The organism is Bacteroides sp. MSK.20.82, from assembly GCF_019052485.1.
Classification (GTDB): Bacteria; Bacteroidota; Bacteroidia; order Bacteroidales; family Bacteroidaceae; genus Bacteroides; species Bacteroides thetaiotaomicron.
This window is the reverse complement of record NZ_JAHQUN010000007.1, coordinates 1-57671: the sequence shown is the minus strand read 5'-3', so window position 1 is coordinate 57671 and position 57671 is coordinate 1. Positions and strand designations below refer to the sequence as shown.

Genomic DNA, 57671 nt, shown 5'->3' with positions numbered 1-57671 from the left:
GACTAATGTCTGGTCGGTTTTCACCCCTAATGATTGGCTGCGCATAAAATTCAGCTGTGCAAACACGATCAATGTTCCACAAAGCAGTATCATAGAGGCCGTATATTGAATGATAACCAACACCTGACGAGTCCGTTCTCCGGACTTGCTATGCAAAAACTTTCCTTTCAACAGGGTAATCGGTTTACGGTTCAGCAAAGCCAATGCCGGATAATATCCGGAAAGGAATATCCCTGCGATAAAAACAAGAACCAGCAGCACCCACCAATAATCCATCAGCCAAACGGAGAAAGTGACCGTACGTCCCACCAGTTGATTAAAGTACGGAAGAATCAGCTCTATCAGCCCTACCGCCAATATAAAAGCAATCAGATTCATAACCAGCGCTTCGAACAGGAACTGATGAATCAACTGCTTGCGGAAAGCACCCACTACCCGACGCACTCCGACTTCCCTGGCACGCTCCATCGAACGGGCTACTGTCAGATTGATATAGTTTATCCAGGCAATAGCCAGAATGGCAATGGCTGCAAAGACAAGTGCAATCATAGCAGAACGATTTCCTTTTGTCTCCATTTCATAACCCAATTGCGGAGTGAGATGTATATCTGCCAGAGGAACCAAATCGACTCCCCATGTTTTGTTTTTCAACGCTTCCTCCGTCTTGTACTTTTCCGCCATGACGGGAAACTCTCTTTCTATTTCCGCTTCCCTCTCCGGCGAATCGAGCAGAACATACGTATATGCTTCGTGCTTATACCAGTATTCATGTATAAACTTGGGCAAAGATGTATACGAAATCAGGAAGTTATAATGTATGTGGGAATTGGAAGGCATTTCCTCCATGACTCCGGTCACTTCACACGATATCTTATAATAGGGACCGGTAAAGATAAGAATCTTTCCGATAGGGTCTTCCTCTTTGAAATATTTGCGGGCAATGCGCTCGGTGATTACGACTTGTCCCGGCATCGAAAGGCTGGTCTTTTTATCACCTTTCAGAAGCTCGAAATCGAAAAGACGGAAAAAGCCCGGATCGGCATAAGCTATCTGGTTTTCCCGCAGCGTCAACTCACCATACTTCACAATCTGTTCAGGTTGGAGCAGAGAGCCGATTCGGGTATAATCTTCAATTCCCGCAAGATTCTCTTTCATTGCCGAACCGTATCCGAAGGAGCTGCTTGCCCAGTTATCGGTCAGCACCTCCCCTTCGCGGAATGTACTTTGCACACGGTAAATATGGGGATATTTCGTGTGCATCTTGTCAAAACTGAACTCAAAAGTTACATACGTCAGAATCAGTAACGCCGATGCCATGCCGATCGCCAGTCCAAACACATTAATGAAGCTGAACTTCTTCCGCTTCATCAGATTCCGATAGGCACTATTCCAATAATTTCCTATCATACAGCTTCGTTTTTAGAGGACGTACTTTTTTCTAACGGACGGTTGATGTTTTCGGATACAATCTGTCCGTCCAACAACCGGATAATCCGATGCGCATACGTCGCATCCCTTTGAGAGTGGGTGACAATGATAATCGTAGTCCCCTGGCGGTTCAGTTCGCTCAACAGCTCCATCACTTCCACGCCATTCACCGAATCCAGATTTCCGGTCGGTTCGTCAGCCAGCAACAACTTACAGTCCGTCACTACCGCACGGGCGATGGCCACACGTTGCTGTTGTCCGCCCGACAACTGTTGAGGATAATGGTTGGCACGATGTAGCAGATTTACTTTCTCCAGCACTTTGTTCACTTTCTCTTTGCGTTGGGCAGTCTTAATCCCCATATAGACAAGCGGGAGTTCCACATTTTCGTATACCGTCAGTTCGTCAATCAGGTTGAAACTCTGGAAGATAAAGCCCAAATTATTCTTCCGAAGGGCAGTCAGCTGGTTCTCGTTCATTTTATCCACCTGTTTCCCTTCAAAGAAATAAGAGCCGGAAGTGGGAGAATCCAACGTGCCCAAAATATTCAGCAACGTTGACTTGCCGCATCCGGAAGGTCCCATTATAGCGACAAATTCTCCTTGTTCTACGTGTAAGGTGACTTCGTTCAATGCTTTCGTCTGCACCTCTTCCGTAGTGAAAAGCATAGACAGTTTTTCTGTTTTAATCATGGTGATTCTTTTTATTTATTTTAGTATTAGTTTCTCATTGTCTCCGAACAACTCATAACCGGATATGATTACTTTCTCACCCGAAGACAAACCTTCCGTCACCTCATAATACTGTGGATTCTGGCGCCCGATCTTCACAGGACGCCGCGTGGCAAATTTACCACTTTCATCGACAATATACATCCACCGCCCTCCGGTAATTTGAAAGAATCCGCCACGGGGAACAAGGATCGCTTGTGCCGGGTCTCCTAACTGAAGGTTGATATGATAAGTTTGTCCGGCACGTATATTCTCCGGCCGCTCCGAAATGAAAGCCAGGTCAGTACGGAACTGCCCTTCTTTCACTTCCGGATAAGGTTTGGTTACTTCCAGTTTATAGGTTCCTCCGTCACGGGTAAAGTCGGCAGGAAGTCCGGGAAGTACACGCTCCACATAATGCTCGTCTATCTGTGCCTGTACTTTGAGGTCCGGAGTAATAATCTGCCCGATATGTTCTCCTGCGGAAATGGACTGTCCGACCTGCGCGTTCAAGTTTCCTACCTGTCCGTCAATCGGAGCTTTAATCTTCAGGTTTTCCAAGCGCTCACGGACCAACGTAAGACTGCGTTTCATGTTACGTATGTTCTCGTCCAGACTGCTGATCTGGCTTTCACGGAAAATATTGTCCTGACGGATACGTTCGTCAATGACCGCCAGTTGTTCTTTGGCAGCTTCATACTCCTCCTCTGCCTGACGGAAATCCTCGCGGGCAATCAGTTGCTCCTCCACCAAACGTCTGTATTGTTCATAACGGCGTTTTTTCAATGTCAGTTCTTTATTCAAGCCTATGCGTTCCTGTTTCAGTTGCAGACGCTCCTGCTCCATACTGATGCGGGTATTGCGCAATTCATTTTCCTGATAGGCAAGGTCTGCCTCACTCTGCATGATTCCGATATTCAGCAACGGGTTGCTGAGACGCAGAATCACATCGCCCGCTTTCACCATAGCTCCTTCTTCTTTCAGACGTTCTTCCACACGACCGCCTTCTATGGCATCCATATAGATAATCCGGTTGGGCATCACTTGCCCGATCACACGGATATAATCATTGAACTCCGCTTGCTTGACGGTAGCAATCGTGAGACGGTCTTTCTCAACTGTCATGGAGGAAGCCGTATCTCTAAAAATAAAATATAAAATGACAGCGATTCCCAGCGCCACACCACCGATCGTATAAAGGTGTTTGCGATTTATGCCGGGTTTGCGTTCAACAGGTGTATCCATAAAGGTATATTCAAAATAGGGTTGTTATTAAATGATTGATCCGATGGCACAGACTCCGTTTTACAGGAAAGTCCCCTCCCGATAGTATTTCTCCAGTTTCCTCATCATTTCCACTTGCAGGCGTACACGAACCAGTTCTGCCTTGGCGGAGATAAAACGGTTACGGGCTTCCATCAGCTGAAAGACGGAAATGAGCCCTTCCTCCCATTTACGTTCGGACTCTTTCAGTACGAGAGCTTCTGCTTCAAGCTGTTGCAATGCCTGTTGATGTTCACTAAATCCGGCATGTAGGGAAAGAAGTGTTTGCTCTATATCGGTATATAGCTGCTGCTTTTCCAGTTCTTCTTCATTCTTCAAGCGATACAGGTTTAGTTTCTGCTTCCGTTGATGAGTCAGACGTTCCAATCCGCTCAGCAAAGGAAACGAAATACCGATGCCGACATATTTTCCTATATTGTCCCGCAACTGTCTAGCAGAAAAAACTGTATTGTAAAAATTGGAACCAACCGTAAAGCGGGCATAGACAGAAGGAGAAAAAGTTCCGCCAGCCATCGCATACTCTTTACGGGCAGCCTTTCGTTTCAAATCAATCATACGCATGACAGGAAGTATTTCCAGTGATTGGGTATAAAGTGTTTCCGTAGACGGAACAGAAAGCAAGGGCAACTGATTCGCTTCCACAATAGTATCCTGAATAACGAGTGTATCACCGGGTTGGAAATTCATTAGCTGTTCCAGATGCAATAAGGCCAACCGGCAAGTATTCTCACGAGATTTATAACGATAGATATCCCCTTCTCTGCGGGCCTTGACTTCCTGCAAATCGGAAGCTGATTTCAATCCCAACTCAACAAAGGCTTCGGTTTGTTTCAAATACCGCTCACTCAACCGGCTTTGTTCTAAAGCAAGATTCAGCAGTTTTCTCTCCAGAATCAGTTTATAATAAGCATCCGTCACTTGATATGCCAGTTCATTCTGCTTATTTTTCAATGCCCATTCGCTACGCTCCTTATTCATCTTCCGGAAGCGTACCTGATGAATGCGTGAAAAGCCCTCAAAAAGAGAAAGAGTCATATCAAGCCCCACAGTCCCTTCTTCAAAAGTTTCGTTGGTATATCCGTTCGTATCCGGATCGATAGAACGCCCAAAGCGTTTCCCTGTTTCTGCATTAACCGCTGCACGGGGAAGAAAAGCACCGACAGCAGCCATATAATCTGCCCGTGCCTCCTTTATATCTATCACACTGTTCCGCACAGAAGGATTCTGCTTCCATGCCAGACGAATGCACTCATCCAAAGTCATGCCGGACTGGGCCTGCACAAAATGCGGTAATAAGAATAAGGACAAAAAGAAAAGGTTTTTCATTCTTTATAATATATGCGATTGTGTGTTACGATGATTAGAAGGCAAATAGGATGCCACAATTTTTAAGTAATTGATTATTAGCCAAATGACCAATACGATTGCATTGCATCCGTCCAATTATTACACACCGCAACGTCCAACTTTTGGACGTTATCCATTATTTCATATTCTTCGGGAGCAATTTTCGGGCATTTAAGTAAGCCTTGCAGTAAATATGCCCGAAAACGTCTAATTATTGGACACTCGCTTGCAGAGGAAAGCAAAAACGAATATCTTTACCCCCAAACTTAAAGCATGGTTCAACCTGATAGATACCCCCAATCTTAGATATGGAAAACGGAACTATTTTAATAGTAGATGATAATAAAAGCGTGTTAGCTTCACTGGAGTTACTGCTCGAAAATGAGTTCGGTACAGTTCGCACCGCCGCCAATCCCAATCAAATCACCACGTTACTGACTACCACCTCTATCGACGTCGTTATCCTTGACATGAATTTCTCTGCCGGCATAAACAATGGCAATGAAGGACTGTACTGGTTAAAACAAATCCACGAAATCCGCCCATCTTTACCGGTGGTTATGCTGACTGCTTACGGAGACGTTGAATTGGCGGTAAAAGCACTAAAAAACGGGGCTACTGATTTTTTACTCAAACCTTGGGATAATCAGATTCTGATTCGGAAGATAAAGGAGGCTTATAAAAGTAACAACAGCAAAGCCAAAAGCGCTTCAAAGACAACCGGCAAACAGGGGGATACCGAGAAACCGAGCAAACCGGAAATGTTGATCGGCCACTCTCCCGCAATGCTCCAGTTGATTAAAGTGGTCACGAAAGTAGCCAAAACCGACGCCAACATCCTGATCACCGGAGAGAACGGAACAGGAAAAGAGATGTTAGCCAAAGAGATACATCGTTTATCTCCCCGAAATTCCCGTCAAATGCTTGGCATTGATATGGGCGCTATCAGTGAATCACTCTTCGAAAGTGAACTGTTCGGACACGAACGCGGAGCGTTTACCGACGCATACGAAAGTCGTCCGGGAAAATTCGAAGCGGCCAACGGCAGTTCCCTCTTTATGGACGAAATCGGAAACCTTTCCATTGCACTGCAAGCCAAACTATTGACTGTACTACAGAACCGGAATGTCACCCGAATCGGAAGTAACAAAGTGATTCCCGTTGATATCCGGCTGATCTCTGCTACCAATAAAGATATTCCGGAAATGGTAAAGCAAGGACTGTTTCGGGAAGATTTGTTCTACCGTATCAACACCATTCATCTGGAAATCCCTCCTTTAAGGGAACGGGGAGACGATATCCTATTATTCATAGATACTTTCCTCCGTCGTTTTACTTCCAAATATCAACGGCCGGACATACGGATGCACGAGCAAACGATTGAGAAACTACGCTCCTATCACTGGCCGGGCAATATCCGCGAACTGCAACACGCCATCGAAAAAGCGGTGATCTTATGCGAAGGCAACGTGATACGCCCCAAAGATATTCTGGTAAAGCAAAGCTGGAAACCTCAGACGGCAAGCGTCGTCCCCAATCTGGAGGAAGTAGAACGGCAAGCCATCGAAACAGCAATCCTCCAAAACAATGGAAATCTGACAGCCGCCGCCGAACAATTAGGCATCAGCCGACAAACTCTCTATAATAAACTGAAACGATTCAAACCCTGAACAAGATGATATTCAGTCGACATATCTATTGGACCATATTGCTTCGTATCCTGCTCATCCTCGCAACTTCGGGAACAGGGCTGTGGCTCATCATCTCCCAACGTGGCATCATCATCGGTATGTTACTAATCATCTGCTCCTTGTTTCAAATCGGCGGAATAGTCACTTATCTCAATAACATCAACCGGAAACTCCGGCTTTTCTTTGATGCCATCGAGGACAGAGATAATACATTCAGCTACCCCGAGCAAGGAATAAACGAAGAGCAACAACAGCTGAACCGTTCACTGAACCGGATCAACGCCCTATTGGCACAAACCAAAATGGACTACCAGAAACAGGAACATTTCTACCGGTCTCTGCTGGAGAAAGTACCCAACGGAATCATAGCCTGGAACAACTCCAAGAAAATAATCTTCGTCAACAACACAGCGTTGACCTTACTAAACATCGAATCACTGACTCTATATTCCCAACTGGAAAATATCCTGCAGAATGAGAAGAACAGAAAAAGACTCAGCCTCTCCCAAAGTCAGATGAAACTACAAGACGAAACAATCACCTTGCTTTCCATACAAGACATTGACGACCGGCTCAACGAAAACGAAAGTGAATCATGGAGCAAACTCAGTCATGTCCTGACTCATGAGATCATGAACACGATCGCTCCCATTATCTCACTGTCTCAGACACTGGCTTCCTATCCGGAAATCAGCGAGAAAGGAATCCGCGGGCTTCACATTATTCAGGCGCAAAGCGAACGGCTGATGGAATTTACCGAATCTTTCCGGCATCTGTCCTATCTTCCGCAGCCCGAAAAGCGTCTCTTTTCCCTATCCGACTTATTACACAATCTGGAGGAACTGCTTCAAACCAATTTTCAAGAAAACAATATCTCCTTTACACTCCGGTGCTCCCCCGAACCGATGATGACCGAAGGAGACGAAAAGCAACTGTCACAAGTGTTTCTCAATCTGTTGAAAAACGCCATGCAGGCATTGGAGGGGCATCCGCATGGAGAGCTTTCCCTGCAAGCAGAACAAGACGAATATATAGTCATAGACATCACCGACAATGGTCCCGGTATTCCTCCCGAAATTATGGACAAAGTATTCATCCCCTTTTTTACGACTAAATCAGAAGGTACAGGCATCGGACTGAGCCTGTGCAAAGAAATTATCCGCCGCCACGAAGGGCATTTGGCTATCAAAGAAAGCAGAGCCGGAAAAACGGTTTTTCATATTGAGCTCCCTTAAAAACAACATACGTAAACCTCATACCGGACATTCAAACTTTTTCCACTGTTCTTTTGTTTATAAAGCAGAATATCTAAATACATAATATGAGCATCAAAGAACAATACTGGAAATATTCCCTCATCGTCATCATACTATTTATGGGAATCATCATCTTCCGTCAGATCACTCCTTTTTTGGGAGGATTGCTGGGAGCACTCACTATTTATATTTTGGTACGCACACAAATGACGCACCTGACAGAAAAGTGGAAACTGAAACGCAGTGTTGCCGCATTGCTGATTACGGCAGAGACGGTTATGGTATTTTTGGTTCCGCTTGGACTGACAATCTGGCTACTGGTAAACCAACTTCAGGACATCAATCTGGACCCGCAAACATTCATTGCCCCGATGCAGCAGGTGGCAGAGTTTATCAAAGAAAAAACGGGTTATGATGTGCTGGGAAAAGATACCTTGTCATTCATTGTCTCCATCCTACCCCGCATCGGACAAATAATAATGGAAAGCATCAGCAGCCTTGCCATCAATCTGTTTGTCATGGTATTCGTACTATACTTTATGCTGATAGGAGGAAAAAAGATGGAAGCTTATGTGAATGACATTCTCCCGTTCAATGAAGCGAATACACAGGAAGTAATTCACGAAATCAATATGATTGTACGTTCCAATGCCATCGGCATACCTCTGTTAGCCATTATTCAAGGAGGGGTCGCCATGATAGGGTATCTTATCTTCGGAGCACCCAATGTCCTGGTATTGGGATTCCTGACCTGCTTCGCCACCATCATTCCAATGGTAGGAACTGCCTTGATATGGTTTCCCGTAGCTGCCTATCTTGCCGTAACCGGAGACTGGTTCAACGCTATCGGACTCGCCGCATACGGTGGAATAGTCATATCTCAGTCGGATAACCTGATCCGATTCATCCTGCAGAAGAAAATGGCGGATACCCATCCGCTGATTACGATATTCGGAGTCGTTATCGGTTTGCCGTTGTTCGGATTTATGGGAGTCATCTTCGGTCCGTTGCTGCTTTCATTATTCTTTCTATTCGTCGACATGTTCAAGAAAGAATATCTGGATTTACGAAATAACCTTCCTGCGAGATGACGGAGCTACCAAAAAAATACGTACTTTTGCAGTCGTAAAAACGACACTTATATCCAATGGAAGCATTTACATTCAATACTGTCGAACTGATTCTTTTATCGGCGGCAGGTATTCTTTTTATCATTCAGCTCATTTATTATTTCGGCTTGTACAATCGGATACATGCCCACAATAAGGCTGTACGCAAAGAAGCAGTGCACTTCACACAAGAGATGCCTCCGCTTTCCGTGATTCTTTGTGCACGCAACGAAGCTGATAACCTACGTAAAATCTTACCTGCCATTCTCGAACAAGACTATCCGCAGTTCGAAGTGATTGTTATCAACGATGCTTCTACGGATGAGACAGAGGATGTACTGGGATTTATGGAAGAGAAATATCCTCACCTCTACCACAGCTTCACTCCCGACAGCGCACGCTACATCAGTCATAAGAAACTTGCCCTGACATTGGGCATCAAGGCCAGCAAACACGACTGGCTGGTATTTACAGAAACAAACTGTATGCCTGCAAGCAAGGATTGGCTCAGACTAATGGCACGTAACTTCACTTCACAGACTCAGATAGTACTGGGATACAGCGGTTACGACCGGACCAAAGGATGGCTGCACAAACGGGTAGCCTTTGACACGTTATTCCAGTCTCTGCGTTATTTATGCTTTGCACTGGCAGGAAAGCCATACATGGGCATCGGCCGCAATATGGCTTACCGGAAAGAATTATTCTTCCAGAGAAAAGGCTATTCCACTTATCTGAACCTGCAACGCGGGGAAGATGATTTATTCATCAACCAGATAGCCACCCCATCCAACACACGTGTAGAAACGGATATCAATGCAACTATGCGGATACAACCGGTATACAGCTACAAAGAATGGAAAGAAGAAAAGATAAGCTATATGGCAACCGCACGCTTTTATCACGGTGTACAGCGCTATTTGTTAGGATTCGAGACTTTCTCCCGTCTGCTGTTTTACGCTGCCTGCATCGCGGGTCTTGTATTCGGCATCCTCAACAACCATTGGCTGGCTGCCGGAATTGCATTACTGATCTGGCTGTTCCGCTATACCGTACAGGCAATCATCATTAATCGGACAGCCAAAGAAATGGGCGGAGACAGGAAATATTATTTCTCCCTGCCGGTTTTCGATATCCTCCAGCCCATCCAGTCGCTCAAATTCAAACTTTACCGCTCCTTACGCAGGAAAGGGGACTTTATGAGAAGATAGGCAACTGCTGATTACATGTGCCGCTGCATATAAATCGCATCCGAACCATCATGATAATAGTTTGGCTTTACTCCCACGGGAATAAAGCCATTTTTCATATATAGCTTGATGGCAGGCGTATTCGACTCTTTTACTTCGAGCGTAATCTTTACCGCCCTACAGTCAAGAGCTGTCTCAATCGTCCGCTCCATGAGCAACTGTCCCAGCTTCCTTCCTCTGCAGTCCGGATGGACGGCTATCGAATATATTCGCAGATAACGAGTTCCCGCATGAAACAATAATGAGACATAGGCGATTATCCGCTCCTGTTCCACCACCACATAAAAGGTGCCCTTTGAACGGCAGATCAGATAAACAAACTGTTCTCTCGAAAAACTATCTTCCTGAAAACATTCCTGCTCTATCTCCAGAATGGCAGGAATGTCTCCCGCTTTTGCCTGACGGAGGTGTATCGTTGGTTCCATCATTAATAATGTTTCATTTCCAGCGCCTGCTCAAAGTGATTCAACAGACGGTAATACATTTCGTCACCGATAATCGCATCTTCCAGTTCATGGTCGATACTCGGATTATCGTTGATTTCAATCACGTAAGCCTTATCATCGACCATCTTCAAATCCACTCCATACAAGCCTTTTCCGATGAGATTGGCAGCCTTTATCGCCGTATCCAGTACCACACGCGGCACCTGATAGATAGGAATCGTATCCACCAGTCCGCAGCGGCTCCTGCCCGAATCATAATGGCAGTAAATCTGCCAATGACCTTTTGCCATATAATACTTGCAGGCATACAAAGGTACTCCGTTCAGCAGACCGACACGCCAGTCAAACTCCGTAGGCGTAAATGCCTGCGCCAACAAGATAGCCGACTTCTCGAAAAGAAGTTCAAGACTTGTTTTCAGTTCTTCTTCATTGGACACCTTTTTCATGCCAATGGAATAGGAACCGTCCGGTATCTTCAGGATGAAAGGAGCACCAACCTGCTCACTGATCTGCTCGAACGAGTTCTCATTGGACTGAAAAATCAACGTAGACTTCGGTGCCGGAATCCTTTCTTTCTCAAAAAGTTCTTTCAGATAAACCTTATTGGTACACCGAATGATAGACAACGGATCATCAATGACGACCATCCCATTCTGGGCGGCCAACTGTGACAAATGGAATGTATAATGATTCAGCGATGTCGTTGTCCGGATAAACAGCGCATCAAATTCCAACAGACGCATCGCATCATCCTCTGTAATCATTTCAACGTGGATATTCATCTTCTTGGCCACCTCGGAGAGTTTATGCAAAGCCCCTTTGTTACTGGGCGGGAATTTCTCTTTCGGATCGATCAGTACCGCCAAACTATATCTGGGAGCTTTTGCCGACTTAGGCGCACGCCATATTTTCTTATTAAAGTTATCCAGCGTATTGGCAAAGAAGTCCTGTTCCTCATCATCCAACCGGTTCAAAGGCAAGAACTGAATACTTTCAATCTGATTCTTGGGATGAGTGTTCAGAGCGACTCTCAACAAAGGGCAGGGATAGTTCTCGAAAATGAAGCGGGCCACTCTTTCCAGCCCTTTCTCACGGCATTTCCCGAAATAGATATTCAGATACCAGATATCACTTTTGATCCCGTTCTTCTGAATCCATTGATAACACAACGCCTGCAGACTTCGGTCCATGCGGATTCCTGTCCCCGTCTCCAGTTTGTTGATGATGTCAACATCGGGAATCACCCGTTGTCCTCTCGTCTGGGCAAGCAACGAACAGTAATACCCTTCGGAGTTATAGCTGTAATCATTGCTAAGATTAATAACTAACTTCCGGTCTTTTTCAACCGGCTTGTTCTTCAGATAGTCGGAAACAGTCAGGATACTTTTCGTCTCACAATACGGCTTCCAGTCATCCGGATTATCCAACAGAATTAACACATTATTCATAATGGTTAAAAATTAAACCTACAAGAGGATATTAAGTAAATCGGGCGCAAATATAGACATATTATTCACTCTACATCACGCTACGGTCTAAATTATTTTTGCAGCAAAAAAAGAAAAGAAAAAGAGAAGATTACTCGTACCGCATGGAGCTTGCAGGATTGATCTTCGTTATCAAGTAAGAAGGTCCGATCAGCATCAGAACCGATGCCAGCAACGTACCTGCATTGATCAAAAGGAAGAACCAGACATTGAAAGAAACCGATACCGTATCAACATAATAATTCTCCGGATCGAGCTTAAATATTCCGAATTGGGACTGGATAAAACAGAATGCCAGTCCAATCGCATTGCCCCAAAGCATCCCCTTGCCGATGAGAAAGACGGCAAACCAAAGGAAAGTCTTGCGAATCGTAAAATTATCGGCTCCCAGCGCTTTCAGTATTCCGATCATATTGGTGCGTTCTATGATAATAATCAGCAAACCGGAAATCATGGTAAAGCCGGCAACTCCTATCATCAGGAAAAGGATTACCCATACATTCAGATCAAGCAGATTGAGCCATTCAAATATCTGGGGATTCAGTTGCTCTATATTGCGTACATAATACACGCCTCCAAACTTATCACGCTGGCTATCCGTATCAACGGCTATCTCGTAAGTGATATCTTCCAGTTTATCATAGTCGCGCACCTGCAGCTCCACTCCGCTCACCTGCTCCGGTTCCCAGCCATTCAGACGGTTCACCAAATAAAGGTCAGTCAGCAGAAACAGATTATCATACTCCGAGAAATTGGTCTGATAGATGCCTGCAATCGTCAAGCGCCGGGCACGGATATTATCCTGAATATAATAGGTATATATCTTATCTCCCAGCTTCAGCTTCATTTTAGTAGCCAGCGCCTTGGAGATAAGTACCTGATTACTGGAAGCCGAATCGCTGAACGCAGGAATCTCCCCTTCCACCAGATACTCCTGCATAAAACTCGGATCAAACTCCGGTCCGACACCTTTCAGTACCATTCCCTGAAAAGCATCATCCGTTTTTATCATCCCCGGCTTGGTAGAATAACGTTGCACATGGCTTACTTGGGGATAACCGGAAAGAGCAGTCATCATACTGTCCCCCACCGCAATCGGATGAGTCTCATAAGAATTGACCACATCCAGATTCGCTATCTGAATGTGCGACCCGAATCCGATGACTTTATTCCTTACCTCACTTTTAAACCCTATGACTACCGCCACCGCAATAATCATAACAGCCAACCCTATGGCAATACCAGCCATAGCAATGAGGACCGCAGGACGTGAAACCTGTTTTCCACCATCGCTCTCGCGATAAATACGACGGGCTATAAAAAGAGATAATGACAATTCTTTTAAGTATTAAGTAATAGGTATTAAGTATTAGCCGTAGCTTATTTAGAGATTAAGTATTAAGTGTTATATTAAGTATTAAGTCATTACCTTATGATATATTATCAATCTTATAATATCTCATACGCCAACCAGCGTCTACGGTTAATACTTAATACCTATTACTTAATACTTATTTCCTATTCCGTTCTTCCCGGATACACCTCCAACGCCTTTTGCAGGATGAAAAGCGCACGGGTCAAATCTTCTTTCTTCAATACGTAGGCGATACGCACTTCATTGATGCCGGAGCCCGGAGTAGTATAGAAACCGGAAGCCGGTGCCATAAATACGGTCTGGCCTTCGTATTCAAAGTCAGAAAGACACCATGCACAGAACTTGTCCGAGTCGTCTACGGGGAGTTTGGCTACGGTATAGAAAGCCCCCATCGGAATCGGAGAATAAACGCCCGGAATACGGTTCAATCCATCAATCAAGCATTTACGCCGTTCTACGTATTCATCATACGTCTCACGCGAATATTCTTCCGGAGCATCCAAAGAAGCCTCAGCGGCAATCTGTCCGATCAAAGGAGGACTCAAACGAGCCTGGCAGAATTTCATAACAGCGTCACGTATCTCTTTGTTCTTGGTAATCAATGCACCGATACGGATTCCGCACTCCGAATAACGCTTGGAAACTGAATCGATCAGCACTACATTATTCTCGATACCTTCCAGATGACAGGCAGAGATATAAGGAGAGCCAGTATAAATAAATTCACGATATACTTCGTCAGAGAAGAGGAAGAGGTCGTACTTCTTCACCAGGTCACGGATCTGATTCATTTCCCGACGTGTATACAGATAACCGGTCGGGTTGTTCGGATTACAAATCAGGATAGCCTTGGTACGTTCATTGATCAGTTCTTCGAATTTCTCTACTTTCGGCAGGGAGAAACCTTCTTCAATGGTCGTTGCAATCGTACGGATCTTTGCTCCGGCAGAGATGGCAAATGCCATGTAGTTGGCGTATGCAGGTTCCGGAACAATGATTTCATCTCCCGGATTCAGGCAGGAAAGGAAGGAAAAAAGTACCGCTTCCGAACCTCCCGATGTAATGATTATATCGTCAGCCGTCAGGTTGATGTTGAACTTTGCATAATATCCCACAAGTTTCTCGCGATAGCTTCTGTTTCCGGCACTGGGGCTATATTCCAGCACTTTACGGTCGATGTTGCGTATCGCGTCAATCGCGGCCTGAGGAGTGGGCAGGTCAGGCTGTCCGATATTCAGGTGAAACACATGGACTCCCCGTTGCTTGGCAGCGTCTGCCAAAGGAGCCAGTTTTCTGATAGGAGATGCAGGCATCTCGTTTCCGCGAATGGATATGGTTGGCATAATTTTAACTACAAATTACTAATTACTATTTACTTTTTTAATTTGGAACTGCAAATGTACGCAATAATTTGAATACAGAGACATAAAAACTTTAAAATCCTTATCAAGGGTAAAAACGTAGTGGAAAAATGAAAAGAAAGCTATACATTTGTAATACGGAAAACTTAAAACAATATCATAATGACCATACACCTTATCTCATTTGCTTCAATACTTCACAAACAAGCCTCGCTGCGCAATTCGCACGAAGCAATTCTGAGTGAACTTGAAAAATATTACACTGTCAAACTCATCGATTATCAAGATATGGATAAGTTGGGCAGTGATGATTTCAAAATCATTTTTATCGCTACCGGAGGTGTGGAAAGACTGGTCATCCAGCACTTCGAACGTCTTCCCCGCCCCGCCATTTTATTGGCCGATGGCATGCAGAACTCACTTGCTGCGGCATTGGAAATATCTACATGGCTCCGTGGAAGGGGAATGAAGAGTGAAATTCTTCATGGAGAATTACCGTCTATTATTCAACGTGTACATATACTATATAATAATTTCCGCGCGCAGCGTTCTTTGTTCGGCAAGCGTATCGGAGTCATCGGTACTCCTTCTTCGTGGCTGGTTGCCAGCAATGTGGATTATCTTCTGGCAAAGCGCCGCTGGGGAATCGAATATATAGATATTCCGCTGGAAAGGGTTTATGAACATTTTAAACAAATCACTGATGATCAGGTAGGCGCGTCCTGCGCCGCCGTTGCTTCGCAGGCGCTTGCCTGCCGCGAGGGAACTCCTGAGGATTTAATCAAAGCGATGCGATTATACAGGGCCATCAAGAGAATTTGCAAAGAAGAGAAGCTGGAAGCACTGACATTAAGCTGCTTCAAACTGATCGATCAAATTGATACGACCGGCTGTCTGGCATTGTCATTGCTGAATGATGACGGTATCATGGCAGGCTGTGAGGGAGATCTCCAGTCTATCTTCACTCTTCTGGCAGTTAAGGCGCTGACAGGAAAAGAAGGATTCATGGCAAATCCATCCACCATCAATACGCGAACCAATGAATTAATACTGGCACATTGCACTATAGGACTCAAACAGACGGAAAGATATATTATCCGCAATCATTTTGAGACAGAGAAAGGTATCGCCATTCAAGGACTGCTCCCGACAGGTGACGTGACTATCGTAAAATGCGGAGGCGAATGTCTGGATGAGTATTACCTGTCTACCGGAACTCTAACCGAGAATACGAATTATATCAATATGTGCCGCACGCAGGTGCGTATCCGCATGAATACTCCAGCGGATTATTTCCTGAAAAACCCGCTAGGCAATCATCATATTATGATTCATGGGAATTATGAAGAAGCTTTGAATGAGTTCCTGTTATCGAATGCCTGCAAAAGGACGGAATAGGGGATCGAAACAGAGGCTCTGTTATAGATAAATGCAGGCTCTGTCAGCAGTTGACGGAGCCTGCATTTATTATAAACAGAAGCTCTGTTTTATTGTAACAGAGGCATATCTTTCCACTGTCCGCCGTGCCACTCCACTACTGTGTCAAAGCCGACTTTCTTCAAGGCTGCCAATGCTTCGGCACGACTGTTATTAATCCGTTCCGGATAATGGGCATCACTATTCACCTGTACCCGAATACCCAATTCTTTCAATAAAGGGAAATAGCGTTCGTTCGGATAGAAAGTTCCCAAATCATGATAAGACTTGGTATTAATTTCAACGATATATCCATGACGGGCTATTTCTGCAAAATAATCGCGAACCAACGCATCATACCACGGTTCGTCCAATAATCCCGGACGATAGCAAGAGGCATTATAGTGCATCTTATCTGCATGACCAAGGATATCAAAACCTCCCAGCTCGACCATACGGAGCAGATTCTTATAATAAAGGTGGACAACGTAATCGAGATCACCTTCAAAATGCGCATCTATCAATTGACGGAATATATCGGCAGGGGTATCGATATCCACGACTTTGCCCTGCGGAGAATAGAGCATGTGCACAGAACCAATCCGATAATCGAGCGGCAATTCCTGAAAACGAGGGATAGCGGGATGGCTCTCTTCATTCAGATAGTCTATTTCGAGTCCGATGGCAAGCTCTATTTTATCGGCATATTTCTCCTTCAGACGAGAAAATTCGGAAAGGTAATCATCCATCCGGTCCCACTCCATCGTCCATGCTGTAGAAAATGGCAGAGGAGCGTGAGAAGAAATGCCATAAGAAGAAAAGCCTTCACTAATGGCAAAACGGATAAAATCTTCCATATTAGCTCGTCCGTCACAATATAAGCAGTGACTATGGTAATTGGTCAGGTTTGTCATATCGGTCTATGTTATTTCGGTTATTATCAGGTTGTTTCAGTTATTACAGTTTCTTTCCGTTCAGATTCATGTCAGCCTTCTATCTCGCTCAGTTCCAGCCAGCGCATGGTCTTTTCGTCAATCAGATCATTCACTTCGGGCAGACGTTTCGACTTTTCAGTCAGTTCGTCTACAGAAAGCGTTCCGCTGCAAAGCAGTTCTTCAATCTGTGCCTTCTCCGCTTCCAGTTCCGCTATTTCTTTTTCCAGTTGTTCGAACTCACGCTTTTCCTTGAAGCTCATTTTCCGCTTATCGTTCAGACGGACACGGGCGGTCTTCTCTTCCTGCGGCTTTTCCGCTTCCTTTTCTTTCTGTGCCTTGGCTTCTTTCCAGTCACGGTAATCGCTATAGTTTCCGGGGAAGTCACGAATATCTCCCTGTCCGTTGAATACCATCAGATGGTCTACTACCTTATCCATAAAGTAGCGGTCGTGGGAAACGACTATGACACAGCCCTTGAAGTTCTGCAGATACTCTTCGAGCACATTCAGAGTGATGATGTCCAGGTCGTTGGTAGGCTCATCGAGCACGAGGAAGTTGGGATTGCGCATCAGCACCGTGCACAGGTAAAGGCGGCGGCGCTCTCCCCCACTCAGTTTATAGACATAGCTATGCTGCGTTTCGGGAGTAAACAGGAAATGCTGCAGGAATTGCGAAGCCGTCAGTCTCTTTCCATTCCCCAGTTCGATCACTTCGGCTATATCCTGCACGACATCAATCACCTTCATTTGTTCGTCGAACTGGAGACCGTCCTGCGAGTAATAGCCGAAACGGACAGTTTCGCCCACATCCACCGTTCCGCTGTCGGGTTTGACCTGTCCCATCAATATTTTGATAAAAGTAGATTTACCCGTTCCGTTGTTTCCTACAATTCCCATCTTCTCGTAACGGGCAAAGATATAGGAAAAATCATCCAGAATCTTCAGGTCTCCGTAGCTCTTGAACAGATGATCGGCTTCGAATATCTTGCTTCCGATATAAGAGGCCTTTACTTCCAGTTTTACGTTGTCATTGTTGAAACGTTGCTTGGCAACCTTCTCCAGTTCATAGAAGGCATCTTCACGGTATCGGGCTTTGTGTCCGCGTGCCTGCGGCATCCGGCGCATCCAGTCGAGTTCCGTACGATAGAGATTGTTGGCACGTTCTATTTCCACGCTTTTAGCCTCGATGCGTTCCTGACGTTTCTCCAGATAATAGCTGTAGTTACCTTTATATTGATAAATCTGCTGATTGTCAATTTCGATAATCTCCGAGCAGACACGATCGAGGAAATAACGGTCGTGCGTCACCATCAGCAGGCTCAGGTTGGTGCGACGCAGGTAGTCTTCCAACCATTCGGTCATGTCCAGGTCCAGATGGTTGGTAGGCTCATCGAGAATCAGCAAATCCGGTTCGGTGATCAGGGCGTTGGCTAAGGCTACACGTTTCAGCTGTCCGCCGGAAAGTTGCTTCACCTGCTGGTCAAAGTTACGGATTTTCAGTTGGGACAGAATTTGCTTGGCTTTCTGCTCATATTCCCATGCTTTCTCCTGGTCCATGCGTGCCAAGAGGTCTTCCAGTCCCGGATGCCCTTCGGTTTCCATACATCGTTCGTACTCTTTAATCAGTTCGACGGTGCTGTTGCCGTGATGGAAACAGGCTTCGAGAACGGTCAGTTCTTCGGGATACTGCGGGTCTTGTTCCAGATAATCCACACGAAGGTCACGGCGGAAGACGATGTTTCCGCTGTCATACCCTTCTTTTCCGGCGATGATATTCAGTAAGGTTGTTTTTCCGCTGCCGTTCTTGGCGATTAATCCGACGCGTTGCCCCTCGGCAATGCCAAAAGATATATTTTCAAAAAGAACCAAGTCGCCGAAGGACTTGGTCAGGTTGTCTACTTGTAAATAAGGTACTGCCACGTAATTTAGTGATTAGCTGGTTCGTGATTTAGTGATGATCGATTGCCGATTGATATGCTTCGGCAATGTTGCAGGGTTGGCCGGCCTTAACTTTGCTCCATGCGATTTTCATCGGGTCGATGGTCCGGCCTTGGTATTCGAGTACGGGGACTTCCCGATTGCCGTCAATCAAGGTTTTCCACTCCATGCCTTCCACTTCGTTAGTCAGAATCGCGCATACCGTTATACCGATGGCGAGCCATTCATCTTTCTTCTTGGGGCTGATCTTACCGCTGTCTATCACTTGCTGAATCTTCTCCAAGTCCTCTTCCACTCCCTGAAAGTCTTTTTTGAGTTCCTGTTTGACGGTAGATACTACCCACTCGTAGCCTTCATTGATCTGATAGATTTCCGATAGGCGGACAGAAATCAGTTCTGCGGGATATTTCTCGCCTTCCTTGCGGGCTTCCAGTGTAGCGATGACCTCTTCCGCTTCCTTGGTGCTTCCGCCTTTGGGCACGGTGAAAGAACATTCAAAAGCGATATTGCCGGTTCCTGTTATCCACAGGTGAGAAGTATAATAAGTGCCCTCTTCCTGAAACATTTCTTTACTGTAGGCACAGTCCCATGTACCGATTTTCACCAATGAAGCCGAATCGTTTTCTTTCAGTTCCTGACGGATGGCGTCTTTACCGTATGAGGCGTTGCCTTTAAAAGCTGATATACGAAAGTTGCCCGTCCATACATCGGGGTTATAGAAAAGAAAAGAGCCTTCGCCATCTTCAAACTCGTTCCAGTCCGACGGATAGTTCATCGAAAACCACGCTCCGGGGGAGATAAATTTCTTGCCTTGCATCCTTTTTCATTAAATGATTAACCTTGCAAAAATACGAATTAAAAATGAATTTCACTTTCCTATCGGCTGTATTTTCCTCCGTACTTCTTTGGAAATCTCCAGAAACATATAGTTCAGCTTTCCGGAATGGATGCCTGCTTCATTGTCTTTGTACTTTTTGTTGGCGTACTGTTTGGATTTCTCGAAAGTGAGCAGTGACATTTCGTTCTGCGATTTGCCGACCATGGTAGAGTCCAGTTGTTCATCCGGGAAGAAGTCGTCGAGGTCTACATCACCAATCATCGTCGTTTCGAGGAAGTTCATGTCCTTATGGGAGTTGTCGGTGTAATATCCTACGAACATATGCCCCGGTGTACGTACCAGTATCGGTTCGATATTGATAGCCCGAAGGAGCGAAGCGAACAGTACGCTGCCGTCCACACAGTTGATCTGCGACGATTCCAGCGCATCGTCAAAGGTGCGGACACGTTGCGAGAAAACGACATTGCTCGAAAGGCTCGTATTGGATACGGAACTGTAGCGGAACTTACGTTTCTGTAAGATGTTCCAAAGTGCGTACACCTGCTTGTCTACCGCACCTTTGGCCGTGCTCTGGTAGCCCAGGAAACGATTCACGATGCGGGTATTCAGCGCTTCACGAAGCAGCTGGTCGATCATCGGATTCTCTTCGTTGACGTATGCGGCAAAAAAGATACTGGTATCGTAAAACTTCGTCCCGTTCGCCACATAACCCAACAGGCATTCATTGACGCTACGCACCGAAAACGTACGTACCCGTTGTCCCAAGTCTTTCCCGTTCATCTCCACTTTTACGGCTACGCTCACCGGTTCCGCCTGTGCGTTATTCTTCAGTGCCTCGTAATTCCAGATGATATCGGGATAAATAGTATATTCCGTCCTCGGCTTGTTCAGCACAAATTCCGACACGGAACGGGAAAAGAAAGGGGTCTCGGCAACCTCTATCCGCACCCGGCTATAAGCAGTCCTTGACTTCACCCGAACGGCGATGCACGATTTCGGATTTCCGAGACAGGTAGAATCCGAAGGAGTAATCACCTGCGCGTCCGTAGTGGCTACCGACAGGATGGCCGACGGAAAGATATTTCCTCCCAGATCGTCTACGATCTCAAAGCCGGAATTAAAAGAAGTATATTTAAAGACGGAGATTCCCCCGATAAGAAGAAGCAGTACAATCACCCCTCCTACCACTTCGCGTCTATATCGTTTCAAGTCTATTTTTATCATGATCTGCAAACTGTGTATTTATTATCCTATCGCTACACAAAGATAACAAATAACAGACGGTTTTTCCTCGCATATCCCATAAAAACTTTCAAATATCATCCCGATGCCCGCATTCAGCGGAATGTAATACGATTGTAATATTTGTTTCATCCGCCCGTAACAAAGTCTTCTCATCTTTGTCCCGAAATAAAAAAAAGCTTAACTTTGTCATATCACATTAATACATATATCATATGAACGATTACCGTATTTTAGTTGTCGACGATGAAGAAGACCTCTGTGAGATTCTGAAATTCAATCTTGAAAACGAAGGTTATGAAGTGGATACCGCCAACTCCGCCGAAGAGGCTCTGAAGATGGATATCAGCAGTTACCACCTGATTCTTCTGGACGTGATGATGGGGGAAATCTCCGGTTTCAAGATGGCAAACATGCTGAAGAAAGACAAGAAAACAGCCAGAGTGCCCATCATCTTCATCACAGCCAAAGATACCGAAAACGATACTGTAACAGGCTTCAATCTGGGAGCGGACGATTATATCTCCAAGCCTTTCTCCCTGCGCGAAGTGATCGCCCGTGTGAAAGCCGTACTGAGGCGTACCGCCACGATGGAGACGGAAAAGGCGCCCGAACGCCTGACTTACCAGTCACTCGTGATCGACATCACCAAGAAGAAGGTAAGCATAGATGACGAAGAAGTGCAGTTGACGAAGAAAGAATTTGAAATACTGCTTCTGCTGGTGCAGAACAAAGGACGCGTCTTCTCCCGTGAAGACATTCTGGCACGCATCTGGAGCGACGAAGTATACGTACTCGATCGTACCATTGATGTGAATATCACCCGTTTACGGAAGAAAATTGGCGAATATGGCAAGTGCATCGTTACCCGCCTGGGATACGGATACTGCTTTGAAGCCGAATAATCAAGAAGTATGAATCTACCTGTCAAGCAAAAACATTTCCTCTCTTTCAGCCGGAAGTTATTCCTTTCGGTGATCTCGCTGTTTCTGGTATTTGCCTTTTGTTTCATCGCCTACCAGTATCAACGCGAAAGAGAATATAAAGTCGAGTTACTCAACACACAGCTCCAGAACTATAACAGCCGCTTGTACGAACGGCTGAACAGTAATCCCGCCATCGAAGAAACGACTGAAAAGTATATCCGCGACCACGCATTGGAGGACTTGCGCGTCACACTGATCGACTTGCAGGGAAATGTGATCTATGACAGTTATCAGACTACCGACCAGCAACTGGAGAACCATCTCAACCGCCCCGAAGTTCAGAAAGCCTTGAAAGACGGAACCGGTTTTGACGTACGCCGCACCTCGGAGACCACCGGGCTACCGTATTTCTATTCGGCAACCCGCTACGGAGATTATATCATCCGCTCGGCACTGCCATATAATGTAAGCCTCATCAATAATCTGCAGGCAGACCCGCATTACTTATGGTTTACGGTCATTGTGTCGCTGTTGCTCATGGTGATCTTCTACAAATTCACCAACAAACTGGGAACCTCTATCAGCCAGCTCCGCGAGTTTGCCATGCGTGCAGACCGTAACGAACCGATAGAGATGGCGATGCAGTCCGCTTTTCCGCATAATGAGCTGGGAGAGATTTCGCAGCACATCATCCAGATATACAAGCGTCTGCACGAAACGAAAGAGGCACTCTACATCGAACGCGAGAAACTGATTACCCATCTTCAGATTTCGCATGAAGGGCTGGGCATATTCACCAAAGACAAAAAAGAGATTCTGGTCAACAACCTCTTTACTCAATACAGTAACCTGATTTCGGACTCTAACCTGGAAACGACAGAGGAAGTATTCGCCATCAGCGAACTGAAAGACATCATTCATTTCATCAACAAGAACCAGCAGCAACGCTCGCGGGGAAAAGACGAAAAGCGTATGTCCGTCACAATCAACAAAAACGGACGCACCTTTATCGTGGAATGTATCATCTTTCAGGACGCCAGCTTCGAGATTTCGATCAATGACGTCACGCAGGAAGAAGAGCAGGTACGTCTGAAGCGCCAATTAACCCAGAACATTGCCCATGAACTGAAAACTCCCGTAAGCAGTATCCAAGGTTATCTGGAAACGATTGTCAATAACGAGAATATCTCACGTGACAAGATAAATACGTTCCTCGAACGGTGCTACGCACAAAGCAATCGCCTCAGCCGGCTGCTACGCGACATATCCGTACTGACCCGCATGGACGAAGCCGCCAACATGATAGACATGGAACGGGTAGACATCAGCGTACTGGTAGGGAACATCATCAATGAAGTTTCTCTGGAACTGGAAGAAAAGCACATTAGCATCGTGGATTCACTAAAGAAGGGTATCCAGATCAAAGGCAATTACTCTCTGCTCTACTCCATTTTCCGTAACCTGATGGACAATGCCATCGCATACGCCGGAACCAATATTCAGATAAACATCAACTGTTTCCGTGAAGATGAGAATTACTATTATTTCAGCTTCGCAGATACGGGCATCGGTGTCTCTCCGGAACATCTGAACCGCCTTTTCGAACGTTTCTATCGGGTGGACAAAGGGCGTTCACGCAAACTCGGCGGAACCGGTTTAGGGCTTGCCATCGTAAAGAATGCCGTCATCATCCACGGAGGAAACATTTCTGCCAAGAATAATCAAGGCGGCGGACTGGAATTTGTCTTCACGCTGGCGAAAGAGAAATAAACAGCTTGGTTTTTCTTTATTCACAGTGCAGTCAAACAATCAGCCACTCTCCCAGATTCCGTTTCGCGGCATCAAAGGACACACCGACTTTCACCAGTCGCCTGCCATCCACAGTGTAGGGCAAAAGGTAACCTTTTTCATCAATCTGCTTCAGAGCGTCTTCGGCGGTGCCGGTGAGTTTAAATTCGAACACATAGATGTAGTCCGCAGTCTTTACTACTGCGTCGGCACGACCGATAGCGGTACGGACTTCCGCTTGCGTGAATTGCCCCATGAGTTTGAAGACGAGATAGAATACAACTTGATAATGACGTTCCGTTTTCTCATTCAGTTCGTAAGGAAAATCGGCGAAGAAACAGGACAGACGAGTGAGGAAAGCTTCCGTTTCGCCCGTTTCCAGTTCATGCACAAATTTCCCGATATAAAAGGTGGTATCGGTGGATGCGACAGGAGTATAGAAAGGGGCGACAAAATTGAGGAAACCATATTTCACCTCTTCGTTAGGAAACCCCAGCGTATATGTACGAAAACGTTGGTCGAACGACTTTATAGTCAGGTATCCGCTTTGATAAATCATCGGAACGGGATTGGAGATATTCGCCCTGTCGTCGCTCAAGGAGGCGGAAGAGACTTCAATACCGTCCAATTCGCGAAGGTCGAAATTTGTCTTCTTTAGGATCTCTACCAAAAAAGTAGGCGTTCCGCTAGCAAACCAATAGTCACCGAAACGCGACTTGGCAAGAGCGTTGAGCACACTGAAAGGATTGAACATGGGAGTAAATCCTTTCTCAGGAGTGAAGCGGTAACCGTCATACTGGCGGGTGAGTTGCTCTACGGCTTCGCCATAATTGGTTTCAGTCTGGAGAGCCAGTTCTTGCAATTCAGGCACAAAAACGGTTTCGATTTCCGCACGTGTCATGCCGCAAAGGGTGTTGTACTCAAGGTCAAAGCTGATATCATTCAACTGGTTAAGCGTGCTGAAAATGCCCATCTGCGCAAACTTCGTTACTCCGGTGATAAAGACAAACTGAAGATAAGGGTCAGCATCTTTGAGTACAGTATAGAAAGCGGTCAGCGTTTTACGGAAGTCTTCTTGCAAATCAGGTTTATCGAATGTCTGAAGCATGGGTTTGTCATATTCGTCTACGAGTACGACCACACGGCGTCCGGTCTGTTCGTATGCACGTCGGATAATGGTAATGAAGCGTCCGGAGTAGGTCATTGTGCCTTTATCTACTCCATACATCTCTTCCCAACTTTCCAGTTGCAGTTCAAGCATTCTTTCCAATCGTTCCCTACTGTCATATTTCTCAGCATTCAAGCTTAGGTGCAGCACCGGGTATTCGAACCAGTTCTGCTCCAATTTCTCGATAGCGAGTCCTTCGAAAAGTTCTTTCTTCCCCTTGAAATAAGCTTCAAGCGTGGAAAGCAACAGGCTCTTCCCGAAACGCCGGGGACGACTGAGGAAATAAGGCTTCCCTTTCGTTACGAGACGATAGACCAGTTCTGTTTTATCGACATAAAGATATCCTTCCGAGCGAAGAAATTCGAAACTTTGTATCCCTATCGGGAGCTTACGGAGCGTTTTAACAGGTGCGTTCATATCAGCTTTTATTAAAAAATAACCAATGCTACGGGCAAAGATAACAAATTCGATGCAGATTCCATCCGAAGGGAAGAGATTATTTATCCCTATTCACACAAAGTCGGCTGTATCGATAAAAAATACGAAGCCGCATATCCAGTTTTCAAAACTTACCGGAATATCGGTATGTTTTTTCACATAGTTTTCATACCTTTGCTTCCGAAAGTAAGTTTAAACCAACCAATTGTCATGAAAACAAACATAAGCCTTATACTCATTCTGTGCCTTCTTCTTGGCGCCTGTAAAAACGGGAATGCTTCAAGTCAAAGCAAAAGCGAAACACCGCAAGATACCATTAAGGCTATTAAGATGCCCGCCATCCCGCAAATGATGACAGCACCGGAACAACGGGCCGACTTTCTGGCCAAGCATTATTGGGACAATGTAAACTTTGCCGACACCAACTATATCCACCATCCGGAAGTAACGGAACAAGCGTGGGCAGATTATTGCGACTTGCTGAACCACGTACCGCTTGAAACAGCCCAACAAGCCATGCGCAATGTAATCGACCGGACCAATGTGGACAAGAAGGTGTTTACATATATCACCGACCTGGCGGACAAGTATCTGTATGATCCCAACTCCCCCATGCGCAACGAAGAATTTTATATACCGGTATTGGAAGCAATGATAGCCTCTCCTGTATTGAACGAAACAGAGAAGATACGTCCCCAGGCCCGTCTTAAGCTGGCTCAGAAAAATCGTATCGGAACCAAAGCGCTCAACTTCACTTATACCCTGGCCTCCGGAGCACAAGGTTCATTATATCAGTTGAAAGCGGAATATCTTCTGTTATTTATCAATAACCCCGGCTGTCAGGCATGCACAGAAACCATAGAAGGTCTGAAAAACGCTCCCATCATCAACCAGCTTTTACAGGAAAAGAAGTTGGTACTTCTCTCCATCTACCCCGATGAGGAACTGGACGAGTGGAAAAAGCATCTGAGCGAATTTCCCAATGAATGGATTAACGGATATGACAAGAAGTTCACTATCAAAGAAGAACAGGTCTATGACTTAAAGGCTATCCCGACTCTATATCTGTTGGATAAAGACAAGACTGTATTGCTTAAAGATGCCACTGCACCAGCCATTGAAGCATATCTAATGCAGCATCAATAGTTAACATGTAGTTCCAATATCAGTTCCAACCGTTGAAACAAAATGTTTCTGCCGCTCGGAACTAAAGTTTCATCGGCTTGAAACCAAAGTTTCTTCAGTTTGAAACTAAAGTTTCATCTGCTTGAAACTAGAGTTTCATCCGCTTGAAACCGTTGGTTTCAACGCTTTGGAACTTTCTAAAGCAACTATCAATTAGAGTAACTTGACTGCATGACCGGAGTAACCCAATCGCATTAGTTGCTCCAATTCACCCGTTCTTTCAAGAAGCATTAACTCATTTATTGGCTACTAATAGATGAGTTATCAGCCTTTAATACCTGATTTCTCAATTATTAATAGTTGATATGTCAATCTTTAATAGTTGACGTATCAGACGTTAACATCCTACAAATCAACCTATAACACTACAAAACGTCACGTCATCCTATGCACCGGAGTGAGAGCAACCGTTTGCTCTCATACCTGCCACCACACTTGCTACCACGCTTGAAACAGCGATGAATAAAGGGATACGCAGGAATTGTTAGAGCATGAGAGCAAAACTGCTGTTATTTTCTTTTTGGTAGAAACAAATAAACTATATATCTTTGTCCCCGCATTGGTTTGCGACTCTCATCACGAGGGAAGCGATTAAAAGGGAATCAGGTGTAAATCCTGAACAGTCCCGCTGCTGTAAGTTCCATAGATATGTTGCGAGCAATCTACTCAAAGCCACTGGAAGGGTATTCCGGGAAGGCGCCCGCAACAGGAATAAGTCAGAAGACCTGCCATGTAAAATCCGTTTCACTGCTTTCGAGGAAAAAGCGTTGAATCTAATGACCCGGACATCCGTCTATCATTTCATTCATCACTCTGATTCAGAGAAAGTATGTACAAACTAATAGACTCTGCCAAGTTTATTATGTGTGTCCGGTCGAAGCGATTTCGCCCGGACACTTTGATGGACATATTTTATTTACTTAATATACAAAACATGAATTGTAAAAAGCTATTCAAAACGTTATTATTTATAATAACAGCGTTCGTTATTGTGTCTTGCTCGAAAGACGATTGTGACCTGGAGCACATTGACAAACTACAAGGATTACCAGCTCTGAAAACCGGCACTTTCCCCGAAGAGGATTTGACACTCAATGTCGGAGAACAATATGTATATGCCCCTAAGGCAAGTAGTCCGCTGGATATATACTATCAATGGTATCAGAATGGAGAAGATATGTCGACAGACCCGTCATTCACATTCAACGCCGAACATCCCGGCCGTTCCAAAGTTATTTTAGAACTCAGCAATGACTTGGGAAAAGTGACATTAGAAAATAAAGTGATGGTTCCGGGAGCGGATTACTCCAAAGGATGTCTGATTATCAATGAGGGATGGTTCGGACACGGATCCGGAAGTATTTCATTCTATAATTATGAGAAGAACAGCATTGAACACTGGTGCTATAAGAATCAGAATTTCGGAGATGTGCTGGGAGTTACCTCACAATCGGCTACTTTGTGGAATGGGAAGTTGTATGTCTGTTCAAAAGAAGATAATCAGTTAGTGGTGATGGACCCTAAAACTCTGTATGCTGAAAACAGCTGTGGCAAACTAGCTAATTATCAAGCTTATGAGTTTATCGGTTTGAATGACGATTATGGAATAATTACTCATGGAGGATATTTCAGCCGTATCAATTTAAAAACGTTTGAAACAATTACACTGGTATCGGTAGGAAATACGTATACCGGAACAGGTAGCGGAATCGCTTATAACGGAAAACTCATATTAAATGTGAACTCCTCCGGGTGGGGAAGTCCTAAAGTGTATACCATAGACATTGCAGAATTATGTTCACCCGATCTCAAGCCTACAGACAAAGTCGCATTCCAGGAATTAGATATTACAACCTATGGTGGTACTCGCTTTGTACAATGTAAAGATGGAAATATCTATACTGTAGAAACGACCAAAGACGGTAAAAACAATCTGGTAAGAATCAATGCTGATTTTTCTCTGAAAAAGGTTGCAATGCGTGACGATTATTCTCCCTCCTCGTTCGGTGCTTACAGAGAAGCCAGTTTCTGCGGCACTCCTGAAGGAATATTCTACTACATCGCAGGAGGAAAGATATACAAAGCCACTTTTGACGATCCCGCCCCTGAGGAGACACTGACCGAATACACCAAAGAAGGTTACGGATTCTATGGCGCAGGCATCCGCGTCAATCCAAAGACCAACGAATTACTGGCCATGTACCTGACCGGAGACTATCAGAAAAATCTTCTGGTAAGATTCAACGCCGCCACAGGAGAAAAGATATCAGAAATAGCATACGATGGCTATTATTTCCCGGCTACATTCATTTTTAACTAATAACAAGACTCTGAAACAAGATGAATAAACTATATACCACTTTATTAATAGCCTGCCTTGCAGCAGGTTTTACCGCCTGTAACGACGACGATTGCGAAGATTTGCACCTCGGCAATCTGGCACATTATCCGAACGTACTGAAAGGAACTTTCCCGACAGAAAGCCAAGTGTTGGAATTAGGAGAAACGTTGGAGATTACTCCGGAACTGCTTAATCCGGAAGGAGCCACCTATTCATGGCTGGTCAATGGAAAAGAGTATTCTACCGAACCGACCTTTAGTTACAAAATAGACAATCCATGTCGCGCGGACCTGTCATGTATCATCAAGAATAAATACGGAAAAGTAGAAATGAGCACAAGTTTCAGCTCTAACCACAACTTTTCCAAAGGATTCTTCTACGTAGCAGACGGAACATTCAATTTCTATGATACCGAAAAGAAAACTGCTTATCAAGATTGTTATGCTTCTTTAAATGCAGGAAAAACTTTGGGAATTGGTAACTACGACTCTGCAAATATCATTCACAGCAACGGAAAGTTCTATCTGCTTGTGGGCACCAGCACATCGAACCGAGATCATTTCTACATTGTCGACGCCAAGACTCTTTATTACGAAAACTCCGCTGTAGTAGGCGCAAACCTAAGCGGTCTGACCATTCTGAACGAACAATATGGATTAGTGACAGGAGATGGCATACGTCGTATTGACCTAAAATCACTTAACAATGTCAGGATCAAGAATGAGCGTCTGCTTTGTTTCTATAATAGCATAATCTACAATGGCAAAGTGCTGAGCAATGACACTTATAAAGATGAGTCCAAAGTGAAGTATTACGATGTAAACGAGCTAATCGCAGCTAAAGAAGGAGAAGCTCCTGCCGTTACAGAGCTAGATATCATTCAAAAACAGAAAATCAATTTTGTACTGGCTAAAGACGGTAATGTTTATACTCTTGAATCGGCTGATAACGGATGTAATATCGTAAAAATAAAGAATGACTTTACTTTAGAAAAAGTCTTTGCAAACTTCCAGCCGGCCAAGGGACCGTATCATTCAAGTCCGACCATAGGCATGGTAGCATCCGAAACAGAGAATATTATTTATCTGGTATCGACCGACGGAGCTATATATAAATATATATTAGGCGATTCAGACTCTCTCAAAGCACCTTTCATTGCCGCAGAATCAGGAGTTTCAATTACTGCTCCATTGCAGCTGAACCAACAAAGCGGAGAACTCTATGTAACTTATACCGAAGAACTGAAAGATGAATCTAAAATCGTCGTTTACAGCAAAGATGGAAAAGTTCTCCACACAGTAGACTGTGGTGAGAGCGTTCCTTCACAAATATTATTCAATAACTAAACTAACATAGAAAAATGAAAAGATATTGGTATCTGATGGCTATAGCAGCCACTCTTTTGGCTTCCTGCAACAAAGATGAGGAAGAAACGGAAATTCAAGGATTCAAAGTGCTGGAATATCGTCCGGCACCAGGGCAGTTTATCAATGAAGGCTTCGACTGCCAGACAATGGAAGAAGCAAACGCTTATGCAGAAGAGCGCTTCAACAAGAAACTCTACGTCTCACTGGGATCTTTCGGCGGATACATCACCGTTAAAATGCCGAAAGAAATAAAGAACCGCAAAGGATACGACTTCGGTATTATCGGCAATCCCTTCTCCGGAAGTTCCGAACCGGGCATCGTATGGGTATCCGAAGACGCTAATGGCAACGGAAAAGCAGACGACGTATGGTACGAGCTGAAAGGAAGTGACGAACCGGAACGCGACTATTCCGTCACTTACCACAGACCGGATGCAGCCGGAGATATCCCTTGGGAAGACAGTAAAGGAGAAAGCGGAGTCATCAAGTATCTCCCTCAATATCACGATCAGATGTATTATCCGAACTGGATTAAAGAGGACTCCTATACATTGAAAGGAAGTATGCTCGAAGCACGGACAGAGCAAGAAGGCGGAATATGGAAAAACAAGGATTTCGGAAAAGGATATGCCGACAACTGGGGAAGCGACATGGCAAAGGATGACAACGGCAACTACCGGTATAATCAGTTTGACCTGGATGACGCCGTTGACCAGAATGGCAATCCTGTAACGCTGGAACGTATTCATTTTGTGAAAGTACAGAGTGCCATTTTGAAGAATGTCGAGTCGATAGGTGAAGTGTCAACCGAGGTGGTTGGATTCAAAGCTTTTTAAAAAGCTGTTCAAAGTCATGGATTTACCTTCGCTCCTCTCTTGCAAAAGACAAATAAACTATCTATCTTTGTCGCGCATTGGTTTGCAACTCTCATGCACGAGGGAAGCAATTAAAAGGGAATCAGGTGAAAGTCCTGAACAGTCCCGCTGCTGTAAGTTCATTTTTTGGTTGCGAGCAATCGACTTTATAGCCACTGGAAGGGTATTCCGGGAAGGCGTTCGCAACAGGAACAAGTCAGAAGACCTACCATGCAAACTCGTTTCACTGCTTTCGAGGAAAAAGCGATGAGTCTAATGAACCGGACAATCCGTCCATCATTTCATTCACCATTCTGATTCAGAGAAAGTGTGTACTAATTAATAAACTCTGCCAAGTTTATTATGATGTCCGGTCGAAGTGAGTTCGCCCGGACATCTTTTTACATTATGAACAGACTGAAAGAAAACAATGAGAAGGAATACTTTTATTAAAAAGATGAGCGTACTACTCTGCTGTCAGGCTTTGTCCTTATCCCTTTTTGCCCAACAACAAAAAGTGGATACAGCACATATCTACTCCATCCCCGAAATCATGGTATCCGACCCTTATCAGACGCGTGAAGTCCGTTCAGCCTCTCCTCTGCAGGTTTTCAATAAGGAAGAATTAAAGAATCTGCAGGCACTGCAGGTATCGGATGCGGTAAAACATTTCGCAGGAGTTACCGTGAAGGACTATGGAGGTATCGGAGGATTAAAAACCGTCTCCATCCGAAGTCTCGGGGCACAACACACCGCTGTTTCCTACGACGGCATCACCGTCAGCGACTGCCAGACCGGACAAGTAGACATAGGACGTTTCTCCTTAAACAACGTAGACCGCCTTTCGCTCAACAACGGACAAAGCGACAACATCTTCCAGCCTGCCCGTTTTTTTGCTTCTGCCGGTATACTGAACATACAGACACTGACTCCGCATTTCAAAGAAGACAAGCCGACTAATATAGCCGCCGAATTTAAGACCGGTTCATGGGGATTAGTAAACCCTTCCCTTTTTCTGGAACAACAACTCAACAAAAAATGGAGCATGACCGCCAACGGCGAATGGATGTCTTCGGACGGGCATTATCCATTTACCCTGCGTTACGGGAATGATGCCGATGTTCAGGTCAGTAAAGAGAAGCGCCGGAATACGGATGTAGAAAACCTTCGGGCTGAGATAAGCGCTTTCGCCAATCTCTCCGACAAAGAGCAATGGAGACTGAAAGCCTATTATTACCAGTCCTCACGGGGACTGCCCAATGCCACTACCTTATATTATGACTTCTCCCGACAAAATCTGCAGGATAAGAACACCTTTATCCAAAGCCAGTACAAGAAAGAGTTTAGCAGAAAATGGGTATTCCAGACCTCTGCCAAGTGGAACTGGAGTTATCAGAACTATCAGGACCCGGATGCTCTTACCTCCGTCGGAGGAACTGACAACAGCTATTACCAGCAAGAATATTACCTGTCCGCTTCCGCTCTATACCGGATATGGAACAATCTTTCTTTCTCCTTGTCCACCGACGGAAGCATCAATACGATGAATGCCAATTTGCAGAACTTCGTCTCCCCCACCCGCTATTCATGGCTGACAGCCTTTGCCGGGAAATACGTCAATGAATGGGTGACGCTGTCCGCTTCTGCTCTGGCAACTGTCATCAACGAGAAAGCTAAAAACGGAGGTAGTGCCGGCAACCACCGGAAGCTGTCTCCCAATGTCAGCATCTCGCTAAAGCCGTTTCATAATGAAGAACTGCGGTTCCGTTTCTTCTACAAAGATATCTTCCGTCTGCCCAGCTTCAATGATTTATATTACGACAAGGCCGGAAACATCAATCTGAAGCCGGAAAGTGCTACTCAATATAATATAGGTATTACTTATAGTAAAGCCATCAACAACTTTATACCTTATCTTTCGGCTACCGTAGACGCCTACCATAATAAAGTGACCGACAAGATTGTAGCCACTCCTACCAAGAACTTATTCATCTGGAGTATGGTCAATCTGGGCAAAGTGGATATCAAGGGGATAGATGCAACTGCCAGCCTCAGCCTCCAGCCTCTGGATAAACTACGGATCAACCTTTCCGGAAACTATACTTACCAACGGGCACTGGACGTTACCAACTCCAATCCCAACTCACCGGAAGGTAAAGTGTACAAGCATCAGATAGCCTATACTCCGCGCGTCTCCGCTTCCGGACAAGCCGGAATAGAAACTCCATGGCTCAATCTTTCCTATTCATTCCTTTTCTCCGGAAAACGGTATATGTTAGGACAAAACATCAGCGACAACCGCCTGGACAGCTACAGTGATCACAGCATCTCTGCCTACAGAGATTTCAAAATACAGAAAGTTACAGCATCACTCAACCTGGAAGTGCTGAATCTGATGAACAGGAATTATGAGATCGTTAAGAATTTCCCCATGCCGGGAAGATCGGTAAGAGTGACGATAGGAGTCAGGTATTAGGTAATAGGTATTAAGTAATAAGTATTAGGTATGCAGAAAGGTCTTTTATATAATATGTTGCTACGGTTGGGGAAGTGTTTTTTTCTTTTCCCACTCTTCTTTATCGCTTGCGATGATCTGGAAGATAAGCCAAGTATTGTACCCGAAAGCAATGGGGATGTATTCGAAACCGGAACAGCGGAGATGTACATATTAAGCGAAGGACTGTTCAATCAGAATAATAGTTCGCTCGCTCGTTATTCTTTCAATCGGCAAAGATGTACGAACAACTACTTTAGTGCAAACAATCAGCGGGGATTGGGAGATACAGCCAATGACATAGCGATCTATGGAAATAAGATTTATGTGGTGGTCAGTGTGTCGAGCACCGTAGAGGTGATTGACTTTCCTACGGGCAAATCCATCCGGCAGATCAGTCTATTGCGCGACAATGGCAGTTCACGTCAGCCCCGTGCGATAGCGTTTGATAAGGATAAGGCATATGTATGTTCCTATGACGGTACAGTCGCAAGGATTGACACCACTTCTCTGGAGATCGAAGAGATTGTCACAGTCGGAAGAAATGCGGAGGATATCTGCGTACAAAACGGGAAATTGTATGTATCCAATTCCGGCGGACTGGATTATTCGGGGCCGGGCGTAGACACTACCGTATCAGTGATTGACATAACGACTTTCAAGGAGACAAAGAAAATAGAAGTCGGACCGAATCCGGGAAAAATACTTCCGGGGCTGGAAGAAGCCGTGTATGTAGTCACACGGGGAACTGACATTGAAGCCGGAGACTATCATCTGGTCAAAATCGACAGCCGGACGGATGCGGTCGCCACTACGTATGATGAAAAAGTACTGAGTTTTGCCATCGACGGCCCCATCGCTTATCTATATACTTACGACTATCAGACTAAAGATTCCGTCATCAAAGTATTTGACCTGAATGCAGGAACCGTCATACGGGATAACTTTATCACAGACGGAACGGCTATACAAACGCCTTTCAGCATTCAACTGAATCCTTTCAGCGGGAATATATATATCACGGAAGCTTACAATTATACAGTCAAAGGAGATGTCCTTTGCTTCAACCAACAAGGGCAACTTCAATATCGGCTGAATGATATCGGCTTAAATCCTAATACAGTAGTATTTAGCGACAAGGCTTCACAAAACGAGGCAGGCGATACACCGGAAGATCCGAATGCGCCTACCGCCTTTGCCAACAAAGTATTCGAATACATCCCTGCCCCCGGACAGTTCATTAATACAACAACCTCCGCTTACGAAGACGGCTTCTCTGCCGAACAGGTTCTGGAACGTGCAACGGAGAAATTAAAGAAGAAGTCTGTTATTTCTTTAGGTGGATTCGGAGGAACGATCACGGTCGGCTTCCATCAGTCAATCCGTAATAGTAAAGGCGAATATGACTTTAGAATTTTAGGCAATGCCTCGTACAATCAGAATACCGGTACGGGAGCTTTGGGAGGAAGTGCCGAACCGGGCATTGTCTTAGTATCCAAAGATGAAAATGGCAATGGATTACCGGACGATGAATGGTATGAACTAGCAGGAAGCGAATATGGGAAAGATACGGAAACCCGTAATTATGAAATAACCTATTATCGTCCTCAACCTGCCAGTGGTGATGTTCGCTGGACAGACAATCAAGGAGGAGAAGGGTTCGTCTATCGCAACAGTTACCATCAACAGGATTCCTACTATCCCAATTGGATAGAAGAAGATGAAATTACTTTCCGTGGAACACGCTTGAAAGACAATGCAATAAATGAAGGAGGTACCTGGGTAGGATACTGTTATCCTTGGGGATATGCGGATAATCATCCTTATAATTCAGAATTTTGTCAATTTAAAATAGACTGGGCAGTAGATAAAAAAGGGATACCAGTAATACTAGATAAAATAGATTTTATAAAAATATATACTGCAATAAATCAAAATACAGGTTGGACAGGAGAAATCTCCACGGAAGTCATGACAGTAGAGGATTTACATTTCGAGAACTAATCAATAAAACAATTAATAATTTAAATGAAAGCAAAAATGAAAAAGTTATCTTTATTCTTACTGGTATCAGTATTCGCTTTTTGTGGATGCAGCGATGACGACGATGCAAAAACGTATGTGCTAAGTTTACCTAATTACGAGACCCATACTCTGGATTTAGGTGACACGAAAAATCCTGTAGACCAATGGTCAACTAGTTATGAATACGAAGGGCAGACCTATATTACTAACTACTTCCAAACACTGCTTACCGACAATAATAAGATATTCGAATTTGACTGCGTCTCATCCGATGCTTATGGATTTGGAAGCGATAGTTTTGCATTCACCAATTGCACAGTCAACGACTGTCCTAATTTCTCCCTTTATGATTATCGTGCCATAACTAAAAAAGGAGTGAATAATAACACATATGTTATCGTTGGTGCATCCGGATATAAAGTAGGTGCTAATAGCGATAAAGAAGTTGCTATTCGATTCAAGGATAGTGAAAATAAGAACAAAACGGAAGACTACCATATAAAAGGCTTATATGTAACGAATTGTGTATATACATACAACAGCATGAAAGAAGGTAGTTCTATGTTTAGCGGTCTCGACAAATTTGATAAGAATGACTCATTCAAGTTAACAATATACAATCTAAATAAAACTCAGAAAGTTGAATGTTATTTAGCTGAAGGCACAAATTTCGTAACAACATGGAAATGGGTAGATCTTACTTCATTGGGAGAAACTGATGGATTGAAGTTCGAATTGACTACAACTAAAAAGAATGACTATGGTCCGATGACTCCTTCTTATTTCTGCCTTGACGGTATCACCCTCATCGAAGACTAGTATCAGACCTTGAGTCAAACAGAGGCTCCAATTGTTCCAAACAGACCTTCTGTTTGACTCAAACAGAGCCTCTGATTGTCCTAAACAGAGTGTTCGTTTGACTTAAACAAACTACCTGCTTACTCCCAACCAACCTGTCGATTGCAAACGATTACTCCTAATAATCACATTCAATCGACCGTACAATTTCAAAGAATATGTGCCAAAAGCTAGCAGTAGTCCCACCGTGGAAATAACTTTGGCTTTTGGCACATATTCATTATACACCGAAGTTATACATTTCTTCATCCTCCCATCCTATACTCTCCTCTCTCCCGTTTTCTCTAAAACCATTTTCTCCTATCTACACCTTTACAAAAAGTCATCAAAAACTTGTCTATCTCATCTATATTCAGTATTTTAGTCGGATAAAAATCTAAAATCGAGGACAATGGAATTACCTTTTGCTGAATCATGGAAAATCAAGATGGTAGAACCCATCAGAAAAAGTACCCGCGAAGAACGCGAGCAATGGATTAAAGAAGCACATTATAACGTCTTTCAACTCAAATCAGAGCAAGTTTACATCGATCTTATCACCGACTCCGGAACAGGAGCCATGAGCGACCGCCAATGGGCAGGCATGATGCTGGGTGATGAAAGTTATGCCGGTGCCACCTCCTTCTTCAAACTAAAAGATACCATTACGAGAATAACAGGATTCGAATACATCATTCCTACCCATCAGGGACGGGCGGCAGAAAATGTTCTTTTCTCTTATCTGGTACATGAAGGCAATATAGTGCCCGGCAACTCGCATTTCGACACCACCAAAGGACACATCGAAGGACGGCACGCCATCGCACTGGACTGTACGATTGACGAAGCAAAGGATACTCAACTGGAAATTCCCTTCAAAGGAAATGTAGACCCTACCAAATTAGAGAAAGCACTAAGCGAATCTGCCGACCGCATTCCTTTTATCATTGTTACCATTACCAACAATACCGCAGGAGGTCAACCTGTATCCATGCAAAACCTGCGTGAAGTACGTGCCATCGCCGATAAATACAACAAACCTGTACTTTTCGACTCTGCCCGCTTTGCTGAGAATGCCTACTTCATCAAGATGCGTGAAAAAGGTTATCAAGACAAGTCAATCAAAGAAATCACCCGTGAAATGTTCGATCTCGCCGACGGTATGACAATGAGTGCCAAGAAAGACGGCATAGTCAACATGGGCGGTTTCATTGCCACCCGACGCAAAGAATGGTATGAAGGTGCCAAAGGTTTCTGCGTGCAATACGAAGGATACTTAACCTACGGCGGCATGAACGGACGGGACATGAATGCCCTCGCTATCGGTCTTGACGAAAATACAGAATTTGATAACCTGGAAACACGTATCAAACAGGTAGAATACCTCGCCCAGAAACTGGACGAATACGAAATCCCCTATCAACGACCTGCCGGCGGCCATGCTATTTTCGTCGATGCTTCCAAAGTGCTGACACATGTCCCGAAAGAAGAATTTCCCGCACAGACATTAACCGTCGAGCTTTATCTGGAGGCAGGCATACGCGGCTGCGAGATTGGTTACATCCTTGCCGACCGTGACCCTATCACTCACGAAAATCGCTTTAACGGCCTTGATTTACTTCGCCTCGCCATCCCTCGCAGGGTATATACGGACAATCACATGAACGTAATAGCTGCCGCCCTCAGAAACGTATTCGAACGGAGAGAAACGATCACCCGTGGTGTGCGCATCGCTTGGGAAGCCCCCTTGATGCGGCATTTCACCGTTCAGTTAGAACGGTTGTCCGTATAACAGGCAGATAACAAGACGGATGGCAATGACCTTGTAAGCTAGCGGAAAATTCTTTATAAACAAAATCAATCCTCAAGTGTTTATATTATAATCAAACTTAATACGTAAAATTATGGCAGAAGATTATAAATTAATCGATAATGAGGAGAAACATCGGTATGAATTTCAGATCGATGACAAGATAGCCGAGATAGACTATATCAAATCAAACAATGGAGAAATCTACCTTGTACATACCGAAGTCCCCGCTTCCCTTGGAGGAAGAGGAGTCGGTTCACAGCTTGCAGAAAAGGTATTGGCGGATATCGAACGACAAGGTTTACGCTTAGTTCCACTTTGTCCGTTTGTAGCCGGATACATTCATAAACATCCGGAATGGAAGAGAATTGTAATGCGTGGCATTCATATTAAATAAGTATAGATATGGGAAAAAAAGTTGAATATACCAATGGCGAACTAACCATTGTATGGCAGCCGGAAATGTGCCAGCATGCAGGAATCTGCGTAAAGATGTTACCCAATGTTTACCACCCGAAAGAGAGGCCGTGGGTACAAATCGAGAATGCGACAACGGAAGAGCTAATTGCACAGATCAGTAAATGTCCGTCGGGAGCATTAAGCTACAGACTGAACAAGAAAGATAAGTAACCAAAGATAAGCGGTGAATAATGGTGGACTATTCCACTCATTATTCACCGCTTATCAATATGCAAAGATGCTTCAAATAGTGACAGTCCACGTCAAAACAAAGTCCGGACAAATATGGTAACCGACGGTGAATAATTGCTGCCGTTCCGTTGCATACTCCCGCACCTGGAATACTCCTTCGCTCTGAGGAATGAAATGTGATAAACAAAGTTTCCGAAGATCAGCGTCAGCATTTTCCATTGATTTGAAGATTGTCTCCTTTGCCGACCAATGCAACAGCATACTCCAAGTCTCATCTCCCTGATAAGGTTCTACTCGCTCGTCGGAACGGATAAAACGATCGTACACTCTTTTCACACGCTGTCCATATTGCTCAATATCAATGCCTACAGGAGCTACGGAACTAAGTATCACAGCTACATACCCCTTTGTATGCGAAATACTGATAAAAGAAGAATTGTCTGTCAAATGCGGCTTTCCTTCCGATGAATATCCTATCTCTTTATCTTCCTGCAACATGGAATATAGCAGCACACGGACAGACAACCATTCCAGTTTCCTTCGGTCCGAAGTAAAACGCTGCATTTCCTGCTCACAAGAAACTCTTCGGGTATCGGGCAGAAGACTAAACAGTGTATCCAAAGATTCCTCCATCTTCCAGACAGCCCACTGCATATCAACCGTCTTATGTTGCAGAAATAATCCCATCGTTTTTGGTTTATAATTTCTTCTCCGATTATAGTTTCTCCGCCCGAACAGGTCTTATCTACTCATCACTCCTTACTCTCCGACTCATCCATCTCCTTCGGAAGAATCGTGAACTTAACCTTCAGAATACGGCGGCTATCCATCTCCAGCACCTCAAACTCATAATTGTGATAAGTCACCTTCTCATGCAATGCCGGAAACTCACCTTTTATTTCGAGCAGCATGCCTGCCAGCGTATCAGCGTCACCTACTACCTTTTCAAATTCATCTTCATCGACTTTCGCAATCTTATAGAAGTCAGTCAACTGTGTCTTTGCTTCAAATATCCATGTATGATCATTCAGCACAACATATGTGCGCTCTTCATCGTCATATTCATCATGAATCTCGCCTACGATTTCTTCGATAATATCCTCCATTGTCACCAGTCCGGAAGTACCTCCAAACTCATCCACCACAATGGCAATATGTATCTTATTCGCTTGAAAATCACGAAGCAGATCATCAATCATCTTCGTCTCCGGCACAAAATAAGCAGGGCGGATCAATGATTGCCAACGGAAATTATCTCCCTTATTGACATGTGGCAGAAGGTCCTTGATATATAGCACACCCTTGATATTATCCCGCGAACCGGAATAAATAGGGATACGTGAATAAGCATTTTCAATGATACACTGCATCACTTCTTTGAAAGGGGTACGGACATCCAGATCGACCATATCAAGACGAGATGTCATCACCTCTTTCACAGTCTCACCACCGAAGCGGATAATTCCTTCCAAAATATTATTTTCCTCAGAAATTTCAGCTTTGTCCGTCAATTCCAATGCATGAGAAAGTTCATCCACAGAAATATTATGATTCTTCTTGGCAAAGTGCTTATTCAGAAAAGTGGTAGAACGCACCAGCATAGAAGCAACCGGATGAAACAGTTTTTCCAGAAAATAGATGCCCGGAGCGGAGAAACGGCAAAATGCCAATGTCTTTTGTGCTGAATAAATCTTCGGCATGATCTCTCCGAACAACAATAACAGGAAAGTCAGGATTACAGTCAGTATAATGAACTCCGCCAATGGAGAGTGAAACACGAATACATTCATGAAGAAGAAGTTGCAGAGCATGATAATGGTCACATTCACAAAATTGTTAGTGATCAGTATCGTAGCCAGAAGCCGTTCGGAATCTCCAAGGAGTGCGCTGATCTTTTCGTCAGCAGGATGATTGTGTTCGTCAATATCATTCAAGTCCGAAGGAGAGAGTGAGAAAAAAGCTATTTCAGAAGCCGAAGCAAAGCCGGAAGCAAGCAGGAGCACACCTGCCAGTACTATGGCGATAATAGCAGAGATTGAAGGAGTGTTTACGGTAATACCGTTGAAAATTTCAGCCAATTGGCTTAAATAACCATCTGAGTCCAAAGAGTATGTATTTTAGTTAAACAAAAGATAATGTGCCAATCAGCCATCAGCCTATTGACACATTATCACAGTATCTAAAACGGCAAGTCATCTGCCGGATTATCTTGTATCGGCTGTGCCTGTGACGGCTGCGCCTGTTGTTGCGGCTGTTGCATCTGCTGCGGCTGCTGAGCCTGTGTTGCAGATGGTTGAGGAGCTCCCGCACCTGTATTAGCCCCTTTCGGAGACAACATTTCCATATTGTCCACAAAAATCTCAGTGATATAACGCATAGCGCCCGACTGATCACTATATGAACGGGTTCTTATTTTCCCCTCCAGATACAGTTTGTCACCTTTGTGCACATATTTGTCCACAATCTCAGCCAAACGGTTGGATGCAACAATATTATGCCATTCCGTTCTTTCGGGAATCTGGGTTCCATTGGCCAATGTATAGCCACGATCAGTAGTAGCCAAAGGGAAAGTTGCCACTGCCGAACCTGTATCGAAATATTTCACCCTAGGATCTTGTCCTACGTTTCCTATCAATATCACTTTATTTACTGACATACATGTATCAAGTTTATGATTCTATTATTTAAATCTGCTGCCAAAATTAAACAGAATAACAATAGTATGCAAGTATTTTAAGTAATAAGTAGGTAATAAGTAATAGGTAATAGGTATTAACCATTCGGTTTATAGCGCAGCTTATTACCTATTACTTATTACCTATTACTTATTACCTGAATTAAAGTCTGCACCAACTTGGAAATCGCATACTTGTCCAATTCCTCCAATCGTATTCTCTGAAAGTTAGCGAAGGACTTCGTGTCTTCGGGCAAAGCCACTTCATACAGGTTGGCATAGATGACCCGATGTGACAACACGTGCTTCACACCCCGGCAGACTAAGCGTATCACCGGATTCTCACCCGATGCTATTAATGACCTAAATTCCGGCAATGCAAGAAACTCCTCTTCGGACAAAGCAACCGGAGTTTCTATCAGTGGCAGTTCAAACAAGTTCTTCCATATATCGTTTGCCGTCCGCTTATTTATATAGGTATGCGCGCCCGCACGTACATAGATATAATTAAAGTAACGGTTCGTCGTCTTTGTCTTGTGTTGTTTCACCGGAAGCTGAGTCACCCTTCCTGTTGAAAGTGCCGAACAACTATCCGCCAACGGGCAAAACAAACAATCGGGTGACTGTGGAGTACACTGTATCGCTCCGAAGTCCATAATACCCTGATTATAAAGAGCCGGCTGTTTCTTATCCAGCATTTCATCCGCCAGAGCAGCAAACAGTTTCTTTCCTTCCGTCGAGTCAATCGGAGTATCAATGCCAAAATAACGGGAAAGTACCCGATACACATTTCCGTCTACCACCGCATAAGGCATACCGTAGGCAAAAGAACAGATAGCTGCCGCCGTATACTCCCCTACTCCTTTCAGCGCCAGCACTTCGGGGTATGTTTCCGGAAAAACTCCATTCATACTTTTGGCCGCAGCATGCAGGTTGCGGGCACGAGAATAATATCCCAGTCCCTGCCAGTATTTCATCACCTCATCCTCGTCAGCGTCTGCCAATGCCTTCACATCAGGAAAACGTTTGATAAACCGGAGAAAGTAATCATATCCCTGCGCCACCCGTGTCTGCTGGAGAATAATCTCCGATATCCAGATCCGATACGGGTCCGACGATTCTCTCCAAGGCAAATCACGCTTGTATTCTTTATACCATTCAACTATAGCCTCACTAAAAATATTCATTCCTGATTTCGATCTATCATCTAACATTTATCTCGTATATACTATCCAAAAGCAGTACAAAAGTAACTCTTTTGTCTCTAAGAAAACTTAATGCCTCCACTTTTTTAGAAAAATGTGCAGAATATATTTTTTTAGGAGACCAAAAAGCTATATATTTGCAGTCCAAAAAATTAGCAAGAACCTAGTAATAATATTTTTTTTAAGGAAAAATGACTAAAGCAGATATTGTAAACGAGATTACAAAGAAAACCGGTATTGATAAGACAACAGTTCTTACAACAGTTGAAGCATTTATGGAAGCTGTTAAAGACTCATTGTCTAACGATGAGAATGTATACCTTCGCGGGTTTGGTAGCTTCGTAGTTAAGAAAAGAGCTCAAAAGACAGCTCGTAATATTTCTAAGAATACTACTATCATCATTCCAGAGCACAACATTCCGGCCTTCAAACCGGCTAAGACATTTACAATTTCAGTAAAGAAATAATAAACAAGAGTATTAACCCATAAAATGTGAAGCTATGCCAAGCGGAAAAAAGAAAAAAAGACATAAAATGTCTACGCACAAGCGTAAAAAAAGACTAAGAAAGAACAGACATAAAAGCAAAAAATAATTTTTAAGTCTGATCAAACAGAATAAAGAACAAACTTGCGAAGCTACATGTCTTTCAAGTTTGTTCTTTGTTTAAGTAGCTAACCCTAAATGAACATTTTGTCAAAAAAGTTGTTCATATAAATGAGATTCAATCAATAATAAGAAAGCAAAACAGTGACAAGTGAAATTGTAATAGACGTACAGCCCAAAGAGGTCTCCATCGCCCTTCTCGAAGACAAGAGTCTGGTGGAACTTCAAAGCGAAGGAAGAAACATTTCTTTCTCAGTGGGCAATATGTATTTGGGACGTATCAAGAAATTGATGCCCGGACTGAATGCATGCTTTGTAGACGTCGGTTACGAGAAAGACGCTTTTCTTCATTATCTTGACCTGGGTCCTCAATTTAACTCACTCGAAAAGTTTGTAAAGCAGACTTTAAGCGACAAAAAGAAGCTGAACTCCATCAGTAAAGCAACCCTACTTCCTGACCTGGACAAGGATGGCACAGTGGCCAATACATTAAAGGTCGGACAAGAAGTGGTGGTGCAAATCGTTAAGGAGCCTATCTCTACCAAGGGACCGCGACTGACGTCCGAAATTTCGTTTGCCGGACGCTATCTGGTACTGATCCCTTTTAATGATAAGGTTTCCGTTTCGCAAAAGATTAAATCGAGCGAAGAACGTGCCCGCCTGAAACAACTGTTGATGAGCATCAAACCGAAAAACTTCGGTGTGATTGTCCGCACAGTGGCCGAAGGCAAACGCGTGGCCGAACTCGACGGAGAGCTTAAAGTCCTGATCAAGCATTGGGAAGATGCAATGGCGAAAGTACAGAAAGCCACCAAGTATCCGACGTTGATTTATGAAGAGACCAGCCGCGCCGTAGGTTTGTTGCGCGACCTCTTCAACCCTTCTTTTGAGAATATTCACGTCAACGACGAGGCTGTGTACAATGAAATCAAAGACTACGTGACACTGATCGCACCCGACCGGGCAAACATCGTGAAACTGTACAAAGGCCAGCTTCCCATTTACGACAATTTCGGTATCACCAAGCAGATTAAATCATCGTTTGGTAAAACAGTCTCTTACAAGAGTGGTGCCTATCTGATTATTGAGCACACTGAGGCGCTTCACGTAGTAGACGTGAACAGCGGTAACCGCACCAAGAATGCCAACGGGCAGGAAGGTAACGCACTCGAAGTAAATCTGGGAGCCGCCGACGAACTGGCTCGCCAACTGCGATTAAGAGATATGGGTGGTATCATCGTCGTGGACTTCATCGATATGAATGAAGCCGAAAACCGTCAGAAGCTTTATGAACGAATGTGTGCCAACATGCAGAAAGACAGGGCACGGCATAATATTCTGCCGCTCAGCAAATTCGGGCTGATGCAGATTACCCGCCAACGCGTGCGTCCGGCAATGGACGTCAACACGACCGAAATCTGCCCTACCTGCTTCGGAAAAGGTACTATCAAATCGTCCATTCTCTTTACGGACACTTTAGAGAGTAAAATTGATTATCTGGTCAACAAACTGAAGGTAAAGAAATTCTCGTTACACGTCCATCCGTATGTCGCCGCCTTCATCAATCAGGGACTCGTTTCCCTCAGACGGAAGTGGCAGATGAAATACGGATTCGGTATCAAGATCATTCCAAGTCAGAAACTCGCTTTCCTGCAATATGTGTTCTACGATACACATGGAGAGGAAATCGATATGAAGGAGGAAATCGAGATTAAATAACAGAAAAGGCGGCCCATTCAGTATGAGTCGCCTTTTTGTATAAAAGAGGATGTCCGTGGGAAAAAGGGAGACATCCTCCAACAGGAAATAGGTAAGAGAAAGGAGTACTTTCGCAAGCACCACCTTTCCAACTATTCCCCAATGTAATCTTCACATTTAAGTGAAGAAAGGGTTATTATTGCAGAAGTACGGACTTTCACAAGTACGGACCTCTTAAGATTCTCAGAGAGAACACCTTATATAAATGATATATATAAAGAAGTGGGGAAAACTCTCTCATGAGAAATAGGGAAATTTTAAATTCTTAATAGCCTTTGTGTGCCATATTTACTCAGCAATACAGATACTTACCCGATTTTCTTCAGGAGTATTATATGGCTGAACAGTATCACCTTTATAAGCAACTGTAATTCTATCGGCAGCAATACCTTTTGCTTTCAAAGCTTCCACTACATTATTCGCACGTTTTTCCGATAATTTGCTGTTGATTCTGGCATTACCAGTTCCTTTGTCTGCATATCCTGTCACGCTCACTTTAGCAGTAGCATTCTTCTCTAAATATTCTACCAGAGAAGCAATCTTGGCTTGCTGATCGTCCTGAATCTTTGCAGAGTTTATGGCAAAGAAAATATTCTGCTTCAACGGTTCAATCACCACTTCCTTTTTGGGTTGCGGTTGTTCTACTACAGGAGCCGGTTTGGGTTGTTCCGTCACTACCGGTTCCGGTTCGTAATAGACCGGAGCGGTTTTAGTGTAGCTTTTACCCAGTCTGATACTTACACCGACAAGGGCATTCAGTTGCCAGTCACAGTTACCGGCCTTCTTGGAGTTGAACTTATCAGACAAGGCGTTGGCATTCGCTTCGATGTTAATAGACAAGCGGTCATTCAAACGAAGGTCGCAACCAAGACCGAAACGTCCGGCAACGAGAAACTTACCTTCCTGCCAGAGATATTCCATCTCATAAGTACGAGTATCGAGCGCATTTGCTTCGTCATTGTCAAAACCACGGTTCAGCCCTGCTCCGGCAAAAAGATAGCCATTGAACACACGCTTCGGATTGAAACCACAGAACAAAGTACTGAGATCCGCCATGATGTCTACATTTCCTTGCAGATATTTATATTGGTAGGTCTGTTGCGGATTCACCCATCCCCCCTTTGCCTGCCAGCCACTTACACCAACACGTGCACCGAATGCGGGAGCAAACTTATAACCGACATTAAGAGCTGCTGCCGGAGAAATAAGATCAGTGAATTTTGCTTCACCTACGGTATGGGCTGCTCCTATTTGTGCTTGAATGAACCAATGAGGTTTGAAAGAAATCTTTTCAGGTTCCTTGATACGCTGTTCCTGGGCGGAAATTGGCAATACACTGATAGCCATTATACCTATCAACAGTTTTCTTCTAATGCTCATAATTGATTAATTTACATTAAACATAAAGCGCCTCTCATTAGAGAGAAGCGCTTCATTATATTTAAGTTCAAAAAGAATTAGTTACCTAATGTCTTTTCAACCGGGATAATCACATAAGACTTAACTGTACCCCACTTGTAAGTGACAGTAACAGGTAATCTCAAGTTGAATGCACCGACAGCGTTACCATTGTTTGTATATGTAACGGTACCATAAGTATCCTTAGCAGGAGCTGCAGGAATAGGATTAACCGTAGTACCAGTTTGAGTAATTACCAGTTGTGAAGTAACCTCAGACAACTTCTTAGAATTGATATCGTTACCATTCAAGTCAGTAGTAATATTAGGTATATCAACTGTAATTAGCTCGATTCCATAATAACCGAAGTAGTTAGCTTTTACTGTTGTGCTGAATGCTTGGTTTCTCCAATCAGAGAAGCTCAACAGGTCGAGCATATTAACTGTAGAACCATTATCAACAGCATCTTGGAACTTACCTTCACCGGCAATTACATCAATCGGACGCAAGAAGTAAGCCATATATTCACCGTTAGTGATAGGCAACTCTAATGCACATTCACCGGTAGTTGCTTTAATGTTAATCCAAGCATAGAATCCGGCAGATGGAACTGAGTTGTGACTTGCAATATTCAACAGGTCTTTTGCAAAGTCTGTATTTTGATAAGTGACTACACCATCAGCATCAATCACTGCTACATTTTGAGTCGCAGCACCGGCAGTAGCTTTCAATGTCAAGCCATCATCACTAACTGATAATGTATATTCAGTACCGCTCAAACCTTTCTCTTTACGATTTACGTTCTTAGATGCAAAAATATACTTGTAAGCAGTAGCACCTGTGATAATAGGTTTGTTTCCTTCAAATGTGTTATCCAAGTCAACTGCAAATGCACAGTCATCAGTCAGAGTACCCGGAACAACTACATTCAGACGAACGTAAGTCTTATTAGCATCCCAGTATTCAGCGATCTTGTTAGAAGCAGGAATTGTAACAGCGGCAATTGCATTAACCTTAGTAGACAATGTGATAGTTACATCGCTGTAAGAATCTTCATAACCAGCTTTCGGTTTGTAAGTTACAACAGCCTTCAATGAGCCAACATCAGAAGTCTTCGCCAAAGCTAACTTCATATCGGCCTGAGAAATAGTCCACTTCAACAAGTCAGTTTGTGTAACTTCTCCAGCATCGGCAACCTCAGTAACCACACCATCGCCGGTATACAACGGATTGGCAGCTTCATAGATAGTCTTGAACATCTTATAGTCCATACCCAACTTGTTATAAACCTTCACATTCATTTGTTCAACTGTCAATGCGAATACTTTATCATCACATTGGTTAGTGAATGGATCAAATGTGAACGGAGCGTCAATAGCAGGAGCCTTATCTTTAGTGATCATCACTTTAATCCAACCTGTGCTGACCACTTTATTATTAGCTTTCGTATCCAACAGCTGAACACGTACCAATGGCTGACGACCTACGGCAGCATACGGAGTAGCTGTTTCATTAAACAATTTCGGATACAAAACCGAACCTGTCAATCTAGCGAAATCACTTTGGTTAGTCTGATTAGTACCATCAATATAAGCACACAAATGGAAATCATACTTCAAGCCTAATTTTGCCAGTTCCGCAGCAGACATAGTCAAATCTGTTTTATTAGCAGCCACGTCATCATAACAAGTGATAACTTTGTCAGCAAGATCGATACCGGTAGTTGAGTTATAAGCAACTTCATAGTCTGCGTCAGCCTTGATAGCATCATCTGCCTTACCAGAGGTTGTTCCATACAAGTGATGTTGTGCAGCAGCTGCAGCTTTTTTAGCCTTGTCACCCAAAATCACGTTTTCATAATCTGTTGCGTAGATAGCTCTATACTCATCAGTAATTGTATTACCAGCTTCTGTTTCTACACGGATAGCCAAAACAGTAATCTTAGAACTTGAGATAGCTTCAATCAACTCAGTAGTAGCCTTGAAGTAAACAGTCAAAACACCGTCTTTTACTTCATAGCTTTCAACTTCCGGATTAGAAGCAGCTGCTCTAGTTTTATTAATATACTCTTTATCTGCAGAAAGTACAGTGATCTTCTTAATCTGTTCTTTAGTTGCACTTGACGGATTCAGATAATAAGTACCCGCAATAACCGGACGAACATAAGAATTTGTAGTAGCTTTTTCCCATACTTCACCAGTAGCAGTAGCCGGATTACAGCTAGTGGTTTCACCCCAAGCTTTGTAAACGACTTTCAAAGCCTTCATTGAAGGAACGCCTCCCAGATAAGCATCCGGTTCGAAGCCAAAGCTTGTAATAGGCAACACATCACAGATCATCAAATTAACAGGTTCTGCATTACCATATTTAATAGCCCAGCCATAAGTTACGCCATCTGTAGTCATTTCTGTGATAGTCAGCGTACCTTGCTTAGGTATTGTAACCCCGGTAGCAACACCGTCATATTTTACAACGCCATCTTCACCAACAGTCAATTTGGTAGCATCAAACTTGGTATCAGTGTCAGTATCTGTAAAAGTAATAGTCTTAGTCTGTTTATTACCTTTGTCATCGGTCAAAGTAATAGTAGCTTTATTACCATCCTGAGATACATCCAAAGTGTACGTAGTATTCGTATCGTTATCAGGGATCGTATAAGTAGTAGGAGTCCCCGATTGATCTGTTACTGTCAATACACCATTAGCAAAGGATACCGATTTCACATAAGCCAATGCTCCGAACTTGGTATTCAAGTCAGCTAATGTTTTTTCGACTGCATCCACACGTTCGCTCAGACCATTGATGTCGTCATCGTAGTCTTTACAAGATGTAAATGTGCCCGTCGAAGACGCTAATAACGCTCCAAACAGGACTGCATTTAAAAACTTTTTGTTCATAATAAAAAAACTTTTAATTTATAAATTAAATAATAAAAATATAATCTCTCGATGTCGATTCAATAATCCCATGTGTTGTCCCCATTCATTTTTAGTGTAACCTCCTTTTCTTTTTTTGTTTTACCTGTGTCCATGCTCCATAGAGGATGAACAAGAAACTTACTCCCAATACTTTTTGCCCGTTACTTCATAGGTAACGGGCAAACCTTTGTCCTGGCTCTCATGAAGCCTTCTTTATGAAAAACTGTATGATTTAGTAATGAAACTTATTTACCCCTGCTTCAAAGAGGAGGCAGAGGGGAGGGAAATCTTTGAATATAATTAGAAGGTTATAAAGGTCTAATAAAAAGAAATCCGCCGTTTTATCGTGTTATTTCTCTTTTTTTAGTAGTTTATCAGAAAAAATATCTTTTTTGTTTGCATGTTTTCCAAAATATCTCCATCTTTGCAACGCTGTTTAGCTCCGTTACCTATGAAGTAACAGGCTTAAATTCAACACATTGCTATTGGAATTGAGCGCTTTATAAAATCCACCACCTTTTTATTGGCTTCATCTATTTTCTTATTCCGAAAAGGTTTGAGATACGTCTCGGTCACTGTGATCGAAGAGTGTCCCATAGCTTCAGAAATAACGCCCGGGTGAATTTCACAATAGTAAGCTGTCGTTGCCCATGTATGGCGGGCAGTATACGAACTAAGTTTATCCCCCAGTCCTAACATTTCACCTAGCAACATCAGTTGTCTATTGAAATTGCGGAGTGCCAACTGGTATTCATGATAAGCCTCCTTCGTCCCTTCCCGACTATTTAATAACGGAAATAAATAAGGAGATGACGTATCACGATTCATATACCTCTTTAATATAGCCATCGCTTCCGGAGTCAAAGTCACTGACAAAGGGCGCCCGGTCTTCCGCCTGCGGTAAGTAATCACATTGTCGTGCAAATCACTTTTACGCAAATAAGCAAGATCGACAAAAGGCAGACCACGAAGCAGAAACATCAAAACGAACAATTCCTGCGTACGACGCATGTCAGATGTCACAGCGGACGACTGCGGCAATTTGGTGAATACTTTCTGTATGTCTTCGGTATCCAATGCACGCTTACGGTCCGCACGGGTGCCGGTATATACAGAACGAAACAAATGCGGTACATAAACAGCCCCACGACAATCTACCGCACGATTATAGACCGCACGAAATGTGCGTAAATAGGTGGAAACAGTGTTCCAGCTACATCCCCGGCCACGAAGGTGAATCTCGAAGCCTTTTATCCACTCTGGGGTTACTTCATTGAACGTAAAATCCCCTTTCCCACGATAAGCAATGATGGCATTGAGACTGCTACGATAAACGTGCGCAGTACCAAAGTTTCCCCCCATCTGTAGTCCCTTGGCTACTTGCTTCATAAATGCTACTACTTTTAACATTTTAATCACTATTAAATAAATTACGCGATAAATATAAGAGTATTTTCGTAACCGAAGCCACCCAATACACATATATTCATTGATTTTAGAGCTGTATGGACAGTATGTTAATCAATGTTCGATCTGTATAATAACAAAAAGAAGGTGTGTCAAAAGTAACTAAATTTCCCTCCTTCAGGAAGGAGGGGTGGCTGAAAGCCGGGGTGGTAGGTGTACTTCACAGCTGAAGATCAATAGCTTATATATTCACCTACCACCTCCCCCTACGGGTACTCCTCCTTCCTGAAGGAGGAGAGTTTAGTTACTTTTAACTTTTGATACACGTACCTTCAGATACAAAAAAACAAAAGAGGATGCCTCCAGGGAAAAAAGGGCAGGCATCCTCCTTGGGGCAGAATAAGGTACACTTTCACAAGTATAATCTTATACTGTTACCCCCTGATACAATTTCTTCACATTCAAGTGAAGAAAGGGGTCTATTGTGGAAACACAGACTTTCACAAGCCCGCACTTCCTATTCATCTCATGTGAGGATTCTCGTACGAATACGAAAAATGTGGGAAAAAACACCTCACATGAGAATAGGGAATATCTTTTTTAAGAAAAGAGAGTTATAATCACAAATATTATTCCGCTATACAGATACATACACGGTTTTCTTCAGGTTTCTGATAAGGCTGCACCGTATCTCCCTTATAACCAATAACAATTCTATCAGCTACCACTCCTTTAGCTTTCAACATCTCAATCACATTCTTTGCACGTTTTTCCGACAAAGTCATATTGATATTCGGGTTACCGGTTTCCTTATCAGCATATCCTGTCACACTTACCTTGGCGGCAGAATGTTTCTCCAGATATTCTACTAAAGAACTAATCTTGGCTTGCTGATCGTCCTGAATCTTTGCAGAGTTTAAGGCAAAGAAGATATTCTGCTTCAACGGTTCAATCACCACTTCCTTTTTGGGTTGCGGTTGTTCTACTACAGGAGCCGGTTTGGGTTGTTCCGTCACTACCGGTTCCGGTTCGTAATAGACCGGGGCGGTTTTAGTGTAGCTTTTACCCAGTCTGATACTTACACCGACAAGGGCATTCAGTTGCCAGTCACAGTTACCGGCCTTCTTGGAGTTGAACTTATCAGACAAGGCGTTGGCATTCGCTTCGATATTGATAGACAGGCGGTCGTTTAGGCGAAAGTCGCAACCAAGGCCGAAACGTCCGGCAACGAGGAACTTACCTTCCTGCCAGAGATATTCCATCTCATAAGTACGGGTATCGAGCGCATTTGCTTCGTCATTGTCAAAACCACGGTTCAGTCCTACTCCACCAAAAAGATAGCCGTTGAACACACGCTTCGGATGGAAGCCACAGAACAAAGTACTGAGATCCGCCATGATGTCTACATTCCCTTGCAGGTATTTATACTGATAGTTCTGACGTGGATTGACCCATCCCCCCTTTGCCTGCCAGCCACTTACACCGACACGTGCGCCGAATGCGGGAGCAAACTTGTAACCGACATTAAGAGCAGCTGCCGGAGAAATAAGATCAGTAAATTCTCCTTCACCTACAGTATGTGCAGCTCCTATTTGTGCTTGAATAAACCAATGAGGTTTAAATATCGTTTTACTTTCTTCTTTGATACGTTGCTCCTGCGCAAATGCTATTGTAGTACTCAACGCATATACAGCAACTAATATTTTTTTTATATTCATAATCAAAACCTGTTTAAAAGTCTAAAAACCAATGACAACAGTACTCGTCACCATTCATCTACTACTTATCAGTAGCTTCCTTGGTAGCCTCTTTAACGGCAAGATACCAAACTCCGTCTATTTTCACCGGATTAAACATAAATCCAATTGTATTTGGCGTATGATCATCCGAACTAGTGTGCTTGAAAAACTCTATCTGAAACTTCACATCGTTATTATCCGTACTTGAAAAAGAATAATAATCCAATTTATAATCTACAACAGGAAAATACTTGAATTTTTTCCTCAGTTGTTGTTCCTTCTCAGCGGGAAGAGGTATCGCTTTTCCATCGCGCAAGATAAAAAGCATCTTCAGCGCTTCATCTATATTTCCGGCTTTCAATGTATCCATGCAACTGCGTGATATGGTAAGTACTTGCACCGTATCTTCAGCTGTCAACCCCATTAAGAATTCTTCTTTGGGAGTGAGCTGCTTCTTTTTTTCTCCGCATGAGAACAAGAAACAAGAAACGGCAACCAACACACATATATATAACAGATCTTTCTTTTTCATTCCGCCTTCAATTCTTATTGTGAAGGAGGGTGCACCAATGATCGGCGCACCCTCCTTATCAGTGTTTAGTAATGAAACCTTTACTATTAGTTACCCATTGTACTCTTAACTGTACAATCTACTGTAGTCTTCACAGTACCCCAAGTATAGGTGAACTCAACCGGGATGCGCAGTTCAAATGTCTGAACGTTGTTACCGTTGTTTACATACTTGATCTTACCCATAGCTGCAACAATTGCATCATATGTAGCTTGAGTACCACTTGCTTCAGTATTATAAGAAGAAAGATTTAAAGTAGCAGAAGTAACTTTATTACCATCTTTATCTGTCTGAGTCAATACGATTTTCTCTGTTTTGCTTGACAATAAAGTCTCTCCTAGCTTACCACCACTTAAGGTAGTTGTAGCATCTGCTATTTTCACTTCTACCTTATTCAATCCGTAGAATGCATACAACCAGCTGTTTGAATAGTCAGTTCCATCTACGAACTTAACATTACGCCAATCCTGGAAGTTGAACAACTTAGCGATATCCAGAGTAGAACCATTAGCATGAGCATCAACGAATTCTCCACCATCTGTACCTACTGCGTCGATAGGACGGAGGAAGTATGCATTGTATGTATTGTTCGTCAAAGACATTGCAATGTTGCAAGGACTGTATGCACAAATACCGATCTTAGCAAAATGCTTAGCAGCACTATGGCTATATGCATTCAACAACTTCTTAGAAGTATCATTGTTTTCATAAGTAATCTTACCGGTGTTCTGATCGATTGTTGCAATAACAGTTCCATTAGCATACAACTTCGTATTAGTGAATACACCTGCATCTACTTTCAAAGCATGATCGATCATGTTCTGAGCTGTAGCTTTATATGAACCGCCTGTAATACAAGGTGCTGTAGCATTATCTACTGACAATGTATACTTAGTTCCATCAACAGTCAATACATTCTGATCAGCGTCGAAGTAATACTTATAACCTCCGGCAGCGCCGTTTTGATTTGCAAATATTACATCAGTATAAGAAGCAAAGTTTGCAGGAGGAGTAAATGTAGGCATACCCTTTTCCCATACCTGGTTCAAGTCAACTACATAATTCAATGTATTGCCGTTATCTTGCGGATAAGGAACATTCAGACGAGTATTCTGACCATCCTTAGCAACGTCACCGTCACTGTACCAGTAGTTAGTCAACTTAGTAACAACAGTTCCCTGAGGTTTAGCGACAGCTATCTGCAAAGGCATGTAGATAGGAGCATGAGATGTAGTATTCAGCTTGCTGACATATCTTACATAAATAGTAGCTGTATGACCTGCCATTTCATAAATACCAGACTGTTCTGCAGTAGTCAAAGTCCAGTGAAGAACTGTATTTGTTGTACCAGTTTCATCCACCTTTTCTTTCACTGTTCCAATAACCTGTGCAATCGCAGCCGGAACGAATGACTTACCATCGGCTGATTTAGCAAACTGTTTGGCTACACCACTATCATCTACATCGAATTCATATAAAGCATCGAATTCATCCTTAGACTGAACAGCTGCTTTTTCAAGCAATTGATAAGAAATCTCAGACCATGTCAAGATAGCATCAGCCTCATCACATCCAAAGTTGTGAGTGCCTTTGTCGAATACACTTGTAACAATATCATCAACCTGTTTTGCAATTTCAATTTTAATGAATCCAGCCAAGACAACGCGGCCATCCGCATCTGTCACACGTACTCTAACCAACGGGCGTTTTCCTACAGAAGATACACCTTGCTCGTTAAGAGTCTCACCGGCAGAGTTTACAATACGCGGAGTAAGTACACCTTCTTTAATAGTGTTTGCATCTGCATATTTACTGTCAGAAGTTACATTTTGACCTGATGTATATTGAATGAACGCGAAGTCATACTTCAAACCATACTTAGCTTCATCTCCATAAGCCCAAACTTTATGAGTACCATCATTTTTTGTTGCTTCAGGCTGACCTTCACGATTATAGTGAATTGTCAACAGATTCTTCAAATCAATAAAGCTATTATAAGCAACTGTCAAAGTAGGAGCATGTGTGATAGCACCTTCTACAGTCTTGAACAACTCGTCCGGATTAGCAGATTCCTGGCAATCTTCAGCAGCTAAAGTAGCATCATTAAATGCAATAGCCTGAGGAGTAACCTTAGAAGCATAAAGCAATGCGTAATCAGATGTTACAGTTGTATCTGCCTGAGCATCACTTTTTGCTTTAACAATTGCCTGCAAAGCCAAGATAGAACCTTCGCCTCCTTGTTTGATGTCTTTTCCTATTGCTCTGAGTCCTACCGGAAGGATACCTTCATCAGCAGGTTTCATGTCAGCAACTTCAGGAAGAGCCACTGAAGCACGAGAAGAAATCACTTCAACATCTCTGGATACAAAAGACAAATCTTCCTTACTTACTTTTGCACTAGACGGATTCAAGTGATAATTAATATATTCAATCGGATTATATTGAGCTCCGGTACCACCTGTATAGTTCCATTCTTTCGAATCAGTAATTACTTTACACAGAACTTTCTCTGCTTGCTCATCTTCCCATTGAGTAGTAGCTGCAGTGCTTCCTGCCTTATATGTATAATCCAAATAAGGATATTCGATAGCTTCGATACCGTCTACAAACAAATCAGATTTGAAAACAAGACCTTTCAGAGTCAATACGTCATTCAAAGCAAATGTAACAGCCTGATCTTTGTACTTAATCGTATAGCCGATAACAACGCCCTCAGCGTTTTTCTTATCTTCAATACTAAGAACTCCGTCACCAGGTATAGTTACACCAGTTTCCTTACCATCATACATTACTTTGCCTGTCGTAGGATCCACTGTCAATTTAGAAGGATCAAAAGCATCAGGAATGGTTGGAGTTGTAGGAGCATCCGGGAATGTAATAGTACCGGACGAAACAACTTCACCGTCTTTCAACAGCGAAATTTTACCTTCCTTATCCACACTAATTGAATAAGTCGGCAAATTCTGTCCGATAGTATAAGACACACTGTTGTTCTCTCCATCTACCACAGTCAATTTTCCCGTAGCCGGATCATAAGTAACAGACTTTACAAAAGACCCAACTTTGGCCTGCAAATCTGAAAGACTTTTTGCGAGTTCATCGATTCTGCCGTTTACTGCATCGATGTCGTCGTCATAGTCTTTACAAGACGTAAATGTACCTGCAGAAGACGCCAACAGCGCCCCAAACACGACTACACTTAAAAACTTTTTGTTCATAATAAAAAAACTTTTAATTTATAAATTAAATAATAAAAATATAGTCTCGCATTGTTGATTTAAAACTCTCATGTGTTGTCCCCATTCATTTTCAGTATAACCTCCTTTTCTTTTTTGTTTTACTTGTGTTCATACTCCACAGGGGGATGAACAAGAAACTTACTCCCAATACTTTTTACCCGTTACTTTGTAGGTAACGGGAAAACCTTTGTACCTGCCCTGAGAGGGTAGATAATACTGAAAAATCATTTGTTGAATGCTGAAACATCTTTACCCCTGCTTCTAAGAGGCGGCAGAGGGGAGGGAAATCTATTATCTAAAATTAAAAGCTACAAAAGTTTAATGCTAAGAAATCCGCTGTTTTATCGTGTTATTTGTCTTTTTTTAGTTGTTTATCAGAAAAAATATCATTTTTGTTTGCATGTTTTCCAAAATATATCCATCTTTGCAACGCTATTCAGCTCCGTTACCTACAAAGTAACAGCACTAATAATCAAGCTATTAATCCAGTAACTATCCGTTTCACAAAATCCGTTACCAGTTGATTGGCTTCATCAATTTTCTTATTTCTAAAAGGTTTCAAATACGTCTCCGTTACCGTAATGGACGAATGCCCCATTGCTTCGGAAATAATACCCGGATGAATTTCGCAATAATAAGCTGTTGTTGCCCACGTATGGCGTGCCGTGTATGAGCTCAGCCTGTCGCCCAGCCCTAATAATTGCCCCAGCAACAACAGTTGCTGATTGAAGCTGCGCAATGCCAACTGGTATTCACGATACGCCTCCTTCGTCCCTTCACGGCTCTCCAAAAGAGAGAACAGATAAGGAGAAGAACTGTCACGGTTCATATACCTCTTTAATAAGACCATCGCTTCCCGAGTCAACGTTACTGACAGGGGACGACCGGTCTTCCGCCTGCGATAAGTGATCACATTGTCGTGCAAATCACTTTTACGCAAATAAGCAAGATCGACAAAAGGCAGACCACGGAGAAGAAACATCAGGACAAACAGTTCCTGTGTACGACGCATAGCAGGAGTCACGGCAGGAGACGAAGGTAATTTGGCAAAAACCTTCTGCATATCCTCATCACACAACGCCCGCTTACGGTCCGCACGCGTGCCGGTATATACAGAACGAAACAGATGCGGTACATAAACAGCCCCACGACAATCTACCG

At 43.5% G+C, this 57671-nt stretch carries 43 protein-coding genes and 2 riboswitches (1 of these 45 running past the window's edge); of the genes, 19 read left to right on the top strand and 24 right to left on the bottom strand.

The genetic code is table 11. The annotated features are described in order from the left end of the window. The 4 genes in view from KTR07_RS08885 to KTR07_RS08870 are tightly spaced (at most 60 nt apart) and all read right to left on the bottom strand, a layout consistent with a single transcriptional unit that may run on beyond the window. On the bottom strand, positions 1-1407 hold the 5' portion of the coding sequence (locus KTR07_RS08885) for an ABC transporter permease (protein WP_022470066.1). Its footprint begins 1014 nt before the window's first position; the window shows 1407 of its 2421 coding nt (coding positions 1-1407); it begins with the start codon at positions 1405-1407; its stop codon lies beyond the left edge, outside the window. Beyond that, entirely contained in the window at positions 1404-2120 is a 717-nt protein-coding gene (locus tag KTR07_RS08880; protein ID WP_008762308.1) for an ABC transporter ATP-binding protein, read from the bottom strand. The genes KTR07_RS08885 and KTR07_RS08880 overlap by 4 nt, the downstream gene beginning before the upstream one ends. Positions 2121-2135: 15 nt before the next feature. Further along, positions 2136-3383 (bottom strand): efflux RND transporter periplasmic adaptor subunit, encoded by a 1248-nt coding sequence (locus KTR07_RS08875; protein ID WP_022470067.1) that lies wholly within the window; start codon positions 3381-3383, stop codon positions 2136-2138. A 60-nt stretch (positions 3384-3443) separates the two neighbouring features. Beyond that, positions 3444-4748, bottom strand: coding sequence for a TolC family protein (locus KTR07_RS08870; protein ID WP_055299374.1), 1305 nt, complete (start codon positions 4746-4748; stop codon positions 3444-3446). 329 nt (positions 4749-5077) lie between these two features. Between KTR07_RS08870 and KTR07_RS08865 the strand changes: the two genes are divergently transcribed. From KTR07_RS08865 to KTR07_RS08850, 4 genes are all read left to right on the top strand, one after another. Further along, complete coding sequence (locus KTR07_RS08865) at positions 5078-6439, top strand: sigma-54 dependent transcriptional regulator (protein WP_061474058.1); 1362 nt, start codon at positions 5078-5080, stop codon at positions 6437-6439. Positions 6440-6444: 5 nt separating this feature from the next. Next, complete coding sequence (locus KTR07_RS08860) at positions 6445-7695, top strand: PAS domain-containing sensor histidine kinase (RefSeq protein ID WP_011107804.1); 1251 nt, start codon at positions 6445-6447, stop codon at positions 7693-7695. A gap of 86 nt (positions 7696-7781) precedes the next feature. Beyond that, positions 7782-8807 carry an AI-2E family transporter gene (locus KTR07_RS08855; RefSeq protein ID WP_011107805.1) on the top strand — a complete coding sequence of 342 codons (1026 nt, stop codon included), beginning with the start codon at positions 7782-7784 and terminating at the stop codon, positions 8805-8807. A gap of 56 nt (positions 8808-8863) precedes the next feature. Beyond that, positions 8864-10036 (top strand): glycosyltransferase, encoded by a 1173-nt coding sequence (locus KTR07_RS08850; RefSeq protein ID WP_195384983.1) that lies wholly within the window; start codon positions 8864-8866, stop codon positions 10034-10036. A gap of 11 nt (positions 10037-10047) precedes the next feature. On the opposite strand, the gene rimI is transcribed toward KTR07_RS08850, so the two are convergent. The 4 genes from rimI to KTR07_RS08830 all read right to left on the bottom strand — a co-directional run bounded on the left by rimI (position 10048) and on the right by KTR07_RS08830 (position 14726). Further along, a complete protein-coding gene (gene rimI, locus KTR07_RS08845; protein ID WP_048696161.1) occupies positions 10048-10500 on the bottom strand; it encodes a ribosomal protein S18-alanine N-acetyltransferase in 453 nt (150 codons plus the stop codon). A 2-nt stretch (positions 10501-10502) separates the two neighbouring features. Next, complete coding sequence (locus KTR07_RS08840) at positions 10503-11969, bottom strand: RimK family protein (RefSeq protein ID WP_008764821.1); 1467 nt, start codon at positions 11967-11969, stop codon at positions 10503-10505. Between the two features lie 130 nt (positions 11970-12099). After that, complete coding sequence (locus tag KTR07_RS08835; RefSeq protein WP_008764820.1) at positions 12100-13344, bottom strand: ABC transporter permease; 1245 nt, start codon at positions 13342-13344, stop codon at positions 12100-12102. 182 nt (positions 13345-13526) lie between these two features. Beyond that, the gene (locus tag KTR07_RS08830; protein WP_011107809.1) at positions 13527-14726 is read right to left on the bottom strand and encodes a pyridoxal phosphate-dependent aminotransferase; all 1200 of its coding nucleotides are present in this window, start codon (positions 14724-14726) and stop codon (positions 13527-13529) included. Positions 14727-14906: 180 nt separating this feature from the next. Here KTR07_RS08830 and KTR07_RS08825 point away from each other — a divergent pair, with 180 nt between their 5' ends. Continuing rightward, on the top strand, positions 14907-16142 hold the full coding sequence (locus tag KTR07_RS08825) for a fucose isomerase (RefSeq protein ID WP_074856845.1): 1236 nt from the start codon (positions 14907-14909) through the stop codon (positions 16140-16142). A gap of 89 nt (positions 16143-16231) precedes the next feature. On the opposite strand, the gene KTR07_RS08820 is transcribed toward KTR07_RS08825, so the two are convergent. The 4 genes from KTR07_RS08820 to KTR07_RS08805 all read right to left on the bottom strand — a co-directional run bounded on the left by KTR07_RS08820 (position 16232) and on the right by KTR07_RS08805 (position 21094). Continuing rightward, the gene (locus KTR07_RS08820; RefSeq protein WP_074856842.1) at positions 16232-17074 is read right to left on the bottom strand and encodes a histidinol-phosphatase; all 843 of its coding nucleotides are present in this window, start codon (positions 17072-17074) and stop codon (positions 16232-16234) included. Positions 17075-17145: 71 nt separating this feature from the next. Continuing rightward, the gene (locus tag KTR07_RS08815; RefSeq protein ID WP_008764818.1) at positions 17146-19014 is read right to left on the bottom strand and encodes an ABC-F family ATP-binding cassette domain-containing protein; all 1869 of its coding nucleotides are present in this window, start codon (positions 19012-19014) and stop codon (positions 17146-17148) included. Between the two features lie 28 nt (positions 19015-19042). After that, positions 19043-19849 carry a DUF3805 domain-containing protein gene (locus KTR07_RS08810; RefSeq protein ID WP_048696163.1) on the bottom strand — a complete coding sequence of 269 codons (807 nt, stop codon included), beginning with the start codon at positions 19847-19849 and terminating at the stop codon, positions 19043-19045. Positions 19850-19900: 51 nt separating this feature from the next. Next, complete coding sequence (locus KTR07_RS08805) at positions 19901-21094, bottom strand: hypothetical protein (RefSeq protein ID WP_008762295.1); 1194 nt, start codon at positions 21092-21094, stop codon at positions 19901-19903. 233 nt (positions 21095-21327) lie between these two features. Here KTR07_RS08805 and KTR07_RS08800 point away from each other — a divergent pair, with 233 nt between their 5' ends. Both KTR07_RS08800 and KTR07_RS08795 read left to right on the top strand, forming a co-directional pair. Continuing rightward, positions 21328-22017, top strand: coding sequence for a response regulator transcription factor (locus KTR07_RS08800; RefSeq protein WP_008762294.1), 690 nt, complete (start codon positions 21328-21330; stop codon positions 22015-22017). 9 nt (positions 22018-22026) lie between these two features. Beyond that, entirely contained in the window at positions 22027-23808 is a 1782-nt protein-coding gene (locus tag KTR07_RS08795; RefSeq protein ID WP_008762293.1) for a cell wall metabolism sensor histidine kinase WalK, read from the top strand. A gap of 31 nt (positions 23809-23839) precedes the next feature. Here KTR07_RS08795 and KTR07_RS08790 read toward each other — a convergent pair whose 3' ends face one another. Next, entirely contained in the window at positions 23840-25411 is a 1572-nt protein-coding gene (locus KTR07_RS08790; RefSeq protein WP_016267135.1) for an ATP-binding protein, read from the bottom strand. A gap of 231 nt (positions 25412-25642) precedes the next feature. On the opposite strand from KTR07_RS08790, the gene KTR07_RS08785 reads away from it, so the two are divergent. From KTR07_RS08785 to KTR07_RS08740, 10 genes are all read left to right on the top strand, one after another. Continuing rightward, positions 25643-26578 (top strand): DUF5106 domain-containing protein, encoded by a 936-nt coding sequence (locus KTR07_RS08785; protein ID WP_008762291.1) that lies wholly within the window; start codon positions 25643-25645, stop codon positions 26576-26578. Positions 26579-27160: 582 nt separating this feature from the next. After that, positions 27161-27365: riboswitch (cobalamin riboswitch) on the top strand. Between the two features lie 186 nt (positions 27366-27551). Continuing rightward, the gene (locus KTR07_RS08780) at positions 27552-28937 is read left to right on the top strand and encodes a DUF5074 domain-containing protein (RefSeq protein ID WP_229094186.1); all 1386 of its coding nucleotides are present in this window, start codon (positions 27552-27554) and stop codon (positions 28935-28937) included. A 20-nt stretch (positions 28938-28957) separates the two neighbouring features. Beyond that, a complete protein-coding gene (locus KTR07_RS08775; protein WP_195392721.1) occupies positions 28958-30304 on the top strand; it encodes a PKD-like domain-containing protein in 1347 nt (448 codons plus the stop codon). A gap of 14 nt (positions 30305-30318) precedes the next feature. Beyond that, entirely contained in the window at positions 30319-31161 is an 843-nt protein-coding gene (locus KTR07_RS08770; protein ID WP_048696171.1) for a hypothetical protein, read from the top strand. 61 nt (positions 31162-31222) lie between these two features. Beyond that, positions 31223-31428, top strand: a riboswitch (cobalamin riboswitch). Positions 31429-31609: 181 nt separating this feature from the next. After that, on the top strand, positions 31610-33655 hold the full coding sequence (locus tag KTR07_RS08765; protein ID WP_032840677.1) for a TonB-dependent siderophore receptor: 2046 nt from the start codon (positions 31610-31612) through the stop codon (positions 33653-33655). A gap of 30 nt (positions 33656-33685) precedes the next feature. Next, entirely contained in the window at positions 33686-35677 is a 1992-nt protein-coding gene (locus KTR07_RS08760) for a YncE family protein (protein WP_070750365.1), read from the top strand. 36 nt (positions 35678-35713) lie between these two features. Further along, entirely contained in the window at positions 35714-36517 is an 804-nt protein-coding gene (locus KTR07_RS08755) for a DUF4465 domain-containing protein (protein ID WP_055221348.1), read from the top strand. A 430-nt stretch (positions 36518-36947) separates the two neighbouring features. After that, positions 36948-38327 carry a tryptophanase gene (locus KTR07_RS08750; protein ID WP_070750364.1) on the top strand — a complete coding sequence of 460 codons (1380 nt, stop codon included), beginning with the start codon at positions 36948-36950 and terminating at the stop codon, positions 38325-38327. A gap of 112 nt (positions 38328-38439) precedes the next feature. Beyond that, positions 38440-38742 carry a GNAT family N-acetyltransferase gene (locus tag KTR07_RS08745; RefSeq protein WP_061474042.1) on the top strand — a complete coding sequence of 101 codons (303 nt, stop codon included), beginning with the start codon at positions 38440-38442 and terminating at the stop codon, positions 38740-38742. Between the two features lie 8 nt (positions 38743-38750). Beyond that, positions 38751-38975, top strand: coding sequence for a (4Fe-4S)-binding protein (locus KTR07_RS08740; RefSeq protein WP_008764804.1), 225 nt, complete (start codon positions 38751-38753; stop codon positions 38973-38975). A 72-nt stretch (positions 38976-39047) separates the two neighbouring features. On the opposite strand, the gene KTR07_RS08735 is transcribed toward KTR07_RS08740, so the two are convergent. From KTR07_RS08735 to mutY, 4 genes are all read right to left on the bottom strand, one after another. Continuing rightward, positions 39048-39683: a 4'-phosphopantetheinyl transferase superfamily protein gene (locus KTR07_RS08735; protein ID WP_062694815.1), complete on the bottom strand. Its 636-nt coding sequence runs from the start codon at positions 39681-39683 to the stop codon at positions 39048-39050. Positions 39684-39748: 65 nt separating this feature from the next. Further along, positions 39749-41101 (bottom strand): gliding motility-associated protein GldE, encoded by a 1353-nt coding sequence (locus KTR07_RS08730; protein WP_008762280.1) that lies wholly within the window; start codon positions 41099-41101, stop codon positions 39749-39751. A 74-nt stretch (positions 41102-41175) separates the two neighbouring features. Then, on the bottom strand, positions 41176-41652 hold the full coding sequence (locus KTR07_RS08725) for a single-stranded DNA-binding protein (protein ID WP_008762279.1): 477 nt from the start codon (positions 41650-41652) through the stop codon (positions 41176-41178). 158 nt (positions 41653-41810) lie between these two features. Further along, complete coding sequence (gene mutY / locus KTR07_RS08720) at positions 41811-42857, bottom strand: A/G-specific adenine glycosylase (RefSeq protein WP_008764802.1); 1047 nt, start codon at positions 42855-42857, stop codon at positions 41811-41813. A 209-nt stretch (positions 42858-43066) separates the two neighbouring features. Between mutY and KTR07_RS08715 the strand changes: the two genes are divergently transcribed. Together KTR07_RS08715 and KTR07_RS08710 are read left to right on the top strand one after the other, a co-directional pair. Then, positions 43067-43342, top strand: a complete 276-nt coding sequence (locus KTR07_RS08715) for an HU family DNA-binding protein (RefSeq protein WP_008762277.1) — start codon at positions 43067-43069, stop codon at positions 43340-43342. 282 nt (positions 43343-43624) lie between these two features. Next, entirely contained in the window at positions 43625-45199 is a 1575-nt protein-coding gene (locus KTR07_RS08710) for an Rne/Rng family ribonuclease (protein ID WP_008762276.1), read from the top strand. 327 nt (positions 45200-45526) lie between these two features. Here the strand turns inward: KTR07_RS08710 and KTR07_RS08705 are convergent, their stop codons facing one another. The 7 genes from KTR07_RS08705 to KTR07_RS08675 all read right to left on the bottom strand — a co-directional run. Then, entirely contained in the window at positions 45527-46618 is a 1092-nt protein-coding gene (locus tag KTR07_RS08705) for an OmpA family protein (protein ID WP_008764801.1), read from the bottom strand. Between the two features lie 77 nt (positions 46619-46695). Beyond that, positions 46696-49533: a hypothetical protein gene (locus KTR07_RS08700; protein ID WP_008762274.1), complete on the bottom strand. Its 2838-nt coding sequence runs from the start codon at positions 49531-49533 to the stop codon at positions 46696-46698. A 492-nt stretch (positions 49534-50025) separates the two neighbouring features. Then, positions 50026-50964 carry a site-specific integrase gene (locus KTR07_RS08695; RefSeq protein ID WP_050547408.1) on the bottom strand — a complete coding sequence of 313 codons (939 nt, stop codon included), beginning with the start codon at positions 50962-50964 and terminating at the stop codon, positions 50026-50028. Positions 50965-51590: 626 nt separating this feature from the next. Beyond that, complete coding sequence (locus KTR07_RS08690; protein ID WP_008764800.1) at positions 51591-52679, bottom strand: OmpA family protein; 1089 nt, start codon at positions 52677-52679, stop codon at positions 51591-51593. A 61-nt stretch (positions 52680-52740) separates the two neighbouring features. Next, positions 52741-53232 carry a hypothetical protein gene (locus KTR07_RS08685; RefSeq protein WP_008764799.1) on the bottom strand — a complete coding sequence of 164 codons (492 nt, stop codon included), beginning with the start codon at positions 53230-53232 and terminating at the stop codon, positions 52741-52743. 86 nt (positions 53233-53318) lie between these two features. Beyond that, a complete protein-coding gene (locus KTR07_RS08680) occupies positions 53319-56489 on the bottom strand; it encodes a hypothetical protein (RefSeq protein ID WP_016267123.1) in 3171 nt (1056 codons plus the stop codon). Positions 56490-56982: 493 nt separating this feature from the next. After that, a partial coding sequence (locus KTR07_RS08675; RefSeq protein WP_217315342.1) for a tyrosine-type recombinase/integrase occupies positions 56983-57671 on the bottom strand: 689 nt, incomplete at its 5' end.

What these genes read in the sequence shown, in the direction of transcription:
- mutY (WP_008764802.1), bottom strand. Translation starts at nt 42,857, where the DNA reads ATGAATATTTTTAGTGAGGCTATAGTTGAATGGTATAAAGAATACAAG.
- KTR07_RS08800 (WP_008762294.1), top strand. Translation starts at nt 21,328, where the DNA reads ATGAACGATTACCGTATTTTAGTTGTCGACGATGAAGAAGACCTCTGT.
- KTR07_RS08685 (WP_008764799.1), bottom strand. Translation starts at nt 53,232, where the DNA reads ATGAAAAAGAAAGATCTGTTATATATATGTGTGTTGGTTGCCGTTTCT.
- KTR07_RS08695 (WP_050547408.1), bottom strand. Translation starts at nt 50,964, where the DNA reads ATGTTAAAAGTAGTAGCATTTATGAAGCAAGTAGCCAAGGGACTACAG.
- KTR07_RS08870 (WP_055299374.1), bottom strand. Translation starts at nt 4,748, where the DNA reads ATGAAAAACCTTTTCTTTTTGTCCTTATTCTTATTACCGCATTTTGTG.
- KTR07_RS08785 (WP_008762291.1), top strand. Translation starts at nt 25,643, where the DNA reads ATGAAAACAAACATAAGCCTTATACTCATTCTGTGCCTTCTTCTTGGC.
- KTR07_RS08880 (WP_008762308.1), bottom strand. Translation starts at nt 2,120, where the DNA reads ATGATTAAAACAGAAAAACTGTCTATGCTTTTCACTACGGAAGAGGTG.
- KTR07_RS08855 (WP_011107805.1), top strand. Translation starts at nt 7,782, where the DNA reads ATGAGCATCAAAGAACAATACTGGAAATATTCCCTCATCGTCATCATA.
- KTR07_RS08690 (WP_008764800.1), bottom strand. Translation starts at nt 52,679, where the DNA reads ATGAATATAAAAAAAATATTAGTTGCTGTATATGCGTTGAGTACTACA.
- KTR07_RS08805 (WP_008762295.1), bottom strand. Translation starts at nt 21,094, where the DNA reads ATGATAAAAATAGACTTGAAACGATATAGACGCGAAGTGGTAGGAGGG.
- KTR07_RS08735 (WP_062694815.1), bottom strand. Translation starts at nt 39,683, where the DNA reads ATGGGATTATTTCTGCAACATAAGACGGTTGATATGCAGTGGGCTGTC.
- KTR07_RS08755 (WP_055221348.1), top strand. Translation starts at nt 35,714, where the DNA reads ATGAAAAAGTTATCTTTATTCTTACTGGTATCAGTATTCGCTTTTTGT.
- KTR07_RS08745 (WP_061474042.1), top strand. Translation starts at nt 38,440, where the DNA reads ATGGCAGAAGATTATAAATTAATCGATAATGAGGAGAAACATCGGTAT.
- KTR07_RS08750 (WP_070750364.1), top strand. Translation starts at nt 36,948, where the DNA reads ATGGAATTACCTTTTGCTGAATCATGGAAAATCAAGATGGTAGAACCC.
- KTR07_RS08775 (WP_195392721.1), top strand. Translation starts at nt 28,958, where the DNA reads ATGAATAAACTATATACCACTTTATTAATAGCCTGCCTTGCAGCAGGT.
- KTR07_RS08740 (WP_008764804.1), top strand. Translation starts at nt 38,751, where the DNA reads ATGGGAAAAAAAGTTGAATATACCAATGGCGAACTAACCATTGTATGG.
- KTR07_RS08725 (WP_008762279.1), bottom strand. Translation starts at nt 41,652, where the DNA reads ATGTCAGTAAATAAAGTGATATTGATAGGAAACGTAGGACAAGATCCT.
- KTR07_RS08860 (WP_011107804.1), top strand. Translation starts at nt 6,445, where the DNA reads ATGATATTCAGTCGACATATCTATTGGACCATATTGCTTCGTATCCTG.
- KTR07_RS08850 (WP_195384983.1), top strand. Translation starts at nt 8,864, where the DNA reads ATGGAAGCATTTACATTCAATACTGTCGAACTGATTCTTTTATCGGCG.
- KTR07_RS08830 (WP_011107809.1), bottom strand. Translation starts at nt 14,726, where the DNA reads ATGCCAACCATATCCATTCGCGGAAACGAGATGCCTGCATCTCCTATC.
- KTR07_RS08825 (WP_074856845.1), top strand. Translation starts at nt 14,907, where the DNA reads ATGACCATACACCTTATCTCATTTGCTTCAATACTTCACAAACAAGCC.
- KTR07_RS08770 (WP_048696171.1), top strand. Translation starts at nt 30,319, where the DNA reads ATGAAAAGATATTGGTATCTGATGGCTATAGCAGCCACTCTTTTGGCT.
- KTR07_RS08820 (WP_074856842.1), bottom strand. Translation starts at nt 17,074, where the DNA reads ATGACAAACCTGACCAATTACCATAGTCACTGCTTATATTGTGACGGA.
- KTR07_RS08795 (WP_008762293.1), top strand. Translation starts at nt 22,027, where the DNA reads ATGAATCTACCTGTCAAGCAAAAACATTTCCTCTCTTTCAGCCGGAAG.
- KTR07_RS08840 (WP_008764821.1), bottom strand. Translation starts at nt 11,969, where the DNA reads ATGAATAATGTGTTAATTCTGTTGGATAATCCGGATGACTGGAAGCCG.
- KTR07_RS08790 (WP_016267135.1), bottom strand. Translation starts at nt 25,411, where the DNA reads ATGAACGCACCTGTTAAAACGCTCCGTAAGCTCCCGATAGGGATACAA.
- KTR07_RS08875 (WP_022470067.1), bottom strand. Translation starts at nt 3,383, where the DNA reads ATGGATACACCTGTTGAACGCAAACCCGGCATAAATCGCAAACACCTT.
- KTR07_RS08680 (WP_016267123.1), bottom strand. Translation starts at nt 56,489, where the DNA reads ATGAACAAAAAGTTTTTAAGTGTAGTCGTGTTTGGGGCGCTGTTGGCG.
- KTR07_RS08810 (WP_048696163.1), bottom strand. Translation starts at nt 19,849, where the DNA reads ATGCAAGGCAAGAAATTTATCTCCCCCGGAGCGTGGTTTTCGATGAAC.
- KTR07_RS08715 (WP_008762277.1), top strand. Translation starts at nt 43,067, where the DNA reads ATGACTAAAGCAGATATTGTAAACGAGATTACAAAGAAAACCGGTATT.
- KTR07_RS08760 (WP_070750365.1), top strand. Translation starts at nt 33,686, where the DNA reads ATGCAGAAAGGTCTTTTATATAATATGTTGCTACGGTTGGGGAAGTGT.
- rimI (WP_048696161.1), bottom strand. Translation starts at nt 10,500, where the DNA reads ATGGAACCAACGATACACCTCCGTCAGGCAAAAGCGGGAGACATTCCT.
- KTR07_RS08865 (WP_061474058.1), top strand. Translation starts at nt 5,078, where the DNA reads ATGGAAAACGGAACTATTTTAATAGTAGATGATAATAAAAGCGTGTTA.
- KTR07_RS08765 (WP_032840677.1), top strand. Translation starts at nt 31,610, where the DNA reads ATGAGAAGGAATACTTTTATTAAAAAGATGAGCGTACTACTCTGCTGT.
- KTR07_RS08780 (WP_229094186.1), top strand. Translation starts at nt 27,552, where the DNA reads ATGAATTGTAAAAAGCTATTCAAAACGTTATTATTTATAATAACAGCG.
- KTR07_RS08700 (WP_008762274.1), bottom strand. Translation starts at nt 49,533, where the DNA reads ATGAACAAAAAGTTTTTAAATGCAGTCCTGTTTGGAGCGTTATTAGCG.
- KTR07_RS08705 (WP_008764801.1), bottom strand. Translation starts at nt 46,618, where the DNA reads ATGAGCATTAGAAGAAAACTGTTGATAGGTATAATGGCTATCAGTGTA.